The organism is Streptomyces sp. NPDC048337 (assembly GCF_043201175.1).
Taxonomy (GTDB): Bacteria; Actinomycetota; Actinomycetes; order Streptomycetales; family Streptomycetaceae; genus Streptomyces.
This window is the reverse complement of the sequence record NZ_JBICYR010000008.1, coordinates 1-56,548: the sequence shown is the minus strand read 5'-3', so window position 1 is coordinate 56,548 and position 56,548 is coordinate 1. Positions and strand designations below refer to the sequence as shown.

The window sequence follows — 56,548 nt, the reverse complement described above, 5'->3', positions numbered from 1 at the left end:
GGTCAGCTGCACCAGGGCGCTGACCCCGTTGTAGACGCCGTCGAGCGCGCCGAAGCCGAGGGGGCTCAGGCCGAGCCCCGCGACCAGGTACAGGGGCAGGACGGCGGTGACCATCTCGGAGGAGATGTCGGTGATCATGCTGACCGTGCCGAGTGCGAGGACGGCCGAGGTGACGGCGGGTGCCCGTAAGGCTCCGCGGTCCGGCCCGGTCTGCGCCCCGGAGGGGGCGGAGCGGTCCGCGAGGTACATGGTCTGGAGCTCCCGGTGGCGACGGTCTCACATCACTCGAACGTACGAGTGGAAACATAGTGGTTGTACGGGGCAACGGAGGGGCGTTCGGCGCGAACGGCCCGCCCCACCGGCTCAGTTCCGCCGGCTGCTCTCGTCCCGCAGCCAGGTGGAGAAGTCCCCGTTCCGGATGGCCTTGCGCGATCCCCGCCGTGCGGCGAGGGCCGCCGCCACGAAGACCACGACCCCGGGGAGCAGCCGCGGCCGGGCCCGCAGCAGGGCGCGCAGATCGGCCGTGCCGGTGCGGGCGGAGGGCGGCGCGCCCGGCGTCCCGTCCCCCCGGGACGCCTGGAAGCGTTCGAACTCGGCCGAGGAGGTCGCCGCGCGGATCCGCCGCCTGACCAGGTCCGACCAGGTGCGCGGCGGATGCACCACCACCCGGGCGGTCCCGACCACGCGCCGCTCCCCCGGCCCGAAGGCCTGGGAGGCGGCCAGGTCGTCCGCCATCAGCGGGGGCAGCGCGGCGATCCGCGCGTGCCCCGCCTCCGACACCCCGATGACCCCCCGGCCGAACAGCCCCTCGCGGACGGCGGGCAGCAGCTGCCACACCCCGTAGTACGCCCGTACCGGCCATGCGCACCCGGTCAGCGGGATCTCCCGGTCCGGCGCGACGGCCAGCAGCTCCGGGCTCCCGGCGAACGCGCCCGCCAGGGCCCGTACATCGGCGGCCCCGACCACCACGTCGGCGTCCACGTACAGCCGGGGGAAGCCCCGCGCGTGCTCGTCGCCGACCCGAAGTGCCGTGTGTTTGGAGGGAGTCGGGATCTCGACCACCCGTACGCGGGGGCCGCGCGCGCCCGCGACCCGGGCGGTGTCGTCCGTACAGCCGTTGCACACGACGACGATGTCGGCGTCCTCGGCCTCGGTGCCGGCCAGGAGCGCGTCGAGGAGGCGGCCGATGACCCGGCCCTCGTTGTGGGCCGGTATCACGATGCTGGTCACCCGGGCAGTATGCACGCTCGAACACGTGCACCGGGCGATTCCCCCAACTCTGCCCAGCAGTACGCCTGGTGGACTAGATTGAACGTCGCCGACCGGATTCGGCGCGCTTCGGCGATGTGGGGATCAATCCGGAACGCCGGGGGGCGAAAGCAGGCGGCTTACGTAGGGCATCGGTTGTGGGGGGCCATCACCGTTGAGCGGGTCACGCACGGGTCGCGCACGCGTCCGGCCCGCCGCCGACGGCACCTCCATCCTTCGCACGCGTCCCGGCCATGAGTTGTCGACACGCCAGCCGGCGTGCGTCGCGGAAGGAAGGGGAACGCTGTGAAGGACACGGTGCAGGACGCGGGCGGCCGGGAGCCCGGGGACCCGTTAGGTGTCGCCGTGGTCGGCGCGGGCTACTGGGGTCCCAACCTCGTCCGCAACTTCCAGTCCAGTCCGCGGTTCCGGCTCCGCTGGCTCTGCGATCTGAACGTGGACCGGGCCGAGCAGGTGCTCGGCCGATACTCCACCGTGCAGGCGACCGCGGACTACGCGGCGGTCCTCGCCGACCCGGCCGTCGAGGCCGTCGCCGTGGCCACCCCGGCCGGGACGCATCTGGACGTGGCCCTGGCCGCCCTGCGCGCCGGGAAGCACGTCCTCGTGGAGAAGCCCCTCGCCGCCACGTACGAGGACGGCCAGCGGCTGGTGGCCGAGGCCGAGGAACGCGGCCTCACGCTGATGTGCGACCACACCTACTGCTACACCCCGGCGGTGGCCCGCATCCGGGAGATGGTCCGCTCCGGCGAGCTCGGCGAGATCCAGTTCGTCGACTCGGTACGGATCAACCTGGGCCTGGTCCAGAAGGACATCGACGTCCTGTGGGACCTCGCCCCGCACGACCTCTCCATCCTCGACTTCATCCTCCCCGACCACGTCCAGCCGGTCGCCGTCGCCGCGCACGGAGCCGACCCGATCGGGGCCGGGCAGTCCTGCGTGGCCTATCTGACGCTCCAGCTCAACACCGGCGCCATCGCGCACGTGCACGTCAACTGGCTCTCCCCGACGAAGGTGCGCACCACCATGGTCGGCGGCTCCAAGCGCACCCTGGTCTGGGACGACCTCAACCCCGCCCAGCGGGTGGCGGTCTTCGACCGCGGGGTGGACCTGGCCGCCTCGCAGGAGATCGGCGCGGACGAGCGCCGCGACATGCTCGTCTCCTACCGGACCGGCGACATGGTCGCGCCCGCGATCGGCGAGAAGGAAGCACTGCGCAGCATGGTCGAGGAGTTCGCCGACGCGATCGAGACGCGGCGGCCGGCACTGACCGACGGCCGGGCCGGGCTGCGGGTGCTGGACATCCTCGAAGCGGCCTCCAGGAGCCTGGAGTTCCGCGGTGCCGTGGTCGGACTGCGCACCGGTCGCTGATCGTACGCACGCACAGAAGACGCGCACACGGAAAAGCATGACCGAGTCAGTGGGGGCGGGGCGTTGAGCAGCGTAGAAGGCAAGAGGATCCTGGTCACGGGCGGGGCGGGCACCATCGGCTCGCACGTCGTGGACCTGCTGGTGGACAACGGGGCACGCGAGGTCGTGGTGCTCGACAACTTCGTCCGGGGGCGCACCGCGAACCTGGCCCGCGCGCTGCCGAGCGGCGTGGTGGAGGTCGTCGACGGCGACATCCGCGACGTGCCCACCGTGCGCAAGGCGACGGAGGGCGCCGACCTGGTGTTCCACCTCGCCGCCATCCGGATCACCCAGTGCGCGGAGGAGCCGCGGCTGGCGAACGAGGTGCTGGTGGACGGCACGTTCAACGTGCTGGAGGCGGCGGCCGCCGCCGGGGTGGGCAAGGTGATCGCCTCCTCCTCGGCCTCGGTCTACGGGCTCGCCGAGACCTTCCCGACCACCGAGCGCCACCACCCGTACAACAACGACACCTTCTACGGGGCGGCGAAGGCCTTCAACGAGGGTGTGCTGCGCAGTTTCCACTCCATGTACGGACTGGACTACGTGGCGCTGCGCTACTTCAACGTGTACGGGCCCCGGATGGACATCCACGGGCTGTACACCGAGGTGCTCATCCGCTGGATGGAGCGGATCGCCGCGGGCGAGCCACCGCTGATCCTCGGCGACGGCACCCAGACCATGGACTTCGTCGACGTCAGGGACATCGCGAGGGCCAATCTGCTGGCCGCCGAGTCGGATCTGACCGACGAGGTGTTCAACGTCGCGAGCGGGACCGAGACCAGCCTGCTCGACCTCGCGCTCGGGCTGCTGGAGGCGATGGGCGCGGACGGGCTGGTGCCGGTGCACGGCCCGGCCCGCGCCGTGAACGGGGTGACGCGGCGGCTCGCCGACACCTCCGGGGCCGCGCGGCGCCTCGGCTTCACCGCGGAGATCGATCTGCGGAGCGGGCTGCGGGACCTGGTGGAGTGGTGGCGGGCCGAGCGCGCCCTTGCCTCCGGCCGGGCTGCGAACGGGGAGGCGGGCCGATGAGCGCGCCGGAACCCACGCCGGGGCCGGTCGCCTGGCCGGAACCCGCGCCGGTGGGCGGGCCAGCGCCGGTCGCCCCACCGGGGCCGCTCACCGCGCCGGGACCCACACCCTCGTCGGTGCCCGCGCCCGACCGCATCCCCGTCATGGTGCCGTGGCTGGGCGAGGAGGAGGCGAAGGCCGCGGCCGACGCGGTGCTCTCCGGCTGGGTGGCCCAGGGCCCCCGGGTCGCCGAGTTCGAGCGGGCCTTCGCCGACCGGGTGGGGGCCGAGCACGGCATCGCGGTGAGCTCGTGCACCACCGCCCTGCATCTGGCGCTCATCGCGCTGGAGCTCGGTCCGGGCGACGAAGTGGTCGTCCCCTCCCTGTCGTTCATCGCCACGGCCAACGCGGTGCGCTACGTCGGGGCCCGCCCGGTCTTCGCGGACGTCGAGGAGGCCACCGGGAACCTGACCCCGGCCACCGTGGACGCGGTCCGCACCCCCCGTACGAAGGCGGTCCTCGCCGTCCACCAGGGCGGGGTGCCCGCCGACGTGCACGCCCTGCGCGCGGCGTGCGCCGAGTGGGACCTCCCGCTGGTGGAGGACGCCGCCTGCGGCATCGGCGCGACGGTGGGCGGCAAGTCCGTCGGCCACGGCGCGCTGCTCGCCGCCTGGTCCTTCCACCCCCGCAAGGTGATCACCACCGGCGAGGGCGGCATGATCACCACGGACGACGCGCGGTGGGCGGAGCGGCTGCGCCGGCTGCGCGAGCACGGCATGAACGTGTCCGCCGCGCAGCGGCACGCGAGCAGCAAGCCGATCGTCGAGAGCTACCTGGAGGTCGGCTACAACTACCGGATGACCGACATCCAGGCCGCGGTCGGCCTGGTGCAGCTCCGCAAGCTGGACGCCATCGTGGCGCGGCGGCGGGCGCTCGCCGCCCGGTACGCGGAGCTGCTGGGCGCGGTCCCGGGCCTGCGCCCCGTGCGGGACCCCGATTACGGCCAGGGCAACTTCCAGTCGTACTGGGTGCTGCCGGCCGAGGACTTCCCGGTCGGGCGGGACGAGCTGCTCGCCCGGCTCTCCGCGGCCGGCATCTCGGCCCGGCGCGGGATCATGGCCTCGCACCTGGAACCGGCCTACGCGGATCACGGCGCGGCTCCGCTGCCGGTGACCGAGCGGATCAGCCGCGACTCCCTGATCCTGCCGCTGTTCCACACCATGACGGAGGCCGAGCAGGACCGGGTGGTGGCGGCACTGCGCGAAGCGGCCGGCGGATGAGCGGCATGCCGGGCACCGAGGAGCTGCTGATCGTCGGCGCCGGCGGGTTCGCCCGGGAGACGGCGCAGGCCGTACGGGACGTGTCCGCCGCCGACATGGCGCGCGGCCGTGCCCCGCGCTGGCGGGTCGCCGGGCACCTCGACGACGACCCGGCCCTGCACGGCCGGGAGGTCGACGGGGTGCCGGTGCTGGGCGGCTGCGAGCGGGTGCACGAGCTGTCGGACGCCCGCGTGGTGGTCTGCGTCGGCAGTCCCCGCGACTACGCGGTCCGGGCCCGGCTGGTGCGGCGCCTGGGGCTGCCCGTGCACCGCTACGCGACGGTGGTCCACCCCACGGCGGTGGTGTCGGAGTCCTCGACGCTCGGAGTGGGCTCGGTGCTGCTCGCACACTGCGTGCTGACCGCCGCCGTCCGGGTGGGGGCCCATGTGGCGGTGATGCCGCAGGTGGTCCTCACCCACGACGACACGGTCGGGGACTTCGCCACGCTCGCCTCGGGGGTCCGCCTCGGCGGCGGGGTGCGGCTGGGGCGGGGGGCGTACGTGGGCGCGGGGTCGCTGGTCCGCGAGTACACGCAGGTCGGCGCCTGGTCCCTGACCGGTATGGGAAGCACGGTCCTGGCCGATGTGCCGCCCGGCGAGGTCTGGGCGGGCAGCCCGGCCCGACGGCTGCGCGGGGCGGGCGGTCCGGCGCTCGACGAGCTGGCGCGCGAATCGCGCGAGGCGCGCGACGCGACGGCTTCTGGGGACTCCGACCAGACGAACCGACCCGGCCGGCCGGAGGCACGGACGCCGGAAGCAGGTGTAGCGGAGGCCCGCCCGCCCGAGCCCGGGACCACCGAAGCACGCACGCCGGGGCCCGGGACCACCGAAGCACGCACGCCGGGGCCCGGGGCCTCCGCATCACGCACGCCGGGGCCCGGGGCCTCCGCATCACGCACACCTGACACACGGCCGGAATCACGGATGGGGAGCCCAGTCATATGAACCAGATACCGCTCGTCGACCTGAAGGCGGCCCACGCCGAGGTCGCCGAGGACGTGCGCGCCGGTTTCGGCCGCGTGCTGGCCGGCACCGCCTTCATCGGCGGTGAGGAGGTCGCCGCCTTCGAGCGCGAGTACGCCGACTTCGCCGGGGTCGGGCACTGCGTGGGCGTCGCCAACGGCACCGACGCCCTCGAACTGGCCCTGCGCGCGAGCGGGGTGGGCGTCGGCGACGAAGTGGTGCTGCCCGCCAACACCTTCATCGCCACCGCGGGCGCCGTCGCCCGGATCGGTGCCCGTCCGGTGCTGGTCGACTGCCTCCCCGACACCCTCCTGATGGACCCGCGGGCCGCGCTGGACGCGGTCGGGAAGGCCACCCGCGCGGTGGTCCCGGTCCACCTGTACGGGCAGTGCGCCGACACCTCCGCGCTGGCCGCGCGGCTCCCGGCGCACGTACGGATCGTCGAGGACGCCGCGCAGAGCCAGGGCGCGACCCGCGACGGCCGCTCCCCCGGCAGCGGTGGCATCGCCGCGACCAGCTTCTACCCGGGCAAGAACCTGGGCGCGTACGGCGACGCGGGCGCGGTCGTGACCGACGACGAGGAGACGGCAGGCCTCGTACGGGCGCTGGCCAACCACGGCGGGGTCGCCAAGTACGTGCACGACGTCGCCGGGTTCAACAGCCGGCTGGACGGGCTCCAGGCCGTCGTCCTGCGGGCCAAGCTGGCCCGGCTGGCCGAGGGGAACGCGGCCCGGCGGGCCGCCGCCGCCCGGTACGACGCCCTGCTGGCCGATCTCGCGGCCGCCGGACGGGTCACCCTGCCGGTCACGGCCGAGGGCAACGTCCACGTGTGGCACCTGTACGTCGTACGGGTCGACGGGGCCGACCGGGACGCCGTCGTCGGCAAGCTCAACGCGGAGGGCATCGGTGCGGGCGTGCACTATCCGGCCCCGGTCCACCTCACCCCCGCCTATCGTCACCTCGGTCACGGCCGCGGTGACTTCCCCCACGCCGAGCGGGCCGCGGACCGGATGCTCTCCCTTCCGCTCTTCCCGCAGATCACCGCTGCCCAACAGCAGCGGGTCGTCGACGCGCTCGCCGGCGCGCTGCGCTGACGCAGGAAGAGGAACAGATGAACAGACGGAGAAGGCTCCTCCGATACGGTCTCTTCACCGTGGTCGCCGCTCTCATGGCCACGGTCCTGCCGCCGGCCGTGGTGGCCAGTGCGGCCGACCCCTGCGGCCCGGGGAGCAACGCGATCGTGTGCGAGAACTCCAAGCCGGGCACTCCCATGTCCGACTGGTTCGCGGCCGGCGCGTACGGCGACATCAAGGGGTTCCCCGCCCAGACCAGCGTCCAGGCCGGCGAAACGCTGCAGTTCAAGATCCAGTCGCCGACCGCCTACCGCGTCTCGGTCTACCGGCTCGGCCACTACGGGGGCAACGGGGCCCGCCTGATGTCGACCGCGGCGCAGGCGGCCCAGACGTACCCGGCGAACTTCGCGCCGGGCGGCAATCCCAAGAGCTGTACGACCAAGGCCGCCACGGGCCTGGTCGACTGCGGGAACTGGCCGGTGACCGCGTCGTGGAGCGTGCCGTCCGACGCCGTCTCGGGCCTGTACATCGCCAACTTCGACCAGGCGGACGGCAACGGCGTGATGCCCTACCCGTTCGTCGTCCGCAACGATTCCAGCCACTCCGACATCGTGGTGCAGACCAGCGACCAGACCTGGCAGGCGTACAACAACTACGGCGGCCAGGACCTGTACGACGGCGCCGGTCCCGCCCCGGACGGGCGTGCGTATGAGGTCAGTTACAACCGGCCGATGGACATCGGCGGGGAGAACGGGATCTACGGCTCCGAGTACCAGATGGTCTCGTGGCTGGAGCGCAACGGGTACGACGTGAGCTACATGTCCGGGATCGACATGTCGACCCGGGGTGCCACGCAGCTGCAGAACCACAAGGTCTTCATGTCCTCGGGGCATGACGAGTACTGGACCCAGGAGCAGTTCACCAACGCGCTGAACGCGCGCCGCGCCGGGGTCAACCAGACCTACTTCAGCGGCAACGAGGTCTTCTGGAAGACCCGACTCGCCCCGAGCATCGACGGCGCGAACACCGCCAACAGGACGCTGGTCTGCTACAAGGAGACCAAGCTGTCCTTCCCCACGCCGAACGGCGTCCCCGACCCGAGCGGGATCTGGACGGGCACCTTCATGGACCCGAAGAGCGGCACCAACGGGCGGACCTACCAGCCGCAGAACCAGCTGACCGGCTCGCTGTTCAGCGTGAACGGCTACCGGGCCGACGCGATCACCGTGCCGGGCTCCTTCGCCAAGATGCGGCTGTGGCGGGGCACCACCGTCGCGGCCCTGACCCCCTCCCAGACCGCCACGTTCCCGGTCGGCACCCTCGGCTACGAATGGGACAGCGACGTGGAGGACGGCTACCGGCCACCCGGCCAGATCGCCATGTCCTCGACCACGGTGGACATCAACGACGGCAAGTACCGGCTCGACTACGGGAACACCTACGGCAACGGCACCGCGACGCACAGCCTGGTCGCCTTCCGCGACCAGACCTCCCACGCCCTCGTCTTCGGCGCGGGCACGGTGCAGTGGTCCTGGGGTCTGACCAACATGCCGACCGGCAATCCGGACGACGCGGTGGTCACCGAGGACAAGCGGATGCAGCAGGCCACGGTGAACGTGTTCGCCGACATGGGCGTCCAGCCCAAGTCCCTGCAGAGCAACCTGGTCGCCGCGACGGCCTCCACGGACACCGTGGGACCCGGCGTCACCGTGACCACCCCCGCGGCCAACGCCACCGTGCCGGCCCTGAAGCCCGTGACCATCAAGGGCACCGCGGCCGACACCGGCGGCGGGGTGGTGGCCCGCGTGGAGATCTCCACGGACGGCGGTACCACCTGGAAGGCGACCACGGGCCTCGGTTCCTGGAGCTACACGTGGACGCCGACCTCCCAGGGCGCCGCCCAGATCAAGGTGCGCGCGGTGGACGACAGCGTGAACATCGGTGCCACCACCACCGTGGCGGTGACCGTCGGCCCTCAGCAGTGCCCGTGCACCGTCTGGCCGGCCGCGACCGTGCCGGGCACGGTCAACGGCGGTGACGGCGGCGCCGTCGAACTCGGCGTGAAGATCCGCTCGTCGGTGCCCGGCTCCATCACCGGCATCCGGTTCTACAAGTCCCCCGTCAACACCGGAACCCACACCGGCAGCCTGTGGACCAGCAGCGGCCAGCGCCTGGCCACCGGCACCTTCACCAACGAGACGGCGTCCGGCTGGCAGCAGCTGAACTTCTCCTCCCCGGTGCCGATCAAGCCCAACACCACCTACATCGCCTCCTACTTCGCACCCAACGGCGGCTACTCCTACGACAACACCTTCGCCTCGGCCGAAGCCGGGCTGGCCCCGCTCACCGCGCTGAAGAGCGGCACCGACGGCGGCAACGGCGTCTACCGCTACAGCACCACGGGCGGCTTCCCGAACAATGCGTCCAACGGCAGCAACTACTGGGTGGACGCGGTCCTGGACACCGCCACGGCCAGTACGACTCCGCCCACGGTCACCTCGATCACCCCGCAGTCCGCGGCGACCGGGACCGCGATCACGGCGACGGTGACGGCGAACTTCAGCAACGCGGTCGACGCGGACACCCTGGTGTTCACCCTGAAGGACCCGAACGGCAACGCCGTGCCGGGCAGCAAGGTCCTCGGCGCGTCGAACAGCGCGACGTTCACCCCGGCAGGCGAGCTGGCGTTGAACACCACGTACACCGCGTCCGTGCAGGCCTCGGACCTGTGGGGCAATGCCATGACCGCTCCGGTCACGTGGAACTTCACCACGAGCGCGACCCCGCCGACGGTCAACTGCCCCTGCACGCTGTGGAGCGGTACGGCCACTCCGAGCACCGCCAACACGGGTAACGACCCCAACTCGGTGGAGCTGGGCACCCGCTTCCAGTCGGCGGTGAACGGCTACATCACCGGCGTCACCTTCTACAAGGGGCCGAACAACTCCGGCACGCACACGGGCAGTCTGTGGGGAGCCGACGGCACGCTGCTGGCCACCGGCACCTTCGGCAGCGAAACCCTGACCGGATGGCAGCAACTCAAGTTCGCCACCCCGGTGCCCGTCACCGCGGGCACCACCTACGTCGCCTCCTACCACGCGCCGAACGGCAACTACGCGGTGGACGGCGGCTACTTCGGCGCCGCGCACCGCTCCTACCCGCTGGTCGCCCCGGCCGACGCCCCCGGCGCCGCCAACGGCCTCTACAAGTACGGGGCCGCCACCACCTTCCCCGCCAACACCTTCGGTTCGGTGAACTACTGGGTCGGCCCGATCTTCACCACCACCCCGCCCGCCACCGCGCAGTCAACCACCGCCTCGGAGGTGACCGACCAGTGAGCACGGTCAGCGTGGTGATCCCCTGCTACAAGTACGGCCATTTCCTGGCCGACTGCGTCAAGAGCGTCCTGGACGAACAGGAGGGCGTCGACGTCCGGGTACTGATCATCGACGACGCCTCGCCCGACGACTCCGCGGACGTGGCACGGGCCCTGGCGGCCGAGGACCCGCGGATCGAGGTACGGGTCCACGAGCGGAACCAGGGCCACATCGCCACCTACAACGAGGGCCTGCTGGAGTGGGCCGACGGGGACTACGTCGCGCTGCTCTCGGCGGACGACCGGTTGGTCCCCGGGGCCCTGGTGCGCGCCGCCGCCCTGCTCGACGCGCATCCGGAGGCGGGCTTCGCCTACGGCAGGCCGCTGCGCTTCCGGCACGGCGGGCCGCTGCCCGCCGCGCGCACGCGCGGCACCGGTTCGGTGGTCTACCCGGGACGGTGGTGGCTGGAGCGCCGGTTCCGCGAGGGCACCGGGTGCATCACCTCACCCGAGGTGGTGGTGCGTACGAGCCTCCAGCGCGAGGTCGGGGGCTACGACCCGGAGCTCCCGCACGCCGGTGACATCGAGATGTGGATGCGGCTCGCGGCGCACGCCGACGTGGGCTACGTCCAGGGCGCCGACCAGGCCTTCTACCGGGTCCACGGCAACAACATGTCCACCACGGACTTCGGCGGGCAGCTCGACGACCTGCGCCAGCGCCTCGTCGCCTTCGACTCGGTGCTGAAGAAGTGCGCCGACCTGCTCCCGGAGGCCGACCGGCTGTCGCGGGCGGCGCGCACCCGGCTCGCACGGTACGCGCTGCGGCGTGCCTACCGGGCCTACGACCGGGGGCGCACCGGGGTCGTTCCGGTGGACGAGCTCGTGGCGTTCGCCGCCGAGTGCCTGCCCGGGGGCTACACCGCGCTCGGCGAGTACCGGGCGCTGCGCCTGCGCCGGCGGATCGGGGCGGGCGTGATGCCGTACCTCCAGCCGCTGGTGCTGTCGGCCGTCGTCGACCGGGGGCGCGAGTGGCTGTGGTGGCGGTCCTGGAAGCGCCGAGGGATCTGATGGACCGTCCGTTCCAGTCAGCTGCTCGCCCGTCGGGACCCGCGGGCGAGCAGCTGGTCGGTCCACAGGGCCGCCGGCACTCCGCCGACCACGGCCAGCAGGGCCAGCCCGGCCAGGCCGCGGCTCTTGGTGCCGCTCTGCGCCACCGCGTTCGGAGGCACCAGGAGGGTGATGCTCATCCGGGCCGCGTCGGGAATGCCCTGCTGCGACTGCAGGTCCGTCACGTGCTTCGTGTACAGCTCGATGATCTTCCGTACGGCCGCGTCCGCGGCATCCGGGCCGGACTTCTCGGCCTGGATCTGCAGCGAGGGGATCAGGTAGCTCGGGGTCACGCTGGTGCCGCTGTTGCGGGGGATCAGCCGGTAGGTGCCGTCGACGCCCGCGGCGCGCAGCTCGCCGGCTCCGGCGGGCGACTGCAGCTGTTGTACGGCCGCGTAGGAGACGGCGGCGAGGGGCGGCTGCAGATTGGTGAGCTGGTTGGGCTGGTTGCCGGTCACCGGCGGTTTGAGCACGATGATCGCCGAACTCAGGTACGTCGGAGTGGGGCGCAGCACCTGGTGGGCTCCGGCGGCCGCCAGCGCCATCGCCACGACCAGAACGTACCAGCGCCGACGCAGCGCGCGAACCAACTCACCAGGCGACACACGATTCCTTCCGTTCCCCACGTCGTGATCGATCCTGTCAGCCCATGTGTCGGCGCGCCATCAAATCCGGTGCCTCCAGGGAGTGTTCGTGACCATCGGTGAAATACTCGCGGTGCTGCGGCGCCGCTGGTACGTGATGGTGCCGCTGACGCTGATCGGTCTGCTCGCGGCCGGCCAGCTGTACCGTTCGGTTCCGGTGGAGTACCAGTCGCAGAGCTCGGTGGCGCTGATCGATTCCAAGGCGGTGTCCGAGCTGGCTCCCGCGTTCGGCAACCCCGTCGCCAATGCGGGCGGTTCGCTGGTCGTGACCGCGGACGTGCTGATCAGGACCCTGTCGGGGACGGACGCGGCGCGGGACCTGAACGGCCTCGGCGTGACGGACCCGTACACGGTCTCCTTCGCCGCGAACGCCTCGGGCCCGTTGCTCACGCTGACCGTCACGGGTACCGACCGGGAGAAGGTGCTGCGGGAGACCAGCATCCTCACCGCTTTCGCCGGGGAGCAGCTGGGCGCGCTCCAGGCGGCGGCCAAGGTCGAGCCCGCGTACGCCGTGCACACCACGCCCGTGGTGCTGCCGCAGATCCCGCGGCCCCAGCTCAAGACCCGCTACCAGCAGGTGCTGGGCGTGATCATCCTCTGCACCACGGCCGGGTTCACGCTGTCGTTCGTGACCGAGACCCTGGTGGTGGCGGTGCGCCGCAGGCGCGCGGCCGGGTCGGCCGGCGGGGTCCGCGCGTGGCGGGCCCGCAGGCGGGCCCGGGGCCGCCGGCTGGACGCGGTGACGCTGCTCAGCGGCTATCTGGCGCTGGCCTTCTTCATCCCCTCCAGCCTGACGCTGCCCGGGATGGGCGGTGTGGGTACGCCGGCCAACGTGTTCGCGCTGCTGGGCCTGTTCTGGTACCTCGCGGCCTGGCTCACCGGCCGGATCCGGGCCGCCCCCGGCACCCGGCTGCCCCGGGTGATGATGTGGCTGCTGGCCGTCTCGGTGCTGGCCTCGTACGTGGCGAACGCGACCCGGGGCGCCTCCCGCAAGGAGGTCCTCGGCGCGGACCGCGGGCTGATCGCGCTGCTGGTCTGGGTGTCCCTGGTGGTGCTGGTCTCCGCCGCGGTCTCCAACCGGGCCCGACTCGACGTGCTGCTGCGCAGGGCCGTGGTGATGGCGGCGGTGGTCGCCGCCGTCGGCTTCTACGACTTCTTCACCGCCACGAACATCGCCGACCAGATCAGCATCCCCGGACTCCAGTCGAGCGTCCCCCAGCTCGGCGCCATGGACCGCGGCGCCTTCACCCGCCCGCGCTCCACCACGGCGCACCCCCTGGAGTTCGGCGGGATGCTCGCCCTGCTGCTGCCCTTCGCCGTGCAGCAGGCCTTCGATCCGGTACGCGCCCACCTGCGCTGGTGGCGCCGCTGGGCGCCGGTGGTGCTGATGGGCGGCGCGCTACCGCTGACGGTGTCGCGGACGTCGATCATCGGGGCCCTCATCGTGGTCCTGGTGATGGTGCCGCGGTGGAAGCCGCAGCGCCGGTGGACCGCGATCGGCGTGCTGCTGGCCTCGGTGGCCTGCTTCAAGGTGATCGTCCCCGGGCTGATCGGGACCATCACCGACCTGTTCGGCTCCTTCCTGAGCAACTCCGACAGCAGCACCCAGGCCCGTACGGTCAAGTACGGCGCGATCGTCCCCTACCTGGAGGGACGGCCCCTGTTCGGGCGGGGCCTGGGGACCTTCATCCCCGAGCTGTACTTCTTCACCGACAACCAGTACATGCTGACGCTGACGGAGACGGGCCTGCTCGGGCTGTTCGCCCTCCTGGCCCTCTTCCTGACCGGGATCCACCAGGGCGGCGCCATCCGCCGACTGGCCGGCGACGAATCCGACCGGGAGCTGGGGCAGGCGTTCTTCGCCTCCGCCCTCGTCGCCCTGGTCAGCAGCGCCACCTTCGACGCCCTCAGCTTCCCGATGTTCGCCGGGATGTTCTTCCTGACGATCGCCGCCGGCGGCAGTTACCTCGGCTTCGTCCGGCGCGCGGCGCCGAAGCCCCTCACCATGGAGTCCTCATGCGAACCCCCGCTAGCGGTCCGGTAGCCGTCGTCGTCGTCACCTGGAACAGCGCCGCGGTGCTGCCGGAGTTCCTCACCTCCCTGCCGGAGGGCATGGCCGGGCTCGACTGGCGGCTCGTCGTCGCCGACAACGACTCGGCCGACGACACCGTGGAGCTGATCCGTTCCCTGGCCCCGGACGCGACGGTCGTCCAGACCGGCCGCAACGCCGGGTACGCGGCCGGGGTGAACGCCGCCCTCGCGGCCGCCACCGACCGGGAGGGGGGCCTGCGGGCGGCCCTCGTCTGCAACCCGGACATCCGGATGCGGCGGGGCTGCGCCAAACTGCTCGTGGACGGGCTCGGCGCGCCCGCGGCCGACGGCGACCGCGTCGGGATCAGCGTGCCGCTGCTGTACGAGGAGGACGGCCGCACCCTCGTGCACTCGCTGCGCCGGGAGTCGAGCGTGACCCGCGCGCTCGGCGAGGCCGTCATCGGCAACCGCCGGGCCGGGCGCTTCCCCCGCCTGAGCGAACTGGTCACCGACCCCGCCGCGTACGAGCGGCCCACGGAGGCGGACTGGGCGACCGGAGCCCTGATGGCCCTCTCCTCGGATTGCCTGTCCGCCTGCGGCTCCTGGGACGAGTCCTTCTTCCTCTACTCCGAAGAGACCGAATACTGCCTCCGTGCGCGGGACCGGGGATACGTCACGCGGTTGGAGCCGACGGCCGAGGCCGTTCACCTGGGGGGCGACTCCCGGGTGTCGCCCCGGCTGTGGACCCTGCTCACCCTCAACCGCGTCCGTCTGTACGGGCGGCGGCACGGCCCCCTCGCCACGGCCGCCTTCCGCACCGCGGTCCTGCTCCGGGAGACATCACGCGCCGCGCTCGGCCGCCCGGCCAGCCGAGCGGCCGCCGCCGCCCTCGCCCGACCGGGCGCCCTGCACGCCACGCCGGGGCCGTGATCAGGGGCGCGTTTCCCGGCGTCCGAGTCGCCGCATCACCGGCACCTCGACGAAACGGTGCATGAGCCCCGCGAGCGCCACTGAGAGAACGAGCGCCCCGACGGTGAGCGTCCAGGCCTTTGCCGGGGCCGAACCCTGAGCGCCGAGCCCCCGCATGAGATCCACGATCACCGACTGGTGGATCAGGTAGAAGGCGAAGGAGATCTCTCCCAGCCACACCGCGGACCGGCTCCGCCACACGCTCGGCCTCCCCTCGACGTCGGCGACGGCCACGGCAGGGATGAGCAGCGCGAACGGGATCACGGTGACGGCCGACGTTTCCGCGTCCGGCGGGAAGTACGGCGTCACGGCGTAGGCGACGGCGAGAAGCACCGCGACGGACCACACGGGAATCCGCGGCCAACGCCCGTTCTTCACGACGAGCGCCATCAGGATCCCGAGCACGAACTCCAGCAGGCGGACCGGCGGGAAGATGTAGACGAACCAGTAGTGCCGCTCGGCAGGCAGCAGCGTCGCCATCACGGGCACCGCGAACACGGCCGCTACGCACGCCGTGGCGCTCGCCCACAGCCTCTCCGGACGAATGCGGCGCAACACGGGCAGCAGCGCCGGGAACAGGGCGTAGAAGAACGCCTCGCACGCGAGCGACCAACTGACCGAGTTCGCACCGAAATAGACGCGCGGGTCCGGCCACCACGCCTGAACGAGCCCCAGGTTCGCCGCTCCGACGAGGAACCCGACGGCATGGCCGGTCGCATACAGCCCGACGAGGGAGATGACGAAGGCCATGACGTAGTTCGGGTAGATCTTCGCCGCTCGACGCCGCCAGAAGGCACGGGCGGTGTCCCCTTGCCGTGCTGACCACGCCAGGACGAAGCCGCTGAGGACGAAGAAGAACGAAACGCCCACGGCGCCGGCGCCCGCCGTGCGGGCGAAGGCGTGTTGCGTCGACGACGGAGCCAACAGGCCCGATATCGAGACGTGGAAGCAGAAGACGAGGAACGCGGCGACGAACCGGAGCCCCGTCAGCGAGGGGAGCCTCGATCCGCCGTCCTGCGTTCCAGCGGGCCCGTCCGATCTGTCGGTGGCCTCGACTGCACTCATGAACCCCCCTAACTCCGCGGTCGGCACACCATGGCGATGAAGTCGTGCCCCACCTCCGGCAGGGCGGCGTCCTCCGCGGCGAAGCACCGCTCCAGCAGCGCCAGCGTCTCCGGCTCCTGGTCGCGGAAGTTGTGCGCGATCCCGGAGAAGGCGATGTGCAGCACCGTGCCCCCGTACGGCCGTTCCTCGACCACCTCGAAGTGGCGCCGCAGGCCCGGCAGCAGCGCCGCCGCGTCGACCGCCTCCGAGGGGTCGTCCAACACCATCGACAGCCTGCTGGGCCGTACGACGCGCCGCTTGATCCGGCCGTCGGCCAGCCGCCGCCGCTCCTCGGGGAGCCTGGCCAGCAGCTCGTTCGCCGCGTCCAGCTGGCCGTCGGTCCACTGGAACCGGGTGGGCCCGACGAACTCGTCGACGACGAACGTCCCTCCGGGCTCGATCAGCCGGGACAGCCGCGGCAGGGTCTCGTCGAGGTGGTCGAAGTGGTGCAGGGACTGCAGGCCCAGCAGTACGTCGAAGCGTTCCCCGTCACTGGCCATCTGATTGACGTCGGTCACCCGGAAGCGCAGGACGTCGGCGAGGCCCTCCTCGACGGCGGCCCGGGTCGCGAAGTCGATCCGCTGCTGGGCCACGTCCACGCCCTCGAGGAGACCGAACGCACCGGTCTTCGCCCAGAGCAGCTCGTTCCCGCCGGTGCCGCACCCCAGCGACAGGCCGCGCAGATCGGTGCGCGGCGCGAAGTGCTTGGCGGCCACGTATTCGGGGAAGGACGTGTCCGCGTCGCCGGTCATCAGCAGGTTCCACCGTTTGATGACCGCCGGTATCGCCCACCACTCGGTCAGCGACGGGTCGACCTGGGACCAGTGCTGGACCACCCGCGCCCCGCCGCGCACCCGCAGTTTGGCCAGCACCGGATCCAGGTCCAGCTTCCGCACCTTGCGCAGCAGCCGGTCCGCGTCGTGTCGGTTGATCAGGTTGTTCAGCATGTGGGCTCCCTTCGTACGGCGATGAGCGACTTCGGGGCACCGAGCACCCGCTCGCTGAGGAGGACCGACCCGGGGAACAGGTAGCGCATTTCGGTGCGGGTCAGCAGCTCGATGTTGATCACGGCGTTCATCGCCGACTCCGGGCTGTCGGGGCGGCTGTGGACCAGCGGCCAGCGCCGTACCAGACGGGCCTTGGCGGCCAGGGGCAGGAACTGGAAGCCGGGCGCCACGAAGTGCGGCTCTACGGGGAAGTAGCGGTACGGCGTCTGGATCCAGTGCCGCGGCGCCAGTTGCCCGACGGCCGCGACGAACTTCCGGCGCTGGCTGTGGCCGCCCACGTGCTCGATGGTCGAGTTGGAGAACACCAGGTCGTAGCCGCCGTGGGCGCTCAGGTCGGCGGCGACCACCGGGTCGGTGACGTCGGCGATCTCCGCGGTGATCCAGTCGGGCAGTTCGGCGGGATGTTCCTCCAGATTGATCAGGTGGACGTGCTTGGCGCGCACCGGTGCGCGCAGCCACATCTCGGCCGTGCCGCCCAGGTCCACGACGCTCATGCTCTCGATGCCGGGGAAGCAGCGCCGGAACCGCTCCCAGCGGGCGGCGCGCATGCGTTCCCCCAGCGAGCCGGGCGCGTCGACGAACTTGTTCCTCAGGGCCCGGGATCGGGGCATCGAATCAACCACCTGTGGTCGGAGCGGATCGGGAGTGAGCCTCAACTGGGCTGCCCCCATTGCGTGTAGAAGCTGGCCGGGTTCATCAGGTACCGGACGGTGGGGTGCGGCACATGGAGCACCCGGTGTCGGCGGCCGTACCGGCGGATCAGCTCCCAGTCCTCGCGGGGCAGCACCTCCGGTGTCCGGCGCAGACGGCTGAAGCGCAGGGAGCGGTTGCGGCGGGCGACGAAGGCGTTGGTGTCGAGGAAGGCCTCGCGGGCGGCGCGGCGCCGGTCGTAGGGGACCGACAGGACGTCCTTCTCGCTGCCGTCGGGCAGGACGCGGCGCAGTGCCGTGTAGACGCCGGCGGGTCCGCCGGGAGACTCCAAGGCCGTCAACGCCCGTTCCAGATGGTCGGGTTCCCACAGGTTGTCGTCGTCGAGGAACGCCACGTACCGCGAGCGGGTGAGGCGGATGCCCACGTTGCGCACGACGCCCGCCACCGCGGTGTTGTGTACCAGCGAGACGGCGAACAGCCTGGGGTCGTCGGGGAGTTCCGGCAGTCCGGCTCCGTCGTCGATCACGATCACGACGTGGTCGCGAACGGTCTGGTCCAGGGCCGAGCGCACCGCGGCACGCAGCGCCTCGGGGCGCCGGTGGGTGGCGATGACCGTGGCGACCAGCGCCGAGGGCGGCGACGACAGGGCGGCGGCGAGCCGCCGGGTCTCGGCGTCCTCGATCCGGCGCAGCCGCACCGCGGTGGGGGCCAGCAGGACCTTGTTCCTGGCCTCGAAGAGCACCAGCCAGCCGAACACCGCCTTGAGCAGCGTCCAGGGCGCCCGCGCGGCACGGCGCGCGAGGCCGCTCACGGGGCCGGCTCCGGCCGGATCGGGCGGCCGTCGGACATCCGGTTGCCCCGCCACTCGTTTCCGGCTCCGCTGTCGTTCCAGTGGGCGACCACGCCGTATCCGCCGGCGGCGGGGTGGTACTGCGTCGAGAAGACGTTGTCGGTGACCTTGATTCCGGTGCCGCCGGTGCTGCCGCCGTAGAGGGCGTAGGCGCCGCCGGCGATCCAGTTGTTGTCGACGGTGACGTTGCGGACCACCCCGGTGTCCGCGAACAGGCCGATGCTGCCCGAGGCGCCCTGCGTGAGGCTGCTCGGGTTCAGCAGGGTGTTGTGGCGGATGATCAGTTCCCCGGTGTTGCCGCCGCCGCTGATCACCGCGTTGGTGTGCTGCCATTCGCCGCCCAGGTTGACGAACGGGACGATGTCGTGCACGTAGTTGTCGTGCAGATTGCCCTGTCCCATGGCCAGGGCGTCGCCGAACACCGAGACGTCGCACCAGCCGACCTCGATGGAGCTGCCCCCCATGTTCGACACCGCGTAGTCCACGCCGCCGTTGTCCGGCCCCTTGCCGGGCACGGCGGTGATGGTGGAGTGCAGGACCCGCAGGCCGCTGTAACCGGGGCGCAGGTTGATGCCCCACCAGTTGTCGGAGGTGATCTTGCTGTCGATGACGGTGACGTCGTTCGCGTAGACGTCGAGCGAGCCGGTGATGTCCCACCCCCGGATGACGAGGCCGTTCTCACGGACGGCCATGTACCCGGTGTTGTGGGGCGTGAGGGGGATCCGCGGACCGGTGGTGCTCGCGTCGGGGAAGCCGCACGCGCCGGGAGAGGCGCAGGCGGCCTTGGCCTCGGGTGTGCCGGACGCGGTGCCGGTGCCCGGGGTCGCGGTGGGCTTCCCCGTCGGGGACGGAGAGGCAGCGGGGGTCCCCGTCGCCTGGCCGACCGAGGTCGGCGGACCGGCGCTCGGTGCCGCCGGGGACCCGCTCGCAGGGCAGGTTCTCGAGTCGTCCGGGCATTCCGGCGCCGCGGACCGGTCCGGTCCCGAGCAGGCCGCGCCCAGGACCGCCAACAAGGCCGCGAGCAGCAGTCCCACGCGCGAGTTGCGGCTGATGCGCCGTGACATCGGGCTCACCTCATGTTCTGTCGGGTAGGCCGGTCGGCGCGGCCGACGCCGCGCAGGAAGTCGCGGCTGGGCAGTACGCACAGCGTGTAGCCGGCCAGGGCGATCGCGGCGACGGCCAGGAGCCCGAGCCGGCTGTCGCCGAACCGGCTCTCCAGGCCCAGGATGATCGCGGCCATCACGCCGCCGCCGAGGAAGGGCCACGCGCAGGCCCTGGCGATCGAGCTGACACCGATGCCTCCACGGCCGAGCGCGTACAGGAACACCGGCACCACCATGCCGCCGGCCACCAGGACATGGGCCTGTGAGGCTCCGACGATGCCGTTCAGGCGGGCGCCGACGAGGATCAGCGGGACCAGGGCCACCAGCCAGAGGCCCTGCACCAGGAAGAGCGACCGGCGCTGTCCGATCGCGACCAGGCAGTCGTAGGCGAGTTCGCCGCCGATGCGGATCAGGCCGAGGGCCATCAGCCAGGGCAGTGCCGCGGCGGCGGGGGCCCACTGGCTCCCGTAGATCAGCCGGATGGCCGGCTCCGCGAGGCCGGCCAGCAGGACGCACAGCGGGACGGTGCCGGTGATCACCACGCCCAGGGCGCGGCTGAAGCCCTGCGCGAGCGCCTGTGGCGACTCGGCCAGGCGGGAGAAGCCGGCGAAGGAGACCCGGCGGGCGGCCTCGGAGATGATCCGCACGGGCCATCCGGAGACGTTGAAGGCGAGCACGTAGAAACCCAGGGACACGCTGCCCAGCGTCGCGCCGACCACCATGGTGTCGACGTTGACCACCGCGAGGGCCAGCATGCTCGCCCCCGCCAGCGGAAGCCCGAACTTCAGCAGCGCCCTGGCCTGCCCGGGGTCCCAGCCGAACCTCAGGGTGCCCGGCGCGGCCAGCGAGCAGCCGATCAGCGTCACGACGTTCCCGGCCACGGCTCCCCAGGCGAAGCTCATCGCGCCCCAGCCCTCGAAGGCCAGCAGCAGCGTCACCGAGGTACTGATGAGGAAGTTGAGTCCGTCGATGACCATCCGCTTGCCCTGGGCGAACTCCCGGGTGAGGAAGCCGCCGGGCACCTGTGCCACCCCGTCGATCACCACGCACAGGCACATCACCCGCAGGACACCCGCGGCGTCCGGCGAGCCGAGCAGGCCGGCCACCGTAGGTGCCGCCGCGAACAGCGCCACGTACAGCAGGCCGCTGGAGAGGGTGCTGAGGGTAAGTACGGTCGGCGCGAACCGCCGTGCGTCTCCCTCCCAGCGCACGATGGCCAGGCCCACGCCCAGCTCGTTCGCGGACAGCAGGACCAGCAGCACGGTCTGGGCGATGCCGTAGACGCCCCATTCCGCGGGGCCCAGGGCGAAGCGTGCCAGCACGATGCCGGTCGCGAAGTTGCCCAGGCGCATGACGACGGTGTTGATCAGGCTCCACCGGGCTGCCGAACGGACCTTCCCGCCGAGGGAGGCAGGAGCGGGGGCGTCGCTCGGCTCACCGGTCTCACTGTCCGGTGCGCGGACGGTGTCCATGAGTCGACTCCTCGTCGAGCGGCTCGGCGTCGGCGGACGGCACGGCCGTGCCGGGCCGTGCCGCCTCGGTCTCCGCGGCGGACCGCGCCCAGGCGGGCGGCCGCCGGATGGCGAGCGTCCTCTCCACCACCGGTTCCTCTGTCGAGGGGGTGGGGGCGGTCGGCTCCTCCTCGGGCTCGGGCCCGGTCTTGTGCGACCTCTTGCGCGCCTCCACGTAGAAGGCGGCGACCAGGCTGAGCACCAGGCCCAGGCCCCCGGCCATGACGAGGTACTGCAGCCTGGTCTTGGTCTCGGCGACCGGCTTCTGCGGCGGCACGATCGTCGCCATGCGGATCATGGCGTCCGGGGCGACCTTCTGCTTCGCCTGGAACTCGGTCAGCCGCTTCTCGGCGTAGCCGGTGAGCTTCCGGTCCGACTCCAGGACGCGGTCCGGGTCGCTCCCGGAGACGGTGAGCCACATGAACGGGCCAAGGGCGTTGTCGGCGATCTTCGCCTCGGGGGTTCCGGTGACGCCCAGCTCCTTGAGGTCGGCCAACGAGGCGTCGGAGTTGAGGTTGCGGGCGAGCCCGTCGGCCATGCCGGTGAGGGAAGCCTGCGTACTCAGGAAGGGGTTGCCGTCGTAGGCCACGGTGCCCTTCTCCGAGTTGAGCAGGGTCACGGTGCTCTGCGACTTGTACGTCACCGGAACCACCAGGTGGACGCCGACGACGAGCGCCGCCGTGATCAGCAGTCCGGGCAGCAGCACGTACCAGCGCCTGCGCATGACCCGCCAGATTTCGGCGAGATCCATGGTCTTCCCCCTCGAATGTACGGTTACTGCGGTGCGGTCCCGGCCCCGGTCGGGACGAGGTCGGTGGGTCTGGGCCGGGTGTCCGCGGAGCCGCCGGCCAGCAGGACCTCGGCGATGCGGTCGCTCGCGCGGCCGTCCCAGAGCGCGGGGCAGCGGGGGGCGGGCGGGTCGTCGAGCACCCGGTTCACGGTGGCGAGGATGCGCTCCGGGTCCGTGCCCGCCAGGACGTTGGTGCCCTCCTCGACGGTGATGGGGCGCTCGGTGTTCTCGCGCAGGGTCACGCAGGGCACTCCGAGGGCGGTGGTCTCCTCCTGGATGCCCCCGGAGTCGGTGAGCACCAGGCGGGCGGAGTCCTGGAGGGCGATGAAGTCGAGGTACCCGGCCGCGGGCACCAGCCGGACACCGCCGGGTACGCCGACGTCCGCCAGTCGCTCGGCGGCCCGCGGGTGCACGGGCAGCAGCAGCGGACAGCGCTCGGCGATCTCGCCCAGGGCCTTCAGCAGGCCGCCGAGGGCGGCGGGGTCGTCGACGTTGGCCGGGCGGTGCAGGGTGACCAGGCCGTACCCGCCGCGGGTCAGCCCGTACCGGTCGAGGACGTCCGACTGCCGGGCCCGGTCGAGGTTGGCGAGGAGGGTGTCGATCATGACGTTGCCGACGACGTGGATCTGGTCCTCCCGGTAGCCCTCCGCCCGCAGGTTCTCGGCGGCGTCGGGCGAGGGGGCCAGCAGGTAGTCGCTGACCCGGTCGGTGGCGACCCGGTTGACCTCCTCGGGCATGCTCCAGTCGCGGCTGCGCAGCCCGGCCTCCACGTGGGCCAGCAGCGGGCCGGCCTTCGCGGTGACCAGGGCGCAGGCGAGGGTGGAGTTGATGTCGCCGACCACCACCACGGCGTCCGGGGTCAGTTCGTCGAGCAGCGGCTCGAAGGCGGCCATGACCCGCCCGGTCTGCTGGGCGTGGGTGCCTGATCCGGCGCCCAGGTACAGGTCGGGGGTGCGGATGCCGAGGTCGCGGAAGAACACGTCGTTCATGGACGGGTCGTAGTGCTGCCCGGTGTGGACGAGGACCACCTCGACGCCGCGGCGTTCCAGCGCGTCCATCACCGGTTTGATCTTCATGTAGTTGGGTCGCGCTCCGGCGACGCAGATGATCCTGGTCATGGCCTCAGAGCACCTCCACCTTCGGGCCGGTCATGCGGTTGCGGCAGTCGAGGACGAAGGACGCGTGCTCGCTGATCAACGGGTAGTCGAAGGAGTCGTGGTCGGTGAGCAGGACGACCACGTCGGCGGCGGCCAGTTCCTTGCGGGTGGCCTCCACCCGGGAGAGCCGGGCGTCGACCTTGACGTCCTCGACCACGTGGGGGTCGACCGCGCGGACCTTGGCGCCCATGTCGAGGAGGAGTTCGGCGATGCGGACGGCGGGCGACTCGCGGGCGTCGCCGGTGTTCTTCTTGTAGGCCAGGCCCAGCAGCAGGATCCGGGAGCCGTTGACGGAGCGGCGCTTGCCGTTGAGGGCGTCGATGACCCGGCGCGTCACGTACTCGGGCATGTGGTTGTTGATGTCGTTGGCGAGCTCCACGAAGCGGAAGTTCTGGCCGAGTTCACGCTGCACCCGCCAGTTCAGGTACGAGGGGTCGATGGGCAGGCAGTGGCCGCCGACGCCCGGTCCGGGGGTGAACTTCATGAAGCCGAAGGGCTTGCTGGACGCCGCTTCGATGGCCTGCCACACGTCGATGTCGAGGTGGCGGGCGAACATGGCGATCTCGTTGACGAGTGCGATGTTCACGTGCCGGAAGGTGTTCTCCAGCAGTTTGGCCAGCTCGGCCTCCTTGGGCGAGCGCACCGGCACGGTGGTGTCGACGAGTTCCCCGTAGAAGGCCTCGACGGCCTTCAGGGAGGCGGCGTCGACGCCGGAGACGACCTTGGGCGTCTGCTGGAAGCCCCAGACGGTGTTCCCGGGGTCGATGCGCTCCGGGCTGTAGCCCAGGTGGAAGTCGGCTCCGGCGGTGAGGCCGGAGCCGTCCTCCAGGATGGGCGCGAAGAGCTCCTCGGTGGTGCCCGGGTAGGTGGTGGACTCCAGGACGACGGTCGCGCCCGGGCGCAGGAAGCGGGCCAGGGTGTGCGCCGACTCCTCGATGTAGCGCAGGTCGGGGGCGCCGTCCTGTAACGGGGTGGGGACGGTGACGACGGCGACGTCGAAACCTCCGCAGTCCCGGGCGAGTTCGCTCGGCCGGTAGGCGCCGCGCTCCAGGGCGCGGTTCAGCCGTTCGGAGGAGACGTCCTCCACGTACGACTCGCCGGCGGCGAGGCTCTTGACCCGCCGCGCGTCCACGTCGTAACCGATCACTTGGTGGCCCACCTCGGCGGCCCTGATGGCCAGCGGGAGGCCGACGTATCCCTGTCCCACGACGACGACGCGCATCAGCAGTGACTCCTGTTCGCGGAACCTGCAGACGGGGTCCGGCGGATGAGCTCCCGGGCCGTCATGACGAGGAAGGCGGCATTGGTGGTGAGGTAGCGCTTGCCGAGCCGGCGCGGCTCCTGGAGGGTGCGGTAGAACCATTCGAGTCCCATCCGCTGCCAGACCAGGGGGGCCCGTTTGGTGATGCCGGCGAGGATGTCGAAGGAACCGCCGACGCCGTGCACGACGTGGGCGCCGGTGCGGGTGCCGTGGCCGGCGGTGAAGATCTCCTTCTTCGGCGAGGTCATCCCGAGGAACAGCAGCTGGGCCCCGCTGGCGGCGATGGCGTCGGCGATCGGCTCCTGCTCGGAGTCGTCGAAGTAGCCGTTGCGGCTGCCGGCGACGCGCAGCTTCGGGAAGCGCTCGGCGATCCGCCGGAGCATCGTGTCCAGGACCTGCTGCCGGGCGCCGAGCAGGTAGACGGAGATGTCCTCCGCCTCGGCGGCGGCGAGCAGCCGCATGAACAGGTCGATGCCCGCGACCCGTTCGGGCAGCCGCACGCCCAGGACGCGGCCGGCCCAGACCACGGCCTGCCCGTCGGCCAGGACGAGGTCGCAGCCGGAGACCGCCCGGGCGAGCCGGGGGTCGCGCCGCATGTTGACGAGCTTGGCGGCGTTGACCATGCCGATCTCGATCCGCTCGCCTCGCCGGACCGCGTCCAGGCAGCGCCGGACGGTCTCGTCCATGGTCAGGGGGTCCAGCATGACCCCGAAGAGGGATTGCCTCGGTCTCATCTCGGTAGCCCCCCGAGCCAGGCGAACAGCATCCAGCCGAACTCGTACGGGCGGCATTCGCGGTCCACGGAGGCCGGGCGGAAGACCCGGTCCAGTGGGGCGAGCCGCGCCTGCGGCAGCACGCGGGTGGTGAGCCCGCGGGCCGCGCGGACGGCCTTCTTGGGGTCGCCGCGGTAGACCTTGCGCCAGGTGACGCCGAAGTCCTCGCGGATCATCGGCTCGCGCGGGGTGCCGGCGGGCCCGGCGAGTTCGGGCACCCGCGTCATCCAGCGCAGGCCGCGGCGGAGGTGCGCGCCGAAGTCGGTGCCGCCCGCTTCGGCGAGGTCGAAGAGCGCGGTGGGGGCCATGGCGTGCTGGTGGACGCTGTAGACGGGGTAGCCCTCGATCACGCCGCCGTGGCGGGCGTCGTAGTGCCACCACCACTGTCCGCCGTCCCCTTGCAGGGCGCAGATACGGGCGGCGCAGGCGTCGGCCGCGTCGAGGGCCCGCGGGTCGTCGCCGCTGGCGTGCAGCCGGGCCAGTGCCTGGAGCGGGTAGGTCTGGTCGGCGAAGCAGGCCACGTGGGAGCGGTATCCGGGCACCAGTCCCGGCGCGGTGGCGTGCGGGAACAGCGGGCTGTCGCCCGTCCTGGCGGCCAGCAGCCGGTCCCGGGCGGCCGCGAGGCGGTACTCGACGTCCGCCGACTCGCGGGCGGCCGCGAGTGCGGAGAGCACCCAGGCGGCCTCGACCGTGTACTGCGGCCGTCCGGGCACGTCCAGCGCCGCCACCCGGTCGAGGGCGTCGGCGAGCTTGGGGTGGCCGGTCTCGGCGGCGGCCCAGGCGATGAGCGCCGCGTCACCCAGGTTCTTGACGGCGGGCAGGCGCTGTACCAGCAGTCCCGTGAACTCCTCGGCCGTGCGTCCGCCGAACAGGGCGCGCTGCCGCTCCTCGGGCAGGAAGCGGGCCCCGAGCGCGGTGATGGCCGCGTAGCGGGTGCTGGTCCCCCGCTGTTCCAGCGAGCGGGTGCCGTCGGGTGCGATCCTCCCCGCCCGGGTGAACACGAAGGTCTCGGCGTCCGGCAGGTACATCGCGGGCAGCCCGGCCTCGGCCAGCGCCAGCAGCCGTTCGGCGAGGGCGTGCAGCGACGCGTCCTCGCCGGCAAGTGCTCCTAATCGTGTGGCGGTCATCGGGTCCCCACCCCGACTTCCCGACGGCCCTGCGCACTCCGTATGTCCGAGCTGTTCGGCTCCAACACACCTATCCCCTCTGATCGCTCCTCGGACGGACCTGGCGGTCGTCACTCCGTGGAGGGGGACTGCGCATGACGGTGCGCGTGCCCGGCGGTGGTGTCGCCCCGCCGATGCACGAGCCGTCCGACGGCTGCGTCTGGACCCCCCAGCGATGCCGCGGACGGGGGCACGCGTGATCGGCAGTGTCCGCAGGCGCGGTGGATCCGCGCCGGCAGGGCACTGCCCGCGATGCCCCTCGTCGTGTACAACCCCCCACTGGGCCAAGCCTGTTGCCTGCCCAGTTCCCGTGTGCAGGGACACGGTATGCCCATGGATGTTCGTTGATTGTGGTTTTGAGGAAATGCCGCTGCTCTAAATTGCCGACATAGCGTCAGTTCCGCTTCACGGCCGCTCGGTGAGGGTCCCGTCCTTCTCCTCGTGCAGCGCCCCGGTGCGCGGGCACTCCCATACGCCCGGCTCGTCCGCGCGCTCGACCAGGCGGACCCCGGCCCGGCCCACCCAGCCGATCCGCCGGGCCGGCACTCCCGCGACGAGCGCGAAGTCCGGTACGTCCCGCGACACCACGGCGCCGGCCGCGACCAGCGCCCAGCGTCCGACGCGCACCCCCGCCACGCACACCGAACGGGCCCCCAGCGAGGCCCCTTCGGCGACGACGACCCCGGCGGGCTCCCAGTCCCCGTCGCGCTTCAGCGCGCCGTCGGGGTCGACCGACCGCGGGTAGAAGTCGTTGGTGAGCACGGCCGCCGGGCCGATGAAGACCCCGTCGCCGAGTTCGGCCGGCTCGTAGACGAGGGCGTAGTTCTGCAGCTTGACGTGGTCCCCGATCCGTACGCCCGGCCCCACGTACGCGCCGCGTCCCACGATGCACCCGCGCCCGAGCCGGGCCTCCTCCCGTATCTGCGCCAGATCCCAGATCGTGGTCCCCTCTCCGAGTTCGGCCGTCTCGTCGACCTGGGAGGAGGGTTGGATGCGGACACTCACGGCGCGGTCCCCTTACGGTTCTCGAGACATTCGAATGCACGGACGTACGGCGGAGCATATGCGCCGGCGGTCCGCTCCACGGGGAGATCAACCGACTGTTCACGTACCGGACTTGGCGCCTCGTCGCGCGAGGGTACGGCTCCCCGCCGCCATGGCGAGTGCGACGACGATCAGCACGCCCGCGACCGCGAACGTGATCCGCATGCCGCGGGCGACGGCGTCGGGGCTCGCCGTGGCCACGTCGGCGGCCGCCGAGGCGAGCGCGAACACGGCACCCATGACCGAAGCGCCGGTGATGAGGCCGAGGTTGCGCGAGAGGTTGAGCATGCCGGAGGTGACGCCCCGCCGGTCCGCGGGGACGGCCGCCATGACGGCGGTGTTGTTGGCCGTCTGGAACACCGCGTATCCGGCGGTGACGACGACGAGGGGGGCGAGGTAGCCGGGGACGCCGAGCGTCCGCGGGGTCACGGACAGGAGGAGGGAACCGGCCGCCATGGCGGCGAGCCCGATGACCGTCATACGGAACGCGCCGAAGCGGTCCACGATGCGCCCGGCCGGCACCCCGGTCAGCGCGGCGACCAACGGCCCGACCGACAGCACGAGTCCGACGAGCGCTTCGCCGAGTCCGAGGGTGCGGGCGAGGTAGAACGGCCCGACCACCAGCGTCGCCATCATCACCGTGGAGACGAGCGCGCTCATGGCCAGGCTCGCGCTCAGTGCGGGATCACGGAACACGGCGGGCCGGATCAGCGGTGACGCGGCCCGCGCCTCGGCCCGTACGAACAGCACCGCTCCGAGGGCGGCGACCAGCAGCAGCGCCAGGTTGAGCGCACCGAGACGGCCGCGCCCGCTCGTCATGGCGAGGGCGTAGGCCCCGAGCGTCAGGGCGAGCAGCAGGGTGCCGAGGTGGTCGAAGCGGGCCCGGTCGGCGGTGGGCTCCCGCCGCCGGTCGGCGGGCAGGTGCCGTTGCGCGAGCAGCAGGGTCACGAGCCCCAGCGGAACGTTGACGAGGAACAGGGCCCGCCAGCCGAATCCGGAGAGGAGCACGCCGCCCAGCGAGGGACCGAGCGCGGTGCCAATCGCGGACATGGTGCCGAGCAGCCCCATCGCGCTGCCGGTGCGCTCTTTGGGCACGGCCTCGCCGACGAACGCCATGGTCAGGGCCATCATGACGGCCGCGCCGAGGCCCTGCGCTGCCCGGGCGGCGATCAGCAGCCCCAGCGTGGGCGCCAAGCCGCATGCCACCGAGGCCGCCGTGAAGAGCAGGACGCCGGCCAGGAGGAGCCGTCGGCGGCCGACGAGGTCGCCGAGCCGTCCGACGCTGACGATCACGGTGGTGACGGCCAGGAGGTAGGCGAGGACGATCCACTGCACGTCCTGGAAGGAGGCGCCGAAGGCCTGTGCGAGGGTCGGCAGCCCCACGTTGGCGATGCCGGTGCCCAGCGAGGACAGCAGCATCGACAACGACAGGGCGGCCAGCACCCACCGGACCGAGGGCGCCGGAACCGCGGGTCCGGCCACCGCTTCGGCCCGGCCTGTGCCGGTGGGCTTCATCAGGCGCCGACCGGCGGACGGATGCCCGTGAAGACCGTGGTGGCGGAGAGGAGGAAGGCGTCGGGCCGGCGCAGGATGCCCTCCGGTGCCTCGGGGTCGATCAGTACGTCGAGGGTCTTGCGGTCCTCCGCGTCGAGGTTCTCGCCCATCGCCTCCCGCAGCCGGGTCAGATGGGCGTGCAGGAAGGCGCGGGCCGGCTCGCCCAGCGGCGCAGGCAGGTCGAGGAGGAAGGTGAAGCCGCCGACCTCGGTGAGCCCGGCGCGGCCGAGCATCGCGGGCCAGTCCTCGACCACGGCGGCGCTTCCGGGCAGCTCGGCCCGCATGACCTCGAACCAGTGCTCCTGGACGGCGTCCAGCCGGGCCTGGAGGCCGGGCTTCCCGATGCCGATGTCGCGCGGCAGGAAGCGCATCGGCAGTCCGGCCTCCGCCACGGCGAGCAGCCCGCCGGGCCTCAGCACACCGGCGAGCGCGTCCAGCGCGCCCTGCTGGTCGCCGAGGTGGTGCACGGCCTTGCTGCTCCAGACCAGGTCCGCCGTGCCGAGGCCGTCGTCCAGGCCCTCGGGGAGTTCCGCGTGCCGGGTGGCGATCCGGCCGCCGAGGCCGAGCCGCTCGGCGCGGGCCAGGGCGTGGTCGAGCAGCCCGGGCGCACCGTCCACGGCGACGGTTTCGGCGTCCGCGAAGGCCTCGGCGAGGACGCAGGTCATGACGCCCGGCCCGCTGCCGATGTCGAGGACCCGCCGGACCTCGTGCTCGGGGCCGAGGAGCTCCCTCAGGCGGGTGGCGGTGCGGCTGAGGACCGGGAGCTGGATTTCGCCGTTCCGCTCCAGGTGGGCGGCCATGACCTCCCAGTCGATCTCGGTGGAGCCGTGGCCGCTCCCGTGATGGTGTCCGTGTCCGTGTGCGCTGTGTGTGCTCATGCGGAGGAGCGTGCGCCCCCGGACCGCGAACGGCAATTCTTGTTGCCGTTTCCGGGACGGCGGGGTGGAATGCCCGCATGGACACACGGCACGACCCGGCACAGGGCACCCCGCAGGACCCGGCTCCGGACGCACCACCGCCCCACCGGGCGGTCCTCGACGAGGTCGCCCCCCGGCTCCGGCGGCTGCGCGACCGGCGCGGTCTCACCCTGGCCGCGCTCTCCGAGGCGACCGGCATCTCCAAGAGCACCCTGTCCCGGCTGGAGTCCGGCCAGCGCCGCCCCAGCCTGGAGCTGCTGCTGCCGCTCGCCGCCGCCTACCGCGTGCCCCTGGACGACCTGGTCGGCGCCCCCGAGGTGGGCGATCCCCGGGTACGGCTGACCCCCCGCTCCCTGCCGAACGGCGGCACCTCCGTGGCCCTGACCCGCGGCCCGGGCCCCCTCCAGGCGTACAAGATGATCATCCCGGACCGGGGCAGCGAGCCGGATCTGCGCACGCACGAGGGCTACGAGTGGCTGTACGTCCTGGACGGCCGGCTGCGGCTCGTCCTCGCCGAGCACGACCTGGTCCTCGGCCCCGGCGAGGCCGCCGAGTGGGACACCCGGCTCCCCCACTGGTTCGGCAGCGCGGACGGCCGCCCGGTCGAGATCCTCAGCCTCTTCGGCCGGCAGGGCGAGCGCATGCACGTCCGCGCCAAGCCCCTCGCCTGACGGCGGATCAGACCCGGGCGGCGGCCCCGCCCTGCGGCCGGCCGGGCCAACCGGTGGGCCCCGGCGCGTTGACGTGCGTCCGGCGGTGAAACCCGATCGGGTGTGTGGCGTTAGAAGGGCGGGACCCGCCGCGCCCCGCCGGGCGCGGCGCCCCGCGATGTCGACCGTACGAGGAGCGCGATGACAGTCCCGGAGCCGGCCGGCCGCGGCCGCATGAAGCTGGCAGCCCGATGCCGGGTGGCCACGGAGGCGCCCGCCTTCGGGTTGGTGGTCTTCTGCGTGATCCTGCTCAACGCGGGGCTGATGGGGGTGGAGACGTACAGCGGCCTGGCGGAGGAGTACCGGCAGGTGCTGCAGGCGGCGGAGAACTGCTGCCTCGTGGTGTTCTCCCTGGAGATGCTGCTGCGCATGGGCGCGTACGCCGACCGGCCGAAAGCATTCTTCCGGGACCCCTGGAACCTCTTCGACCTGGCGATCGTGGCCTCCGCCTTCGTCCCCTTCGTCCGCGAGAACACCACCGTGCTGCGGCTGCTGCGCCTCGCCCGCGTCCTGCGCACCGCGCGCTTCCTCCCGCACCTGCGGATCCTGCTGATCGCCGTCGGCCGCAGCCTGCCGGGCACCGCCAGCTTCCTCTTCGTCGGCGCGCTGGTGCTGTACGTGTACGCGATGGTCGGCTGGGTCTGCTTCGCGGACTCCGACCCCCAGCACTACGGCTCCGTCGGCCGGGCCATGCTGACCCTGTTCCTGCTCACCACGCTCGACGGGCTGACCGATGCCGTCCGCGCGGGCCTGCAGATCTCCCGGCTGAGCATCATCTACTACGCCTCCTACGCGCTGCTCGCCTCCTTCGTACTGGTGAACGTCCTCATCGGGGTCGTCCTCAACTCGCTCGACGAGGCGCGCGAGATCGAGGCGGAAGCGGGCCGGGTGCCGGCGCCGTCCGCGGGCCCCGACGCGGACGGGACGGACGTCCGGGAGCGGATCGCCACGGCCCGCCGCGCGCTGGACGAGATCGAGGCGAGCCTGGAGGCCGCAGACCGGCACCCCAGCCACCCGGACCAGCGCCGTCGACTGGAGGCCGCCTCGCGCTCCGGGGCCTGAGCCGGGGGCCGCGCCCGGGCCTGGCCGCGTCAGCGCTTGCGCGCGAGCGTGAGGCCGTCCGCGATCGGCAGCAGCACCGACTCGACGCGGTCGTCCGCGCGGACGTGCGCGTTGAACTCGCGGATGGCCAGGCCGTTGCCCTCGGCGTCGGCGCGGGCCGCCTCGCCCCCGTAGAGGACGTTGTCGGCGAGGAGCAGCCCGCCGGGCCGGACCCGCGGCACCAGCTGGTCCCAGTAGGCCCGGTAGCCGGTCTTGTCCGCGTCCAGGAAGACCAGGTCGATCACCGGCTCGGGCGGCAGCGCCGCCAGGGTCTCCAGCGCGGGGGCGAGCCGCAGGTCGATCCGGTCGGCGACCCCGGCCTCCTTCCAGGCCTCCTGCGCGATGGAGGTCCACTCCTCGGAGATGTCGCAGGTGATGACCTGGCCGCCGGGCACCAGCCCCTCGGCCAGCGCGATCGTGGAGTAGCCGGTGAAGGTGCCGACCTCGACGATCCGCCGGGCGCCGGTCAGCTTGGCCAGCAGGGTGAGGAACACGCCCTGCTCGTGCGGGATCTGCATCTCGGCCGGGCCGCCGAGGGCGCGGGTGCGGGTGATCAGCTGTTCCTGGACGGGGCTCGGCGGTTCGGCCTGCGCGAGCAGGTAGGCGTAGACCTCGGGGGTGAGGGGCACGGTCTTCACGTCGTCCGGGTTCCTGCTCATGTCGTACGTCCCTTCGTGGGATGCGGGATCTTCGGTGGGCCGTTGCGGGCGGGGGGTCGCGGGGGTCACCAGAGGGTCACCGGGAGGGACTCCAGCCAGTTCATGGTCATGCTGGGCTGCCGCCGGATCTCCTCCGCCGCAACGGCCGGGCGCATGCGGGGGAAGCGGTCCAGGAGCCGTTCGTGGACGATCTCCAGCTGGGCGTACGCGATCTTCGAACCCACGCAGCGGTGGGCCCCGTAGCCCATGCCGAGGTGCTGCCGGTCGGCGCGGGTGATGTCGAAGCGGTGCGGGTCGCGGAAGCGGTGCGGGTCCCGGTTGGCGGCCTGGAGGGCGATCAGCAGGAACTCCCCTTCGGGGACGGTGAGTTCACCGAACCGTACAGGTCGGTCGGTGTAGCGGGGGCCGACCGCGCGGAAGGAGCCCTCGTAGCGCAGCGTCTCCTCGATGGCGCCCGGCAGCAGGGAGCGGTCGGCGCGCAGGGCGGCGAGCTGCTCGGGATGGCGCAGCAGGGCGAGGGTGCCGTTGGCGACGGCGTTGGCGGTTTCGGCGCCCGCGATCAGCAACAGGAAGACGGTGGAGGCGAGTTCGCTCCGGTCGAGGGCCGCGTGTCCGTCGCGGTCGGCGGCCAGCGCGCAGATCAGGTCGCCGGTGGGGCGGGCGAGCCGCCGGTCCACGACGGCCTCGGCGTAGTCGGCGATCTCCGCGGAGACCTCGCGGACGGCCCGGGCGCTGCGGTGGACCATCAGGGTCTGGAACCAGGAGCGGAAGTCCCGCTGTTCGTCCTCGCGCAGTCCGAGGAGTTCGGTGACGACGGCGAGCGCGAAGGGGTAGCCGAAGGCGCCGCGCAGGTCGACGGGGCCGGGGCCGGCGGCGGCCAGCGCGTCGAGGTGGAGGTCCGCGAGCCGGGCCAGGCGCGGCCGCAGGGCGTCGGCGCGGGCGGGGCTCAAGGCCTGTTGGGTGCGGTGGCGCAGGCGTTGGTGCTCGGGCGGGTCCGCGTTGATCATGTTGTGGCGGATCCGGACGTCCACCTCGCGGCGCAGTTCCGGTTCCACCTGGTGGCGGTCGCGCAGCTCGGGCCGGCGCCATTCGTCCTTGCGGACGTCGGGGTGGGTCAGGGCGGTACGGGCGTCCTCGTAGCCGGGGATCACCCAGATCCGGTTGCCGCTCGGCCCGAGGACCCGGGTGGCCGGTGCCAGGTCGCGCAGCGCGTCGAAGGAGGGGTGCGGGTCGTGGAAGAACTCCGGGGTGAAGAAGGCGGGCGGGGCCAGGGGGGCGGCGGTCATCGGCGGGCCGGTGCCTTTCTCGGTCGGACGCGTCAGTCGGTCGCGCGGACGGCGGCCGCCGCGCGGGTGCCGCCCCGGCTGCCGGCGGCGACCAGCGCGGCCGTCGGACGGTCGGGGGAGGCGGTGGCGAGGGCGCGGGCCACCTCCGGGAGCGGATCCCGGGTCCCGGTGAGCGGGCGCCGCCCGAGCGACGGGTCCGCGCACGCCTCCAGGGCGGCCAGTACGGAGAGCAGCGCGCCCGCGGCCTGCGTGTACCCGGCGGTGCCGGTGATGTTGGCCAGGCGTCCGGGCAGGGCGGTGAGCGCCCGCGCCTCGGCGGCGTCGGCGGGCGGGTGGCCCCAGGCGGTGCCGTACAGGTGGAGCGGGGTGCCGGTGGCGAGCCCGGAGCGGCGGGCGGCTCCGGCGAGGCAGCGGGCCAGGGCCGCACCGGGGTCGGGATCGGAGTCGAGGGCTCCGGCCGCGGCGTGGCCGAGGACCCGGCCGAGGACCCGGGCCCCGCGCCGGGCCGCCGAGGCGGCCGATTCCAGGACCAGGGCGACCCCGGCGGGGGTGAGCGCCCCGCCGTCGGCGTCCACGTCGTAGGGGCGGCCGGCCTCCTTGGCGAGCAGCCCGTGGTGGGCGAAGCCGGTGCGCAGGGCGGGGGCGGCCTCGTCGGCGGCGATGACGTACACGGTGTCGGCGCGGCCGGCCCGGATCAGCTCGGCGGCCTGGCCGAGCGCGAGGAGCCCGGAGGCGTCACCGGCCGAGACCACGCAGGCCGGGCCGCGGGCGCCGAGGGCGAGGGCGGCGTACCCGGCGGGCACGCCGGCGACGGCGTTCGGGGCGAGCAGCGGGCTCGGCGCGAGGCCCCGGGCGTGGAGCTCGGCCATGGCGGTGTGGGTGGCGACCGGCCCGGAGGCGGTGGCGAGCACGACCCCGATCCGCTCGGACTCGGGCCGGGCCCCGGCGGCCCCGGGGACCCCGGCGGCCACAGCAGCCCCAGCGGCGCCCGCGACCCCCGCGGCCCCTCCGGCTCGGGCGGCCCCGACAGCGCCCCCCGCCTCGGCTCCGAGCAGGGCGTCGGACTCGGCGAGCCGAGCCGCGGCGAGGACGATCCGCCCGAAGGCGTCGAGCCGGGGCAGGTCGGCGGGGTCGATGAGCTCGGCCAACCTCGCCTCGTCGAGGGCGGCTTCGAGGGGCGCGGCCCCGCCGGTGCGCAGGTGGGCGAGGAACCCGGCCCGCCCGATCGCGGCGGGGTGGACCACCCCGGCCCCGGTGACCGGCACCTCCGCGACGACCTCGTCACCATCGCGGCGCACGGGGGCGGCACCGAAGAGGAGCATGGCGTTCGGCGGGGCGGAGCCGAAGACGAGGGCGGCGTTCTGGCCGCCGAAGCCCGCCGAGGTGCTGACGGCGTAGCGGAGCCTCGGCTCCGGGCGGGCCTCGCCCGCCACGATGTCCCATCCGGCGGGCCCCACCGGGGAGTTGAGGGTGGGCGGCAGCGCCCGGTGGCGCAGGCCGAGGAGAGTGACCGCCGCCTCCAGCGTGCCGGAGGCACCCAGGGTGTGCCCGACCTGGGACTTGGTACTGCTGAGGGGCGGCCGCCGGTCCCCGAACACCGCCTCCAGCGCCAGGAGTTCGGCGCTGTCGTTGGCACGGGTGCCGGTGCCGTGGCCGTTGACGTAGCCGACCAGGCCCGGTGCCAGGCCGGCGTCGGCGAGGGCCGCCGTCACGGCCCGGCGCAGGCCCTCGCCCTGCGGGTGCGGGGCGGTGATGTGGTGGGCGTCGCCGGCGAGGGCGTGGCCCAGCAGGTAGCCCAGGGGGTCGGCGCACGGGCGCCCGGCGGCCTCCAGGACGAGGAAGGCCACGCCCTCGCCGAGGCTGGTCCCGGCGCTGCGCCCGTACGGGGAGCAGGGCGCGCGGTCCAGGGCCCGCCAGCTGTCGAAGGCGGCGAGCACGGAGTCGTCGAGGAGGTTGACCCCGCCGACGAGGACGGCGTCCGCGTGCCCGGTCCGGATCAGTTCGGCGGCGTGCCCGAGGGCGCTGGCCGAGGCGACGCAGCCGTTGACGAACACCTCCCGGGGGCCGGTGAGGCCCAGGGCCGCGGCGATGGCGTCGGCGGCGGTGTGCGGGCGGGCCAGGGCGCGGACGCGGTGGCCGGGGAGGTGGTGCGCGAAGTCGGGGGCGCCCCAGTCGGTGGTACCGAGGACGAGGGCGGTCCGCTCGGGGGCGGGGGCGGGCCGGGCGTGGTCCAGCCCGGCGGCGGCCCAGGCGGCGGTGGCGTGGTGCACGGCGAGCCGTACGGCCTCCTCCGGGCCGTCCCCGCGCGCGAGTTGCCCGCAGTGGTGGCGGGGGCCGCGGGCGGTGAGCCCGGGCACGGCGGCGGTGACGGCGGACCACACCGCCTCCGGGGTGTCGCCGAGCCCGCAGGCCAGGTGCACGGCGGTGACGGCGACGGCGGGCCGTCCGGCAGCGGTCATACGGGCTCCTCCGGGGTCGTGGCCAGGGGCTTGCCGAGGGGGCCGCGCGGGATCCGGTCGACCAGGCGGACCTCCCGGGGCGCGGCGCCGATGCCGCGCGCGAGGGACCGTACGCCGTCCGCCGTCAGCGGGCCGCCCCCGGCGACGAGCACGTCGTACGTCTCCCCGCGCAGCGGGTCGGCGGCGCGTACGCAGCTCACGTCGGCTCCGGGGAGCAGGGCGCGCAGCCGCGCGGCGATGCCGTTCAGGTCGTGCCGGACGCCGTTGACCTTGACCAGGTGGGCGCGGCGGCCCAGGCGCAGGAACTGCCGGTCGCCGAGCGGCCGGATCAGGTCGTCCATCTCGTGGTGGGCGGGGTGGCTGCCGTCGGGGAGGGCGGAGAGCCGCGGTCCGGACACGGTGAGCGGGATCTCCCGGCCTTCGCGGGGGCCGGCGAAGGAGACGTCGTCGAGGAGGGTCCACGGGCCGTCCGGGTCCCAGCCGGTCCGGTGGGCGACGGCGCTGGTCTCGGTGGAGCCGAGCACCTCGACCATGGCGGTGCGTCGCCCGTCGCACAACCGCGCGGCTTCCGTGGGCAGTTCGGCGGAGCTGTGCAGGAAAGTGACGTGCTCGAAAGCGGCGAGCCAGCGGGGGTGGCGGGCCAGGATCCGGAAGGTCCAGGGGATGGCGACGACGGCGATGCGGCGGGCCGTGACCGGGGGCGGCGGAGAGTCGAAGGCGGGCCAGAACCAGACGGGCAGCCGGGTCACGGCGGGCAGCAGCAGCGTCGCGGAGGCCCCGTAGGCGTGCCGGGAGGGCGCGAAGCTGACGACGGCCTGCGGCCCGTACGGGCGCAGCAGGCGGGCGAGTTGCTCGCTGTCGGCGCGCAGCCGGTCCCCGGAGAGGGTCCGCCGGACGGGTTCGCCGGTGGAGCCGGAGGTGTGGAAGGCGTAGTCCCGCGCGACGAGCCGCTCCAGCACATCGGCGGCCTCGGCGGCGTCGAGCGCGTCCCACGCCAGGTGCCAGGCCCCGGCCGGGGTCTCGGCCGCTCCCGGCGCCGGGTTCCCGATCCCGGGGCGGTCCCACAACGCGCCGAAGGGGAGCGCCTCGTAGGCCGGTGTCGTGCCGTGGCCCGCCGTCACGGGCGGGAGACCAGCTCGGACAGGCGGGCCGTCGCCGCCTCCAGGCTGGTGACGTCGGAGGTGTCCAGGGAGCCGGTCTCCAGGCCGAAGGCCTGCTCCAGCCGGGTCGCGAACTCCAGCTGCATCAGGCTGTCGTAGGCGGCGGACGGGAACCCGGCGAGGGGGGCGTCGGCCGGCCAGTCGCCCAGCGGGCGGCCGAGGGCCCCTTCCAGGACCTCCCGCACCCGCGCCTCGTGCGCACCCACCGCTTCGGTCATCGCTGCTGCTCCTCGCTGTCGTTGATCTCGTCCAGGATCTCGGCGGCCCGCCGCACGTCCGCGTCCAGCGGCCGGTCCGGGTCCACGGGGGCGATCGCGGCGGCGAGCCGGTCCAGCACGGCCGCGCAGCGCGGGGCGGTCGGCCCGCGCCCGGAGCCCCGTACGGACAGGTGCGCGGCCTGGCGCAGCGCGACGGCCAGCGAGCCGTGCAGCCAGCGCAGCCGCTCCGCCTGGGCGAGGGCGGTGAGGGCGGCCTGCGTGCCGAAGGGGACGACGTCCTGGTTGTGGCCGTTGGTGGGCAGGCTCTGCACGGAGGCGGGGACCGCGTCGCGCCGCATGGCCGCCACCGTGGCGGTCGCGGCGAGCTGGACCCCCTGCACGCCGTGCTGGCGGCCCGGTTCGGCGGCGAGCATGGGCGGGAGTCCGCCGTTGCGGTGGGGGTCGACCAGCAGGTCGAGCTGGCGTTCCGCGAGGTTTCCCAGCTGGGTGGCGGTGATCGAGAGCAGGTCGGCGGCGAAGGCGGCGGGCTGGCCGAAGAAGTTGCCGCCGTGCGCGACCAGGTCGTCCTCGGCGAAGAAGAGCGGGTTGTCGCTGATCCCGGCGAGGTCGTCGCCGATGACCCGGTCGGCGTGCCCGAGCGAGGCCGCGGCGGCGCCCAGCAGTTGGGGGGTGCAGCGGATGGAGTACGGCTCCTGGAGGGGGCGGTCGGCCGCCGGGACGGTGCCCTCCATGAGTGCGCGCAGGCGCGCGGCGGCGCGTACCGCGTCGGGATGCCCGTAGGCGCGGAGCAGTTGGGGGGCGAGGAAGGCGGGGGCGGCCCCGAGCAGATCGGCCAGGCAGGCGCTGAGGGTGAGGGCGGCCTCGTACGAGCGCTGCAGGCGGGCGAGGGCCAGGGCGGCCGCGGCGGCGGTGACGGAGGTGCCGTTGACCAGGGCGAGCGCGTCGCGCCCGTCGAGGTCCAGCGGGGTCAGACCGGCCCGGCGCAGTGCCTCGTCGGCGGGGAGCCGCTCTCCGGCGAGGTAGGCGTGGCCGTCGCCCCGCAGGGCGCGGGCGGCGTAGGCGAGGGGGATGAGGTCGCCGCTGGCGCCGACCGATCCGTAGGTGGGGACGGCGGGGGCGAAGGAGGTGCGCAGGGCGGCGCACAGCGCGTCCACGACCTGGGGCGAGACCCCGGAGCGGCCCTGGCAGAGGGACCACAGCCGGACGGTGAGCGCGGCGCGGACCACGGCGGGCGGGAGGTCCTCGCCCTGCCCGGCGAGCAGGTGGTTGACGGCGTTGTCGCACTGGTCGGCGCTGTCCGCGCGGCCGGGAAAGGCGACGAGGGGCCCGAAGCCGGTGGTGGCGCCGTACACCTGGCGGCCGTCGCCCATCGCCTCGGCGGTGTACGCGTGGCACTCGGCGACCCTCAGCCGCACCTTGTCGTCGAGGGCGAACTCGACGGGCAGGGCGGCACGTTCGAGCGTACCGGGGGTGAGTCGGCCGGCGAGCGGGATCGGGGGCCGGCGGGCGGAGTCGAGGATCATCGCTCAGTCCCTGCGGTCTGGTGGCGGCGGGCGGGGGGCACCCGGCTGATCAACGACGCGGCGCCCGCCGGGAAACGGCACGGTCCCGGCGGGCCGCCTCGCCGCCCGCCATCACCGTCGTGGACACGGGGGCTGTCACGACCGGGGCGTGCCCGCCGGCTCGGATGGCCCCAATCGCCGGCGGGGCCGCTGTGACCATGGACACGCTCCGGGGACGGAACCCGGGCCGCGGCTCCCCCATCGAACGGAGAGTCGGAGGTGTCAGCGGGGCGGGAGTAGTGCCGGATGTACAGCAAGGGGCGCGGGCGGGCCGTACGGGAGCCGGCCACACGCGGGCAGTCCGTGCGGGGGCAGTCGCTGCGCGAGCGGGTGGTGCGGGCCTCCGTGTTCTTCGGCCTCTGCGCGCTGCTCGTCGGGGGCGGCGCGTACGTCTGGGAGCTGTGGGGCGTGGCCGCGCACCGCGCCGACGGGGATCCCGCGCTGGGCACCTACCAGCAGGACCCCGAGCGGGCCGACAAGACGGCGGCGGCCGTCCTGGACGGGATCGTCCGGGAGGACCCGAACCCGCCGATGGACGGCAAGGCCTTCGGCGGCGGCGGGGCCGTGAACTGGAAGTCGGCCGGATGGCAGCCCTCCGACCCCCTGGAGGCCCGGCCCGCGCCCGCCGAGCCCGCGATCGGCGCGCTCTTCTCCCCCGGCGCCGACGGCGACCCCGACCACCACTGCTCGGCCGTGGTGGTCCACTCCCCCGGCGGCGACCTCATCGCCACCGCCGCCCACTGCGTGTACGGCGCGGGCTTCCGCACCAACCTGGCCTTCGCCCCCGGCTACCGCGACGGCGTGGCCCCGTACGGGGTGTGGGTGCCCACCCGTATCGACGTGGACCCGCGCTGGACCGAAGAGCAGGACCCCGACCGCGACATCGCCTTCATCCGGCTGCGCCGCCCCGGCTACCCCGGTCAGCGACTGGAGGACGTCACCGGGGCCCAGACGATCGCCTTCCGGCCCGAACTGCCCTTGCCCGCCCGTGTCGTGGGCTATCCGAACGACGAGGAGCAGCCGCTGGACTGCCTGAACACCGCCCGTGCGGCGGGGCCGACGCAGCTGCGGATCGACTGCGCGGACGTCCCCAACGGCACCAGCGGCGGCCCGGTGCTGACCGACGGCCACACGCTGATCGGCGTGATCGGCGGCCGCGACGGCGGCGGCGACGCCGAGACCTCGTACAGCAGCTACTTCGACGACGGGGTCCGCGCCCTGTACGAGCGCGCCACCAAGTCCCCGAACCGTGCCTAGAACGCGGGGGTCGTGGAGTGGTTTTCTAGAAAGACCCTCTAGTTACGGGTATTGCTAGGCTCTCCGCGACGCAGAAGCGGACAACACCACACGGACACCCACGGGACTGGACCATGTCTCCTAAGCAGCAACGCGGCGAAGCCACCGTCGACCTCCTTCTCACCACCGCGCTCCGGGTGTTCGCCGAGTCCGGCCAGCCGGGTTTCACCGTGAACGCGGTCGTCTCGGCCAGCGGGGTGAGCCTCGGCAGCCTCTACCACCACTTCGGCAGCTTCGACGGCCTCGCCGCCGCCCTGTACATCCGGTGCATGGACATGCTCTGCGACGACATGGTCGCCGCCCTGAACCGGTGCCGCACGGCGCGCACCGGCCTCCGGTCCTGGGTGACGTCCTACCTCCGCTTCACCCAGGACCACCGCGACGTCGCGCTCTTCCTGCACGCCTCGGCCTACTCCGGCTATCTGGTGGCCCACGCCGAGGAGATCGGCGCGGCCAAGGCGGCCAAGTTCGCGTCCATCATGGACTGGCTGCGGGTGCGCGTGGAGCGCGGCGAGATCGCCCCGCTCCCGGCGCCCGTGATCGAGGTCATGGTCATGGGCCCGCTCACCGAGGCCGCCCGCCGCTGGCTGTCCAGCACCTACGAGATCGACCTGGCCGAGGCCGCCCGCCACCTCCCCGACCTCATCTGGCGCTCGCTGCGCCCGGAGCACGAGCAGGGCTGACCGGAGCGGGCTTCTGGGTGGTTGTCCTTACCGTCGTCGTCCATGCCGCCGAGTGTCCCGGGGCCGGGGGCCGCGGGTCACGCCCGCTCCCGGGGCGCCCCGATGCGTACCGGGGGCGGACGGACTCACGCGCGGGGCGGCTCCGCGCCCCCGGCGGATCAGCCCGGCAGGGACCCGTACGAGACTCCCGTGAGCTTCTCGGAGGCGGACCAGAGCCGTTCGCCGGAGGTGTCGTCGAGGGTCCATTTCGCCCGCCAGGAGCGGGCGGGCGCGCCGCGCCAGCCGAACCGCGGGCCGATGAACGCGTCCTGCCGCACCCCGGGCGCGGTGGCCGCGTACAGGGTGGGCAGCGCGCCCCCGGTGGCGGGCTGCGCGATGACGTCGTTGGCGAGCGCCACCCCGCGCGCGTAGAGCGTGCCGCCGTCCGCCGTCGCGCCGGCGTGGAGGTTGGTGGAGGCGTAGCCGGGGTGGGCGGCGGCCGCGACGAGGGTGGATCCGGCGGCGGTGAAGCGCCGGGACAGCTCGTGCGTGAAGAGGAGATTGGCGGTCTTGGAGCGGCCGTAGGCGATCCAGCGGCGGTAGCCGCGCTCGAAGGCCAGGTCGTCGAGGTCTATGTTCCCCAGCGCGTGGAAGCCGCTGGAGACGGTGACGATCCGCGCTCCGGAGGCGGCTGCCCGCAGCCGCGGGAGCAGGAGTCCGGTCAGCGCGAAGTGGCCGAGGTGGTTGACCCCGAACTGCGTCTCGAAGCCGTCGGCCGTCCGCCCGTACGGCAGGGCCATCACGCCCGCGTTGTTGATGAGCAGGTCCAGGGCGGCGTGCCGCTCTCCGAACGCCTTCGCGAACTCCCGTACGGAGGCCAGGTCCGCGAGGTCGAGCTCGGCGAACTCCGCCTCGGCACCCGGAACTTCGCCGTGCAACCGGGTCGCGGCGGCCCGGCCGCGGGCGGCGCTGCGGCAGGCCAGCACCACCGAGGCTCCGCGGCGGGCGAGCTCGCGGGCGGCCACGTAGCCGATCCCGCTGTTGGCCCCTGTGACGACGGCGGTCCGGCCCCTCTGGTCGGGGATGTTCGTGGCGTTCCAGCCGGGCATGGCAGCTCCCTCGCGACACGGTGGGTTACCGAGAGTAGACGCAGGGCCCGGGCCTCGGCAGCGGGGGTCGGCAGCGGTGCCCGAAGGCGCAGGCCAGTAGGCTGCGGATCCGCACCCGTGTTCCGCTGCTCCTGTTCCGCTTCCCCTGTTCCGCTCCCCCTTCCCGTTCCGAGGTACCGCGCCGTGAGCTCCGCACCGCCCCCCATACCCGTGACGGTCGTCGGCCTCGGCGCCGACGGCTGGGCCGGGCTCACCGCCGCCGCGCGGTCCGCGCTGTCCTGCGCCGAGGTGCTGATCGGCGGGCCGCGCCAGCTGGACCTGCTGCCGTCCGCCGACTGCCCCGGTGAGCGGGTGGCGTGGCCGAGCCCGCTGCGGCCGGCCGTACCGAAGCTGATGGCCGAGCACGCGGGCCGCCGGATCGCGGTGCTCGCGAGCGGCGACCCGATGTTCTACGGGATCGGCCGCGCCCTCGCCGAGGAACTCGGGCCGCGGTCCCTGCGCGTGCACCCACACCCCTCCTCCGTCTCCTACGCCTGCGCCCGCCTGGGCTGGCCGGTCGAGGACACAGAGGTGCTCACGGTCGTCGGCCGCCCGGTGGCCCGCCTCTCGGCCGCCCTGTACGAGGGGCGGCGGCTGCTGGTGCTCAGCGCCGGAGCGGCGTCCCCGAACGAGATCGCCGCTCTGCTTCGAGAGCGGGGCTTCGGCCCGAGCCGGATGCGGGTGCTGGAGCAGCTCGGCTCCGAGCGCGAGGACACGTACGAGGGCCTGGCCGACGGCTGGGACCACCCGCCGGGCGATCCCCTGAACGTGGTGGCCGTGGAGTGCCGCCGGGACCCCGCGCACCCGGCCCCCCGGCTCGGCGCGACCCCCGGCCTGCCCGACACCGCGTACGAGCACGACGGCCAGCTCACCAAGCGCCGCGTGCGGGCCGCGACCCTGTGCGCGCTGGCCCCGGCCCCCGGCGAGCTGCTGTGGGACATCGGGGGCGGCTCCGGCTCCATCGGCATCGAGTGGATGCGGACGCACCCCTCGTGCCGGGCGGTGGCGGTGGAGCGCGTACCGGAGCGGGCGGCCCGGATCACCCGCAACGCGGCGGCGCTCGGCGTGCCGGGCCTGCGCGTGGTCGTCGGCGCGGCCCCGGAGGCCCTCGCCGGACTGCCCGCCCCCGACGCGGTGTTCATCGGCGGCGGACTGACCGCGCCGGGACTGCTCGACGCGGCCTGGGCGGCCCTGGCCCCCGGCGGCCGGCTGGTGGTCAACACCGTCACCCTGGAGTCGGAGGCGGTCCTCACCGACCGCTACCGCCGGCACGGCGGCGAACTCGTCAAGCTCTCGGTCGCGCACGCAGTGCCGGTCGGCGGATTCACGGGCTGGCGACAGGCGATGCCGGTCACCCAGTGGTCCGTGACGAAGCCGCTGAACAAGACGAACGAGACGAGCAGGACAACCAAGCCGAGCGAGAAGGATCAGACATGACCGTGTACTTCATCGGCGCGGGCCCTGGCGCCGCCGACCTCATCACGGTGCGCGGTGCCCGGACCCTGGCCGCCGCCCCGGTCTGCCTCTACGCGGGCAGCCTCGTCCCGCGCGAGCTGCTGGCCGAATGCCCGGCGGACGCCCGGCTGGTCGACACCTCGCAGCTGAACCTGGACGAGATCATCGCCGAGTGCGTACGGGCCCACGCGGCGGGCCAGGACGTGGCGCGGCTGCACTCCGGCGACCCGTCGATCTTCAGCGCGGTCGCGGAGCAGATGCGGCGGCTCGACGCGGCCGGCATCCCCTACGAGGTCGTCCCGGGCGTCCCGGCCTTCGCGGCGGCGGCCGCCGCGCTGAAGCGGGAGCTGACCGTCCCCACCGTCGGCCAGACCGTGATCCTGACCCGGATCGCCCAGCAGGCCACCCCGATGCCGCCGGGCGAGGACCTCGCCACGCTGGGCCGCAGCGGCGCGCTGCTGGTGCTGCACCTGGCCACCCGGTACGTGGACCGGGTCGTCGGCGAACTGCTGCCGCACTACGGGGCCGAGTGCCCGGTGGCCGTGGTGGCGATGGCCAGCCGCCCCGACGAACTGATCCTGCGCGGCACCCTGGCCGACATCGCGGGCCAGGTGAAGGAACACGGCCTGGTCCGCACCGCGGTCATCGTGGTGGGCCGCACGCTGGGCGCGGAGCAGTTCCGCGACAGCCACCTGTACTCCCCCGAGCGCGACCGGCATGTCTGCTGAACCGGCCCCCGCGCGGCACGTCCTGATCCTGGGCGGCACGACGGAAGCCCGCCGCCTCGCGGAAGCCCTGACGGCTCCGCCGGCTGCCCCGGCCCAGCCGGGCCCGGGACGACCCGGCACGGGACAGCCGGGCGCGGGAGAGCCGGGCACGGGACGACCCGGCACGGGACAGCCGGGCACGGGAGACCACCCGAGTGCGGGCGCCAGCCCGGGCACGGGCGACCTCCCGAGTACGGGCGCCAGCCCGGGTGGGGGCGACCACCCGAGTGCGGGCGCCAGCCCGGGCACGGGCGCGGCGGGCCCGCCCGGGGCGCCGCGGGTGACGACCTCGCTCGCCGGGCGGGTCGCCGCGCCCGTCCTGCCCCCGGGCGAGACGCGGATCGGCGGCTTCGGCGGCCCGGCCGGCCTCGCGGCCTGGATCGGCGCCCACCGGGTCACCCACCTGGTCGACGCCACCCACCCCTTCGCGGAGCGCATGAGCTTCAACGCCGCCGAGGCGGCGGCACTTTCGGGCGTCCCGCTGCTGGCGCTGCGCCGCCCCGGCTGGGCGCCCGGCCCCGGCGACGACTGGACCTTCGCGGACTCCCTCGCGGACGCGGCCGCGCTCCTGCCCGGCCTCGGCACCCGCGCCTTCCTGACCACCGGCCGCATGGGCCTGCACACCTTCGCGCACCTCACCGACACCTGGTTCCTGGTGCGTTCGGTGGACCCCCCGGCCGCGCCGGTGCCACCGCACCTCGAAGTCCTGCTGGACCGGGGCCCGTTCACCCTTGACGACGAGCGTGCGCTGCTCGCCCGCCACCGGATCGACGTACTGGTGACGAAGGACAGTGGCGGCTCGGCCACCGCCCCCAAGCTCACCGCGGCCCGCGAGGCCGGCATCCCGGTCCTCGTCGTACGCCGGCCCGCGGTCCCGGCGGGCGTACCGGAGGCGGGCTCGGTGGCCGCGGCCCTGAACTGGCTCGGCAGCGCGGGGACTTCGTAACGCGAAAGGGCCCCGGCGCCCACCCTCGGGGGCACCGGGCCCGGTCGTTCACCTCACCCGGTCGCGGTCACGGGTAGCGGCGCGGCGTCCACGTGATCCGCGACCCGTCGGGCCGTTCGGTGACCTGCGTCTGCGAGGAGCCGATCAGCAGCAGCGTGCGCATGTCCACCTCGGACGGCTCCAGTTCGGCGAGGGAAAGGATCCGCACCGACTGCTCCGGGCCGCCCACGTCGCGGGCGACGACCACCGGCGTCTCGGGCGAGCGCACCTCCAGCAGCAGCTCGCGGGCCTGGGCCACCTGCCAGGTACGGCTGCGCGAACCGGGGTTGTACAGGGCGAGGACCAGGTCCGCCGAGGCGGCCGCCCGCAGCCGCTCCGCTACGACCTCCCACGGCTTGAGCCGGTCGGAGAGGGAGATGGTGGCGTAGTCGTGGCCGAGCGGGGCGCCGGCCGCGGCGGCTGCCGCGTTGGCCGCGGTCACCCCGGGAAGGACCCGTACGGGCACGTCCTCGTACTCCGCCTGCCCGGCCACTTCCAGGACCGCGGTGGCCATGGCGAAGACCCCCGGGTCGCCGCCGGAGACCACGGCGACGCGCTGTCCGCGGCGGGCCAGGTCGAGGGCGAACTCGGCGCGCTCCGACTCCACCTTGTTGTCGGAACCGTGCCGGATCTGGCCCGGCTTCACGGGCACCCGGTCCAGGTACGTCGTGTAGCCGACCAGCACCTCGGCGTCCGCCAGCGCCCGCCGGGTCTGCGGGGTGAGCCACAGCGGGCCCGCCGGGCCGGTGCCGACGACGGCGACCTCGCCGGGGCCGGAGGGGACGCTGCCCGGGTTGCCGATCCGGCTGGGCACCACGGCGACGGCGAAGTACGGCACGGACTCGGGGTCGGTGTCGGCGAGCCGGCCGGTCCGCTCCCCCTCCATCGTGGCGCGCTCGACGTAGCGGGCCTCGGCGAGCCGCCCGCTCTTCTCCATCGCCCCGCGCACGGACGGGAAGGTCCGGCCGAGCTTCATCACGACCGCCGAGTCGGTGGCGGCGAGGCGGGCGGTGAGCTCCTCCTCGGGCAGGGTGCCGGGGAGGATGGTCAGGACCTCCTCGCCCTCCACGAGCGGGGTGCCGAGCCGGGCGGCGGCGGCGCTCACGGAGGTGACGCCGGGGATGACCTCGGTCTCGTACCGGTCCGCGAGCCGCTTGTGCATGTGCATGTACGAGCTGTAGAAGAGCGGATCGCCCTCCGCGAGCACGGCCACGGTGCGACCGGCGTCCAGGTGGGCGGCGAGGCGGGCGGCGGCCGCCTCGTAGAACTCCTCCATCGCGCCCTGGTAGCCGCCGGGGTGGTCGGTGGTCTCGGTGGTGACCGGGTAGACCAGCGGCTCCTCGATGTGGTCGGCACGCAGGTGCTTCGCGGCGATCGAGCGGGCGATCGAGCGGCCGTGGCGGGCGCTGTGGTAGGCGACGACGTCCGCCTCTCCGATCACCTCGACGGCGCGCAGGGTCATCAGGGAGGGGTCGCCGGGCCCGAGCCCGACCCCGTACAGCTTTCCGGTGCTCATTCTTCCTCGCTCGCGATCGCGTTGACGGCGGCGGCCGCGATGGCGCTGCCGCCGCGGCGGCCCCGCACGATCAAGTGGTCGAGGGCCGAGGGGTGTTCGGCGAGGGCGTCCTTGGACTCGGCGGCGCCGATGAAGCCGACGGGGACGCCGATGACGGCGGCCGGGCGCGGCGCACCCTCCTCGATCATCTCCAGCAGCCGGAAGAGCGCGGTCGGCGCGTTGCCGACGGCGATCACCGAGCCCTCCAACAGGCCCCGGTCACGCCACACTTCGAGGGCGGCGGCACTGCGCGTGGTGCCCATCTTCGCGGCGAGCTCCGGCACGGCCGGGTCGGACAGAGTACAGATCACGTCGTTGCCGGCGGGCAGCCGCTTGCGGGTGACCCCGCTGGCGACCATCTGCACGTCGCACAGGATCGGCGCACCGGCGTGCAGCGCGGCGCGGGCGCGCAGCACGACGTCCGGGGTGTAGCCGAGGTCCTTGGGCAGGTCGGTCATCCCGCAGGCGTGAATCATGCGCACCGCGACGTGCGCGACGGAGGCGGGCAGCCCGGAGAGGTCCGCCTCGGCGCGGATCGTGGCAAAGGACTGGCGGTAGATCGCGGCGCCGTCCTTCTCGTACTCAAACACGGTGTACTCGCTCATTTCTTCACTGCGGGTTCGGACACGGGGGGTTGGTTGCGGGCGGCGGCGAGGGCCGCGGCGAGTTCATGGCGTGCCACCGGGTCCGCGCCGAGCCGGTACCCGTCGGGCGTGGCCACCAGGTCCACCCAGGCGGTGCCGCGCGGATGCCCGCAGCGGCGTTCGCAGCCGGACCAGTGCACCGGCAGCGGCCCCCGCGCCCGCTCGGCGACGGCCCGGGCGTCGGCGCGTACGTCGGCGAGGGACTTGGCGCAGCCGGGGCGGCCGGTGCAGGCGGTGACGGACTCCCAGGGGCTGTCGGGCGAGGTGACGAGCCCGGCGGGGCGGGCGGTGGTGTCGGTGACGAGGATGCTGCGCCAGGGCGTGATCCGCAGCTCGCCGGGCAGTTCCCGCCACTGGGCGGTGCTCAGCCGGCCGAGGGGGATGAGGACACAGAGCGCGTCCCCGTGCACACCGGCCGCGGGCGGATCCGCGTACGGGCGGGGCGCGTCGGCGACGTACCGCGCACGCATGCCGCGCGCCACGAGCCGATCGGCGAACTCGCTCCCCTCCAGGGAGTGTTCATGGGGCAACTCATCGACCCGCCAGGCCCGCGTCCCGGCGGCGGCCGCGGCGTCGAGGAAGTGGAGGGCGGCCTCCAGCCCGGCCCGCGCGGCGTCGGCGGCGGCCACCTCGACGGCGTCCGGCGCCGAGCCGAGCCGGACCAGCACCCGGCCGCCGGGCTGCGCGAGCAGGGTGACGTCGGGGTCGAGGGCGGCCACGTCCCCGCGCCCGTCGTCGACGGCGAACAGGAACCGGCCGGACAGGGCGGCGGCCTTCGGCTCGGCACAGAGCGCCGCGTCCAGCGCACGCACCGAGGCGGGATCGACCATCGGACCGGCGACGATGTTCCGAATCCGCTCATGGCTCGGCCAGGGCAGCAGCCCAACCGCGCCGAGCAGTTCGGCCAGCCCGCCGCCACAACCATCGGCGAGCCCGCGCAACTGCACGTTCCCGCGCGAGGTGAGCTCCAGATACCCGTCCCCGAACCGGTCGGCGGCCTCGGCGAGCGCGGCCGCCTGCGCGGCGTCGAGCAGCCCGCCGGGGATCCGGACCCGCGCCAGGTACCCGTCGTCGGCCGCGTGCAGACGCAGCGCTCCGGGGCAGGCGTCACCGCGCTCCCGTATGACGGGTTCGTCCCGCGATGCGGCGGAAGGGGGCTGGGGCATGGCGGCGAGCATACCCACGATTCCCCTCCCCCGACCTGTGTCCGTCACCACCCCGCCCGCCGGGGTCGGGGCCGGGGTGGGGTGTCGTCCGGGGCTAAAACGAGATGAATTCGGCGCACGCCGCCGCCCGACACCTCACACGCGGAGCAGGCGCCGAACATCGAAGCCCGCCCCGGACGACACCCCACCCCGGCCCCGACCCCGGCCCACCCGGCCGGTGGCCGCCCCAAGAACCCCGCCCCACAACCCGCACCCACCCAACCACACCACCCACACCCAGCCCCGCCGGCGTTCGAGGCGCGGGGCCCGGGGCAGAGCCCCGATCCGTAAGCCGCACCCACCCAGCCACACCACCCACACCCAGCCCCGCCGGCGTTTGAGGCGCGGGGCCCGGGGCAGAGCCCCGGCAACGGAGCCGCACCCGACATCAACCCGCCAACGCCAGCGCGAGCGCAACGGCACCCGACATCAACCCGCCAACGCCAGCGCGAGCGCAACGGCACCCGGAACCCACCCGCCCACGCCAGCGCGAGCGCCCCGACGCCACCACCCCCACTCCCGGCCAGGGAAAAGGCCCCCTAAGATGACCTTCCGGCGGACCACACGGCCCGCCGTCGCCGAGGACGGCGACATGGGAGGAAGCCCGGTGCGATTCCGGCGCGGTCCCGCCACTGTGAACCCGGCAGCCAACGGCCGAAGGGTGAGTCAGGAACTCCCGCTGTCCTCACTGCCCGGGGCGCGGAAACCCCGAGGAAGGCCTGCCGCCGCATGATCCTGCTGCTGTCGACGTCCGACACCGATCTGCTCAGCGCCCGCGCGGCGAACACGGCGGACGGCCCCGTCCCGTACCGGTTCGCGAACCCCTCCCGCCTTCCCCTCGACGACCTCCCCGGCCTCCTCGACGGAGTCGACCTGGTCGTCGTACGCCTCCTCGGCGGCCTCCGCGCCTGGCAGGAGGGCCTCGACCTGCTCCTCGCCCCCGGCCAGACCCGCCCGGTCGTGGTCCTGACCGGCGAACAGGCCCCGGACGCCCAGCTGATGGAGGCCTCCACGGTCCCCATCGGCATCGCCGCCGAGGCGCACGGCTACCTCGCGCACGGCGGCCCCGCCAACCTCGACCAGCTGGCCCGCTTCCTCTCGGACACGGTCCTCCTCACCGGCCACGGCTTCGAGCCCCCCGCCGCCGCCCCCACCTGGGGCCCCCTGGACCGCACCGCGCGGACCACGCGTCCGGCGGACGGCAGCCCGACCGTCGCCGTGCTCTACTACCGCGCGCACCAGATGAGCGGCAACACCGCCTTCGTGCACGCCCTGTCCGAGGCCATCGAGGCCAAGGGCGCGCAGGCGCTCCCCCTCTACGTCTCCTCCCTCCGCACCCCGGAGCCGGAGCTGCTCGCCGCCCTCGACGGGGTCGACGCCGTCGTCACCACCGTCCTCGCGGCCGGCGGCACCCGCCCCGCCACCGCCTCCGCCGGCGGGGACGACGAGTCCTGGGACGCGGGCGCCCTCGCCGCGCTCGGCGTGCCGATCCTCCAGGCCCTCTGCCTGACCGGCTCCCGCTCCACCTGGGAGGAGAACGACGAGGGCCTGTCCCCCCTCGACGCCGCCACCCAGGTCGCCGTGCCCGAGTTCGACGGCCGTCTGATCACCGTCCCGTTCTCCTTCAAGGAGCTCGACGAGGACGGCCTGCCCGCCTACGTGGCCGACCCCGAGCGGGCCGCCCGGGTCGCCGGTATCGCCGTACGCCACGCCCGCCTGCGCCACATCGAACGCCGCGACAAGCGAATCGCCCTCGTCCTCTCCGCGTACCCCACCAAGCACTCCCGTATCGGCAATGCGGTCGGCCTCGACACCCCGGCCAGCGCGGTGGAACTGCTCCGCACGCTCATCGCCGAGGGCTACGACTTCGGCCCCGTCACGGACATCCCCGGCCTGGTCTCAGGCGACGGCGACGAGCTGATCCGCGCCCTGATCGAGGCCGGAGGCCACGACCAGGACTGGCTGACCGAGGAGCAGCTGGCCCGCAACCCGGTCCGCATCCCGGCCGCCGACTACCGCCGCTGGTTCGCCGAACTCCCCGCCGAACTCCGCGAGAGCGTGGAGCAACACTGGGGCGAAGCCCCGGGCACCATGTTCGTGGACCACTCATCAAACCCCGAGGGCGACATCGTCCTGGCGGCCCTGCGCCGCGGGAACCTCCTCATCCTCATCCAGCCGCCCCGCGGCTTCGGCGAGAACCCGATCGCGATCTACCACGACCCGGACCTGCCGCCGTCGCACCACTACCTGGCCGCGTACCGCTGGATCCAGGCGCGCGCGGAGGACGGCGGTTTCGGCGCCGACGCGATGATCCACCTGGGCAAGCACGGCAACCTGGAGTGGCTGCCGGGCAAGAACGCCGGCCTGTCCGCGGCCTGCGCCCCGGACGCCGCACTCGGCGACCTCCCCCTCATCTACCCCTTCCTCGTCAACGACCCGGGCGAGGGCACCCAGGCCAAGCGCCGCGTGCACGCCACCCTGGTCGACCACCTGGTTCCCCCCATGGCCCGGGCCGAGTCCTACGGCGACATCGCCCGCCTGGAACAGCACCTGGACGAGTACGCCCAGATCTCCGCGATGGACCCGGCCAAACTCCCGGCCATCCGCGCCCAGATCTGGACCCTGATCCAGGCCGCGAAGCTCGACCACGACCTGGGCCTGGCCGAACGCCCCGACGATGACGGCTTCGACGACTTCCTGCTCCACGTCGACGGCTGGCTGTGCGAGGTCAAGGACGCCCAGATCCGCGACGGCCTGCACGTGCTCGGCGGCGCCCCGACCGGCGAATCCCGCGTCAACCTGGTCCTCGCCATCCTCCGGGCCCGCCAGATCTGGGGCGGCACGACGGCCCTCCCGGGCCTCCGCGAGGCCCTCGGCCTGGACGAGTCGGCAGCCACCCGCACCTCGGCCGACGCCATCGAGGAGCAGGCGCGCGCCCTGGTCCAGGCGATGGAGGACGCGAACTGGCAGCCGGCCGCGGTGGCGGAAGTCGCGGCGGCCCACTCCCCGGAGGTCGCAGCTGTCCTCTCCTTCGCGGCGCGTGAGGTGGTCCCCCGCCTGGCCGGCACCACGGACGAGATCGCCCACGTGGTCGCCGCCCTCGACGGCCGCTTCATCCCGGCGGGCCCGTCCGGCTCCCCCCTCCGCGGCCTGGTCAACGTCCTCCCGACGGGCCGCAACTTCTACTCGGTCGACCCGAAGGCCGTCCCCTCCCGCCTGGCATGGGAAACGGGCCAGGCCCTGGCCGACTCCCTCCTCACCCGCTACCGCGAGGACCACGGGGGCGAATGGCCGGCCTCGGTCGGCCTCTCCCTCTGGGGCACGAGCGCGATGCGCACGGCGGGCGACGACGTAGCGGAAGCCCTCTCCCTCCTGGGCATCCGCCCGGTCTGGGACGAGGCCTCGCGCCGCGTGACGGGCCTCGAACCGATCCCCCTCGCGGAACTGGGCCGCCCCCGCATCGACGTGACGCTCCGCATCTCGGGCTTCTTCCGCGACGCGTTCCCGCACGTCATCGGCCTCCTCGACGACGCGGTCCGCCTGGCGGCGAGCCTGGACGAGCCTGCGTCGGAGAACTACATCCGCGCCCACGCGGAGGCGGACCTGGCCATCCACGGGGACGAACGCAAGGCCACGACCCGAATCTTCGGCTCACGCCCGGGCACGTACGGGGCCGGCATCCTCCAGCTGATCGACTCCCGCGACTGGCGCACGGACGCCGACCTCGCGGAGGTCTACACGGTCTGGGGCGGCTACGCGTACGGCCGCGGCCTCGAAGGCCGCCCGGCCCGCGAGGAGATGGAAACGGCGTACAAGCGCATCACGGTCGCGGCAAAGAACACGGACACCCGCGAGCACGACATCGCTGACTCGGACGACTACTTCCAGTACCACGGCGGCATGGTGGCCACGGTCCGCGCCCTGCGCGGCACGGCCCCCGAGGCCTACATCGGCGACTCCACCCGCCCGGAAACGGTGAAAACCCGCACCCTGGTAGAGGAAACATCGCGCGTCTTCCGAGCCCGCGTCGTCAACCCCAAGTGGATCGAGGCAATGCGCCGCCACGGCTACAAGGGCGCCTTCGAACTCGCCGCGACGGTCGACTACCTCTTCGGCTACGACGCCACAACCGGGGTCGTAGCGGACTGGATGTACGACAAACTCACAGAAACCTACGTCCTGGACGAAACGAACCGCGCTTTCCTCCAGGAAGCCAACCCCTGGGCCCTGCACGGCATCGCCGAACGCCTCCTGGAGGCGGAATCCCGCGGCATGTGGGAAAAGCCGGACCCCCAGATCCTCGAATCCCTCCGCCAGGTCTACCTGGACACGGAGGGCAACCTGGAAGGCCAATCGGACCAATAGGGGCCAAACTATCCGGATGTGCCACTACTGCGGCTGCCGCCAGATCCCCCTCATCAAGGAGTTCATCGCCGAACACGAGGCGGTGACGAACGCGGCGGGCGACGCCCTGCGCGCACTGGACGCGGGCGACCTCCCGAAAGCCCGCGCCCTGGTCTCCGCAATGCAGGCCGTCCTCCTCGCCCACTGGAAGGGCGAGGAGGACGGCCTCTTCGCGGTCATGTCGTCAGACCCGGAGTACGCGGACTACATCGAGGCCCTAACCAGGGAACACCGCGACCTGGCGGCCTTCCTCACGACGGCGGACCTCTCGAGCCCAGCGGACGCGGAAGCATTCCGCGCCGCAATGGACGAACTCCACCACCACATCGCGAAGGAGGAGGACGGCCTCTTCCCGGCCTCCCTCACCGCCCTCACGGGCGACGAATGGAACCTCTCCATCAAGGCCTGGCGCACAGCCCACCCGGACCGCGAACTGCACGCCGCCGGCTGATCACACCTTGGTGGTCTGACTCAGCGCCACGAGCGCGTGCGCCCATCGCGCGAACTTCAGCTGCCCGAAGTCGGCCACGGTCCGAACCCCGAACGCCTCATGAAGCAGCTCACCGTCCTTGTCGGTGACCCCCTTCAACGCGGCCACGGGTGCGGCGAGGATCTCCGCAAGCGGCTTGTCGGCCCACGCCTTGTCGAGCACCTTCTCGAGTTCGATCGCCATGACTGTCCCTCCAGGAACATCGGAGCCACATATGCGAGCAAACCTAACCCAATCGGACAATAATCCCGCACTCCGACACCCCGAAGGCCAGCAGAGCTCACTCCACGCAGCACGGAAGCCTCAGCTCGACGAGGCGGCCTCCTGATGACCACGCCCAGCGACCCCAGCCCCTCCTGCCGCGTGCCCGCCAACGGTGGTGGGACCGTCTACCAGCACAAGGACCGACACCGGGAAGCCGCCGGCTACGTCCTCGCCCCGAGCAACACCCGCGAGGGCATCAAAGAGCCATCAGACACTGCCTAGACGCAAGCGCCGACCCACCCGCCTTGCGTACCGGCCGTCCGCTGACGTTGCCGCTGACGTTGAAAGGGTGGGGTGACAGGGTTACGGGGGCTCCAGCCCGAGCCCGGTCTCGGCGATGAAGCCGTCGAGTACTTCGGGTCGACTTTGGATGCGGCGTAGGCGGTGCTTGACGAGCGGGGTGAGGTCGTCGATCGCGCGGGGCGCGAGGTTGGCCAGGGACTTCTTCAGGTGGGCCCAGACGCCTTCGACGGGGTTGAGGTCGGGTGCGTAGGGCGGGAGCTTGACGATGGTGAGCCAGTCGCTGTTGCGGTCGCAGAACTCACGTAGGGCCTTGGGTGGTGGGTGCTGGCGTTGTCCCACACCAGTATCAGCGGGGCACCATCGAGCTGACGGCGTGTGGCGGTGATCAGTTCGGCGAACTCTCGGGCTCAGAAGCCCTTCTTCTCGCCGGTTCGGCCTCGGTACGTCTGTGTCCGGTAGATCAGACGGGTCTCGCGGCCCGGCTTGATGCAGATCATCCCGGCCATCAGGACCCGGCCCGAGCCTTTGCCCGTCACCCTGACCACTGGAGTCCGGCCCCGCCGTGACCAGCTCCGCCCCTTCCCGGGCTTCAGGTCCTGGCCGGCCTCGTCCTCGAAGGCTATCCACGCGCCCAGGAGCTGGGCCGTCCTCTTACCCGTAACCACTGCTCCGTCCGCCACCTGGCCACCGCCTGTTCGTCGCGCTCGACGGCCCGGTGCACAGGGACCTGCGGCGACCAGCCCAGCCGGTGCAACAGATACGACACCCCACGCGGGGTGTACCGGTACCCGAACAGCCGGTGGATCAACTCTGCGACCCTGACCAGGGTCCACCTCTGGTCCTCGCTCCAGCCGTGCGCGGCCGGGCCGGCTTCCAGCTCGGCCTCAGCCGCTCCGCCTCGACATCGCTGAGCCGACAGGGAAAGCCGCCCGCACCCTTGGATGCCAGCGCCGCTGTGCCACCCTCCCGCCAGGCCTCGTGCCAGGCGTACGCCGACTTCCGCGACACCCGTAACCTGCGGACCACCACCGGCGGCCGCACCCCCTGCTCGAACATCCCCGCGGCCTCGAAGCGCACCGCTTCACGCCTCGCCCGCCCCACGGCGGTCAGACCACCGCCATCCGCGTACCTCACGGTGAGGATGCAGCACCGCCATCGCCCGCTGTCACCCCACCCTTTCAACGTCAGCGGCAACACACACGGATTTCCCCGCACAACCACGGACACCAGCGGGACCCAAAACCACCGCTGATCTGCGAATACGCAGATAGAAAGGGGCCGCGTAGCACACGTACTATGTGCTCGCAGGTGCCACGCCGGTCCTCGTTCACAACTGCGATGTAGACCCCCAGAGCGCTCCTGGAGGGAAGAACGGCGCTGCCGTTAGCATCAAGCAGGTGAAAATGGCACTGGGTAGGGCCGACATGAGCGTTGCCCAGTACGACATCGTGCACGTGCCCGAGATCCGCACCGCTGGAGATGGCCTGCCTGCTTACGCGAATAGCCCGCACGACGGCAATGGAAGGCCGAATCTGGGACCGCGAGGACGTCCGGTAATCCAGATCTCCAACATGGGACTGGCTGATATGGATACTGCTGTGGCCACGATCTTCCACGAGATCTACCATCACCGGATGTACGCCACTTGGCCAGGCTCGATGGGTGGAACGGAGTCCGCTGCGGAGACATTCGGGCAAGCTATGCTCGGTGTTTTCAGGCGAAGGACGGGTTCATGATCCAGGTAACGCACTTCACGCCCTCGGAAATCGAGGCTCTCGGACGAGATCGAAATTTTCTCCGGGACCAGTCAGAGTGGCTTTGTCCTTCGTGTGGAGAGGTTTCGGTCCGCACCTACCTCAGAAATACGCAACACGCGAATCGTCCCGCTGTGATCAGCTACACATGGTGTGCTGCATGCCGCAAGATGTCCGGCTCAACCGGTCCTCTTCCACCCGGTCTGACCATCTCGGATCCATGGCAGGAGTTGGACCCGGCAGCGTGGGAACAGTTCGACACGAGCCTGCCAAGGCTCTTCGATAGGCTCGACCGGCTATGGGAGGACGGCGTGTTGCCACAAAGCGTCGTCTGGACGCGGTAGTAGAGTGCCGATCATGCCGTAACACGAGCAAACAGAAGCCCCGCCAGGTGACTCCTGGCGGGGCTTCTGCGTGGGGTGACGGCAGTAGTTGACGCTGAGGTTGAAAGGGTGGGGTGACAGGGCTACGGGGGCTCCAGCCCGAGTTCGGTCTCGGCGATGAATCCGTCGAGCACTTCGGGTCGGC

At 73.0% G+C, this 56,548-nt stretch carries 49 protein-coding genes, 2 pseudogenes and 1 riboswitch (1 of these 52 cut by a window edge); of the genes and pseudogenes, 19 read left to right on the top strand and 32 right to left on the bottom strand.

The genetic code is table 11. The features are described 5' to 3' along the window. Positions 1-249, bottom strand: the start of a protein-coding gene (locus tag ACGFYU_RS15705; RefSeq protein ID WP_393827830.1) for an MFS transporter. 1,089 nt of this gene lie to the left of the window's left edge; only the first 249 of its 1,338 coding nucleotides appear in the window; its start codon is at positions 247-249; the stop codon falls past the left edge of the window. 114 nt (positions 250-363) lie between these two features. Then, positions 364-1,230, bottom strand: coding sequence for a glycosyltransferase (locus ACGFYU_RS15700; protein WP_393827829.1), 867 nt, complete (start codon positions 1,228-1,230; stop codon positions 364-366). Positions 1,231-1,554: 324 nt separating this feature from the next. On the opposite strand from ACGFYU_RS15700, the gene ACGFYU_RS15695 reads away from it, so the two are divergent. From ACGFYU_RS15695 to ACGFYU_RS15665, 7 genes are all read left to right on the top strand, one after another. Then, positions 1,555-2,637, top strand: coding sequence for a Gfo/Idh/MocA family protein (locus ACGFYU_RS15695; protein ID WP_393827828.1), 1,083 nt, complete (start codon positions 1,555-1,557; stop codon positions 2,635-2,637). A gap of 63 nt (positions 2,638-2,700) precedes the next feature. Continuing rightward, positions 2,701-3,705: an NAD-dependent epimerase/dehydratase family protein gene (locus ACGFYU_RS15690; protein WP_393827827.1), complete on the top strand. Its 1,005-nt coding sequence runs from the start codon at positions 2,701-2,703 to the stop codon at positions 3,703-3,705. Positions 3,706-3,821: 116 nt separating this feature from the next. After that, positions 3,822-4,964 (top strand): DegT/DnrJ/EryC1/StrS family aminotransferase, encoded by a 1,143-nt coding sequence (locus ACGFYU_RS15685; protein ID WP_393827826.1) that lies wholly within the window; start codon positions 3,822-3,824, stop codon positions 4,962-4,964. Positions 4,965-4,969: 5 nt separating this feature from the next. Beyond that, on the top strand, positions 4,970-5,947 hold the full coding sequence (locus tag ACGFYU_RS15680) for a NeuD/PglB/VioB family sugar acetyltransferase (protein WP_393827825.1): 978 nt from the start codon (positions 4,970-4,972) through the stop codon (positions 5,945-5,947). Further along, complete coding sequence (locus tag ACGFYU_RS15675) at positions 5,944-7,059, top strand: DegT/DnrJ/EryC1/StrS family aminotransferase (RefSeq protein WP_393827824.1); 1,116 nt, start codon at positions 5,944-5,946, stop codon at positions 7,057-7,059. The genes ACGFYU_RS15680 and ACGFYU_RS15675 overlap by 4 nt, the downstream gene beginning before the upstream one ends. A 17-nt stretch (positions 7,060-7,076) precedes the next feature. Next, positions 7,077-10,376: a DUF4082 domain-containing protein gene (locus tag ACGFYU_RS15670; protein WP_393827823.1), complete on the top strand. Its 3,300-nt coding sequence runs from the start codon at positions 7,077-7,079 to the stop codon at positions 10,374-10,376. Beyond that, entirely contained in the window at positions 10,373-11,422 is a 1,050-nt protein-coding gene (locus ACGFYU_RS15665) for a glycosyltransferase (protein ID WP_393827822.1), read from the top strand. The genes ACGFYU_RS15670 and ACGFYU_RS15665 overlap by 4 nt, the downstream gene beginning before the upstream one ends. Before the next feature lie 17 nt (positions 11,423-11,439). Here the strand turns inward: ACGFYU_RS15665 and ACGFYU_RS15660 are convergent, their stop codons facing one another. Next, a complete protein-coding gene (locus ACGFYU_RS15660; protein ID WP_393828035.1) occupies positions 11,440-12,006 on the bottom strand; it encodes a hypothetical protein in 567 nt (188 codons plus the stop codon). Between the two features lie 148 nt (positions 12,007-12,154). On the opposite strand from ACGFYU_RS15660, the gene ACGFYU_RS15655 reads away from it, so the two are divergent. After that, positions 12,155-14,149: an O-antigen ligase family protein gene (locus ACGFYU_RS15655; protein WP_393827821.1), complete on the top strand. Its 1,995-nt coding sequence runs from the start codon at positions 12,155-12,157 to the stop codon at positions 14,147-14,149. Further along, entirely contained in the window at positions 14,122-15,066 is a 945-nt protein-coding gene (locus tag ACGFYU_RS15650; RefSeq protein ID WP_393827820.1) for a glycosyltransferase, read from the top strand. The genes ACGFYU_RS15655 and ACGFYU_RS15650 overlap by 28 nt, the downstream gene beginning before the upstream one ends. On the opposite strand, the gene ACGFYU_RS15645 is transcribed toward ACGFYU_RS15650, so the two are convergent. The 14 genes from ACGFYU_RS15645 to ACGFYU_RS15580 form a co-directional block, all read right to left on the bottom strand. Continuing rightward, complete coding sequence (locus ACGFYU_RS15645) at positions 15,067-16,197, bottom strand: acyltransferase family protein (protein ID WP_393827819.1); 1,131 nt, start codon at positions 16,195-16,197, stop codon at positions 15,067-15,069. Next, entirely contained in the window at positions 16,179-17,156 is a 978-nt protein-coding gene (locus ACGFYU_RS15640; RefSeq protein ID WP_393827818.1) for a class I SAM-dependent methyltransferase, read from the bottom strand. Before ACGFYU_RS15640 ends, ACGFYU_RS15645 begins: the two co-directional genes overlap by 19 nt. Then, complete coding sequence (locus ACGFYU_RS15635; RefSeq protein WP_393827817.1) at positions 17,150-17,827, bottom strand: class I SAM-dependent methyltransferase; 678 nt, start codon at positions 17,825-17,827, stop codon at positions 17,150-17,152. The genes ACGFYU_RS15640 and ACGFYU_RS15635 overlap by 7 nt, the downstream gene beginning before the upstream one ends. A 41-nt stretch (positions 17,828-17,868) precedes the next feature. After that, a complete protein-coding gene (locus ACGFYU_RS15630) occupies positions 17,869-18,678 on the bottom strand; it encodes a glycosyltransferase family 2 protein (RefSeq protein ID WP_393827816.1) in 810 nt (269 codons plus the stop codon). Continuing rightward, complete coding sequence (locus ACGFYU_RS15625) at positions 18,675-19,781, bottom strand: hypothetical protein (protein ID WP_393827815.1); 1,107 nt, start codon at positions 19,779-19,781, stop codon at positions 18,675-18,677. Before ACGFYU_RS15625 ends, ACGFYU_RS15630 begins: the two co-directional genes overlap by 4 nt. A gap of 5 nt (positions 19,782-19,786) precedes the next feature. After that, positions 19,787-21,292: an oligosaccharide flippase family protein gene (locus ACGFYU_RS15620; protein ID WP_393827814.1), complete on the bottom strand. Its 1,506-nt coding sequence runs from the start codon at positions 21,290-21,292 to the stop codon at positions 19,787-19,789. Then, on the bottom strand, positions 21,264-22,082 hold the full coding sequence (locus ACGFYU_RS15615; RefSeq protein WP_393827813.1) for a chain length determinant protein: 819 nt from the start codon (positions 22,080-22,082) through the stop codon (positions 21,264-21,266). The genes ACGFYU_RS15620 and ACGFYU_RS15615 overlap by 29 nt, the downstream gene beginning before the upstream one ends. A gap of 23 nt (positions 22,083-22,105) precedes the next feature. Continuing rightward, the gene (wecB, locus tag ACGFYU_RS15610; RefSeq protein WP_393827812.1) at positions 22,106-23,239 is read right to left on the bottom strand and encodes a non-hydrolyzing UDP-N-acetylglucosamine 2-epimerase; all 1,134 of its coding nucleotides are present in this window, start codon (positions 23,237-23,239) and stop codon (positions 22,106-22,108) included. Between the two features lie 4 nt (positions 23,240-23,243). Beyond that, a complete protein-coding gene (locus ACGFYU_RS15605; RefSeq protein WP_393827811.1) occupies positions 23,244-24,500 on the bottom strand; it encodes a nucleotide sugar dehydrogenase in 1,257 nt (418 codons plus the stop codon). Beyond that, the gene (locus tag ACGFYU_RS15600; RefSeq protein WP_393827810.1) at positions 24,500-25,273 is read right to left on the bottom strand and encodes a WecB/TagA/CpsF family glycosyltransferase; all 774 of its coding nucleotides are present in this window, start codon (positions 25,271-25,273) and stop codon (positions 24,500-24,502) included. The genes ACGFYU_RS15605 and ACGFYU_RS15600 overlap by 1 nt, the downstream gene beginning before the upstream one ends. Continuing rightward, entirely contained in the window at positions 25,270-26,439 is a 1,170-nt protein-coding gene (locus ACGFYU_RS15595) for a hypothetical protein (protein ID WP_393827809.1), read from the bottom strand. Before ACGFYU_RS15595 ends, ACGFYU_RS15600 begins: the two co-directional genes overlap by 4 nt. 444 nt (positions 26,440-26,883) lie before the next feature. Further along, on the bottom strand, positions 26,884-27,483 hold the full coding sequence (locus tag ACGFYU_RS15590) for an acyltransferase (protein WP_393827808.1): 600 nt from the start codon (positions 27,481-27,483) through the stop codon (positions 26,884-26,886). Between the two features lie 99 nt (positions 27,484-27,582). After that, positions 27,583-29,037: an MFS transporter gene (locus ACGFYU_RS15585; RefSeq protein WP_393827807.1), complete on the bottom strand. Its 1,455-nt coding sequence runs from the start codon at positions 29,035-29,037 to the stop codon at positions 27,583-27,585. After that, a complete protein-coding gene (locus tag ACGFYU_RS15580) occupies positions 29,037-29,954 on the bottom strand; it encodes a class I SAM-dependent methyltransferase (RefSeq protein WP_393827806.1) in 918 nt (305 codons plus the stop codon). Before ACGFYU_RS15580 ends, ACGFYU_RS15585 begins: the two co-directional genes overlap by 1 nt. A gap of 77 nt (positions 29,955-30,031) precedes the next feature. On the opposite strand from ACGFYU_RS15580, the gene ACGFYU_RS15575 reads away from it, so the two are divergent. Together ACGFYU_RS15575 and ACGFYU_RS15570 are read left to right on the top strand one after the other, a co-directional pair. Next, positions 30,032-30,664 (top strand): helix-turn-helix domain-containing protein, encoded by a 633-nt coding sequence (locus ACGFYU_RS15575; RefSeq protein WP_393827805.1) that lies wholly within the window; start codon positions 30,032-30,034, stop codon positions 30,662-30,664. A 180-nt stretch (positions 30,665-30,844) separates the two neighbouring features. Beyond that, complete coding sequence (locus tag ACGFYU_RS15570; RefSeq protein WP_393827804.1) at positions 30,845-31,765, top strand: ion transporter; 921 nt, start codon at positions 30,845-30,847, stop codon at positions 31,763-31,765. Between the two features lie 29 nt (positions 31,766-31,794). On the opposite strand, the gene ACGFYU_RS15565 is transcribed toward ACGFYU_RS15570, so the two are convergent. From ACGFYU_RS15565 to hutH, 6 genes are all read right to left on the bottom strand, one after another. Continuing rightward, the gene (locus ACGFYU_RS15565) at positions 31,795-32,463 is read right to left on the bottom strand and encodes an O-methyltransferase (protein WP_393827803.1); all 669 of its coding nucleotides are present in this window, start codon (positions 32,461-32,463) and stop codon (positions 31,795-31,797) included. A gap of 65 nt (positions 32,464-32,528) precedes the next feature. Next, positions 32,529-33,749, bottom strand: a complete 1,221-nt coding sequence (locus tag ACGFYU_RS15560; RefSeq protein WP_393827802.1) for a cytochrome P450 — start codon at positions 33,747-33,749, stop codon at positions 32,529-32,531. 32 nt (positions 33,750-33,781) lie between these two features. Next, positions 33,782-36,208, bottom strand: a complete 2,427-nt coding sequence (locus tag ACGFYU_RS15555; protein ID WP_393827801.1) for a beta-ketoacyl synthase N-terminal-like domain-containing protein — start codon at positions 36,206-36,208, stop codon at positions 33,782-33,784. Then, positions 36,205-37,329: an acyl-CoA synthetase gene (locus ACGFYU_RS15550; RefSeq protein ID WP_393827800.1), complete on the bottom strand. Its 1,125-nt coding sequence runs from the start codon at positions 37,327-37,329 to the stop codon at positions 36,205-36,207. Before ACGFYU_RS15550 ends, ACGFYU_RS15555 begins: the two co-directional genes overlap by 4 nt. Beyond that, positions 37,326-37,586 carry an acyl carrier protein gene (locus ACGFYU_RS15545; protein WP_393827799.1) on the bottom strand — a complete coding sequence of 87 codons (261 nt, stop codon included), beginning with the start codon at positions 37,584-37,586 and terminating at the stop codon, positions 37,326-37,328. The genes ACGFYU_RS15550 and ACGFYU_RS15545 overlap by 4 nt, the downstream gene beginning before the upstream one ends. After that, positions 37,583-39,109, bottom strand: coding sequence for a histidine ammonia-lyase (hutH, locus tag ACGFYU_RS15540; protein WP_393827798.1), 1,527 nt, complete (start codon positions 39,107-39,109; stop codon positions 37,583-37,585). The genes ACGFYU_RS15545 and hutH overlap by 4 nt, the downstream gene beginning before the upstream one ends. A 285-nt stretch (positions 39,110-39,394) precedes the next feature. On the opposite strand from hutH, the gene ACGFYU_RS15535 reads away from it, so the two are divergent. Then, positions 39,395-40,405 carry a trypsin-like serine peptidase gene (locus tag ACGFYU_RS15535; RefSeq protein ID WP_393827797.1) on the top strand — a complete coding sequence of 337 codons (1,011 nt, stop codon included), beginning with the start codon at positions 39,395-39,397 and terminating at the stop codon, positions 40,403-40,405. A 113-nt stretch (positions 40,406-40,518) separates the two neighbouring features. Beyond that, a complete protein-coding gene (locus ACGFYU_RS15530) occupies positions 40,519-41,127 on the top strand; it encodes a TetR/AcrR family transcriptional regulator (protein WP_393827796.1) in 609 nt (202 codons plus the stop codon). Positions 41,128-41,285: 158 nt separating this feature from the next. On the opposite strand, the gene ACGFYU_RS15525 is transcribed toward ACGFYU_RS15530, so the two are convergent. Beyond that, on the bottom strand, positions 41,286-42,215 hold the full coding sequence (locus ACGFYU_RS15525) for an oxidoreductase (RefSeq protein WP_393827795.1): 930 nt from the start codon (positions 42,213-42,215) through the stop codon (positions 41,286-41,288). A gap of 183 nt (positions 42,216-42,398) precedes the next feature. Between ACGFYU_RS15525 and cbiE the strand changes: the two genes are divergently transcribed. From cbiE to ACGFYU_RS15510, 3 genes and pseudogenes are all read left to right on the top strand, one after another. Further along, positions 42,399-43,691, top strand: a complete 1,293-nt coding sequence (gene cbiE / locus ACGFYU_RS15520) for a precorrin-6y C5,15-methyltransferase (decarboxylating) subunit CbiE (protein WP_393827794.1) — start codon at positions 42,399-42,401, stop codon at positions 43,689-43,691. Further along, positions 43,688-44,437, top strand: coding sequence for a precorrin-4 C(11)-methyltransferase (gene cobM / locus ACGFYU_RS15515; RefSeq protein ID WP_393827793.1), 750 nt, complete (start codon positions 43,688-43,690; stop codon positions 44,435-44,437). Before cbiE ends, cobM begins: the two co-directional genes overlap by 4 nt. A gap of 298 nt (positions 44,438-44,735) precedes the next feature. Beyond that, positions 44,736-45,422 (top strand): annotated as a pseudogene (locus ACGFYU_RS15510) (cobalt-precorrin-6A reductase); the annotation flags it as partial. 67 nt (positions 45,423-45,489) lie between these two features. On the opposite strand, the gene ACGFYU_RS15505 reads toward ACGFYU_RS15510, so the two are convergent. Genes ACGFYU_RS15505 through ACGFYU_RS15495 form a run of 3 tightly spaced genes read right to left on the bottom strand, consistent with a single transcriptional unit; the run spans position 45,490 to position 48,826 of the window. Further along, positions 45,490-46,977: a precorrin-2 C(20)-methyltransferase gene (locus ACGFYU_RS15505; protein ID WP_393827792.1), complete on the bottom strand. Its 1,488-nt coding sequence runs from the start codon at positions 46,975-46,977 to the stop codon at positions 45,490-45,492. Further along, positions 46,974-47,621 carry a precorrin-8X methylmutase gene (locus ACGFYU_RS15500; protein ID WP_393827791.1) on the bottom strand — a complete coding sequence of 216 codons (648 nt, stop codon included), beginning with the start codon at positions 47,619-47,621 and terminating at the stop codon, positions 46,974-46,976. The genes ACGFYU_RS15505 and ACGFYU_RS15500 overlap by 4 nt, the downstream gene beginning before the upstream one ends. Then, complete coding sequence (locus ACGFYU_RS15495) at positions 47,618-48,826, bottom strand: cobalamin biosynthesis protein CobG (protein WP_393827790.1); 1,209 nt, start codon at positions 48,824-48,826, stop codon at positions 47,618-47,620. The genes ACGFYU_RS15500 and ACGFYU_RS15495 overlap by 4 nt, the downstream gene beginning before the upstream one ends. Positions 48,827-49,403: 577 nt before the next feature. Next, positions 49,404-49,562, top strand: a riboswitch (cobalamin riboswitch). Positions 49,563-49,594: 32 nt separating this feature from the next. On the opposite strand from ACGFYU_RS15495, the gene cobN reads away from it, so the two are divergent. After that, on the top strand, positions 49,595-53,230 hold the full coding sequence (gene cobN, locus ACGFYU_RS15490; protein ID WP_393827789.1) for a cobaltochelatase subunit CobN: 3,636 nt from the start codon (positions 49,595-49,597) through the stop codon (positions 53,228-53,230). Between the two features lie 16 nt (positions 53,231-53,246). Next, entirely contained in the window at positions 53,247-53,720 is a 474-nt protein-coding gene (locus ACGFYU_RS15485) for a hemerythrin domain-containing protein (RefSeq protein ID WP_393827788.1), read from the top strand. Here ACGFYU_RS15485 and ACGFYU_RS15480 read toward each other — a convergent pair whose 3' ends face one another. After that, positions 53,721-53,942, bottom strand: coding sequence for a hypothetical protein (locus tag ACGFYU_RS15480; RefSeq protein WP_393827787.1), 222 nt, complete (start codon positions 53,940-53,942; stop codon positions 53,721-53,723). It lies immediately after the preceding gene. A gap of 144 nt (positions 53,943-54,086) precedes the next feature. Between ACGFYU_RS15480 and ACGFYU_RS15475 the strand changes: the two are divergent. Next, positions 54,087-54,224 (top strand): annotated as a pseudogene (locus ACGFYU_RS15475) (site-specific integrase); the annotation flags it as partial. Positions 54,225-54,326: 102 nt separating this feature from the next. Here ACGFYU_RS15475 and ACGFYU_RS15470 read toward each other — a convergent pair. The 4 genes from ACGFYU_RS15470 to ACGFYU_RS15455 form a co-directional block, all read right to left on the bottom strand. Beyond that, complete coding sequence (locus ACGFYU_RS15470; protein ID WP_393827786.1) at positions 54,327-54,605, bottom strand: transposase; 279 nt, start codon at positions 54,603-54,605, stop codon at positions 54,327-54,329. Positions 54,606-54,673: 68 nt separating this feature from the next. Further along, complete coding sequence (locus ACGFYU_RS15465) at positions 54,674-54,802, bottom strand: hypothetical protein (protein ID WP_393827785.1); 129 nt, start codon at positions 54,800-54,802, stop codon at positions 54,674-54,676. A gap of 83 nt (positions 54,803-54,885) precedes the next feature. After that, entirely contained in the window at positions 54,886-55,074 is a 189-nt protein-coding gene (locus tag ACGFYU_RS15460; RefSeq protein ID WP_393827784.1) for a winged helix-turn-helix domain-containing protein, read from the bottom strand. Beyond that, positions 55,071-55,322: a helix-turn-helix domain-containing protein gene (locus ACGFYU_RS15455; RefSeq protein ID WP_393828034.1), complete on the bottom strand. Its 252-nt coding sequence runs from the start codon at positions 55,320-55,322 to the stop codon at positions 55,071-55,073. The genes ACGFYU_RS15460 and ACGFYU_RS15455 overlap by 4 nt, the downstream gene beginning before the upstream one ends. Positions 55,323-56,548: the final 1,226 nt, after the last annotated feature.

What these genes read in the sequence shown, in the direction of transcription:
- ACGFYU_RS15680 (WP_393827825.1), top strand. Translation starts at nt 4,970, where the DNA reads ATGCCGGGCACCGAGGAGCTGCTGATCGTCGGCGCCGGCGGGTTCGCC.
- ACGFYU_RS15675 (WP_393827824.1), top strand. Translation starts at nt 5,944, where the DNA reads ATGAACCAGATACCGCTCGTCGACCTGAAGGCGGCCCACGCCGAGGTC.
- ACGFYU_RS15670 (WP_393827823.1), top strand. Translation starts at nt 7,077, where the DNA reads ATGAACAGACGGAGAAGGCTCCTCCGATACGGTCTCTTCACCGTGGTC.
- ACGFYU_RS15660 (WP_393828035.1), bottom strand. Translation starts at nt 12,006, where the DNA reads ATGGCGCTGGCGGCCGCCGGAGCCCACCAGGTGCTGCGCCCCACTCCG.
- ACGFYU_RS15650 (WP_393827820.1), top strand. Translation starts at nt 14,122, where the DNA reads ATGCGAACCCCCGCTAGCGGTCCGGTAGCCGTCGTCGTCGTCACCTGG.
- ACGFYU_RS15640 (WP_393827818.1), bottom strand. Translation starts at nt 17,156, where the DNA reads ATGCTGAACAACCTGATCAACCGACACGACGCGGACCGGCTGCTGCGC.
- ACGFYU_RS15635 (WP_393827817.1), bottom strand. Translation starts at nt 17,827, where the DNA reads ATGCCCCGATCCCGGGCCCTGAGGAACAAGTTCGTCGACGCGCCCGGC.
- ACGFYU_RS15625 (WP_393827815.1), bottom strand. Translation starts at nt 19,781, where the DNA reads ATGTCACGGCGCATCAGCCGCAACTCGCGCGTGGGACTGCTGCTCGCG.
- ACGFYU_RS15620 (WP_393827814.1), bottom strand. Translation starts at nt 21,292, where the DNA reads ATGGACACCGTCCGCGCACCGGACAGTGAGACCGGTGAGCCGAGCGAC.
- ACGFYU_RS15615 (WP_393827813.1), bottom strand. Translation starts at nt 22,082, where the DNA reads ATGGATCTCGCCGAAATCTGGCGGGTCATGCGCAGGCGCTGGTACGTG.
- wecB (WP_393827812.1), bottom strand. Translation starts at nt 23,239, where the DNA reads ATGACCAGGATCATCTGCGTCGCCGGAGCGCGACCCAACTACATGAAG.
- ACGFYU_RS15605 (WP_393827811.1), bottom strand. Translation starts at nt 24,500, where the DNA reads ATGCGCGTCGTCGTCGTGGGACAGGGATACGTCGGCCTCCCGCTGGCC.
- ACGFYU_RS15600 (WP_393827810.1), bottom strand. Translation starts at nt 25,273, where the DNA reads ATGAGACCGAGGCAATCCCTCTTCGGGGTCATGCTGGACCCCCTGACC.
- ACGFYU_RS15595 (WP_393827809.1), bottom strand. Translation starts at nt 26,439, where the DNA reads ATGACCGCCACACGATTAGGAGCACTTGCCGGCGAGGACGCGTCGCTG.
- ACGFYU_RS15585 (WP_393827807.1), bottom strand. Translation starts at nt 29,037, where the DNA reads ATGAAGCCCACCGGCACAGGCCGGGCCGAAGCGGTGGCCGGACCCGCG.
- ACGFYU_RS15580 (WP_393827806.1), bottom strand. Translation starts at nt 29,954, where the DNA reads ATGAGCACACACAGCGCACACGGACACGGACACCATCACGGGAGCGGC.
- ACGFYU_RS15575 (WP_393827805.1), top strand. Translation starts at nt 30,032, where the DNA reads ATGGACACACGGCACGACCCGGCACAGGGCACCCCGCAGGACCCGGCT.
- ACGFYU_RS15570 (WP_393827804.1), top strand. Translation starts at nt 30,845, where the DNA reads ATGACAGTCCCGGAGCCGGCCGGCCGCGGCCGCATGAAGCTGGCAGCC.
- ACGFYU_RS15565 (WP_393827803.1), bottom strand. Translation starts at nt 32,463, where the DNA reads ATGAGCAGGAACCCGGACGACGTGAAGACCGTGCCCCTCACCCCCGAG.
- ACGFYU_RS15560 (WP_393827802.1), bottom strand. Translation starts at nt 33,749, where the DNA reads ATGACCGCCGCCCCCCTGGCCCCGCCCGCCTTCTTCACCCCGGAGTTC.
- ACGFYU_RS15555 (WP_393827801.1), bottom strand. Translation starts at nt 36,208, where the DNA reads ATGACCGCTGCCGGACGGCCCGCCGTCGCCGTCACCGCCGTGCACCTG.
- ACGFYU_RS15545 (WP_393827799.1), bottom strand. Translation starts at nt 37,586, where the DNA reads ATGACCGAAGCGGTGGGTGCGCACGAGGCGCGGGTGCGGGAGGTCCTG.
- hutH (WP_393827798.1), bottom strand. Translation starts at nt 39,109, where the DNA reads ATGATCCTCGACTCCGCCCGCCGGCCCCCGATCCCGCTCGCCGGCCGA.
- ACGFYU_RS15535 (WP_393827797.1), top strand. Translation starts at nt 39,395, where the DNA reads ATGTACAGCAAGGGGCGCGGGCGGGCCGTACGGGAGCCGGCCACACGC.
- ACGFYU_RS15530 (WP_393827796.1), top strand. Translation starts at nt 40,519, where the DNA reads ATGTCTCCTAAGCAGCAACGCGGCGAAGCCACCGTCGACCTCCTTCTC.
- ACGFYU_RS15525 (WP_393827795.1), bottom strand. Translation starts at nt 42,215, where the DNA reads ATGCCCGGCTGGAACGCCACGAACATCCCCGACCAGAGGGGCCGGACC.
- cobM (WP_393827793.1), top strand. Translation starts at nt 43,688, where the DNA reads ATGACCGTGTACTTCATCGGCGCGGGCCCTGGCGCCGCCGACCTCATC.
- ACGFYU_RS15505 (WP_393827792.1), bottom strand. Translation starts at nt 46,977, where the DNA reads ATGAGCACCGGAAAGCTGTACGGGGTCGGGCTCGGGCCCGGCGACCCC.
- ACGFYU_RS15500 (WP_393827791.1), bottom strand. Translation starts at nt 47,621, where the DNA reads ATGAGCGAGTACACCGTGTTTGAGTACGAGAAGGACGGCGCCGCGATC.
- ACGFYU_RS15495 (WP_393827790.1), bottom strand. Translation starts at nt 48,826, where the DNA reads ATGCCCCAGCCCCCTTCCGCCGCATCGCGGGACGAACCCGTCATACGG.
- cobN (WP_393827789.1), top strand. Translation starts at nt 49,595, where the DNA reads ATGATCCTGCTGCTGTCGACGTCCGACACCGATCTGCTCAGCGCCCGC.
- ACGFYU_RS15485 (WP_393827788.1), top strand. Translation starts at nt 53,247, where the DNA reads ATGTGCCACTACTGCGGCTGCCGCCAGATCCCCCTCATCAAGGAGTTC.
- ACGFYU_RS15480 (WP_393827787.1), bottom strand. Translation starts at nt 53,942, where the DNA reads ATGGCGATCGAACTCGAGAAGGTGCTCGACAAGGCGTGGGCCGACAAG.
- ACGFYU_RS15455 (WP_393828034.1), bottom strand. Translation starts at nt 55,322, where the DNA reads ATGTTCGAGCAGGGGGTGCGGCCGCCGGTGGTGGTCCGCAGGTTACGG.